Raw genomic sequence first — 56,066 nt, forward strand, 5'->3', positions numbered from 1 at the left:
GAGCACATTCGCCAAGACTTCCCGCCAAGCGCACCAAGCATTTTGCTCAGCACCGCTTCGTCTTGCGTCGCTGCATCCGCAGCAGAGAAACGAGATTATGAGGAATCTTTTTCTCGTTGTCAACAGCTTATTTCCGCTTTCGCATCAAAATCTGCCGACTTCGAGTCCGCCTGTTTCGCTGGCGGCTCCCGTCTTGCGACGAGGAGCGGAATATTAGGCGATGCGAACGCCGATGGCAAGACAGCGAGCCAACTTTTTTTGAAGCACCTCAATGCGCCGCTTTTGCCTGCCCAAACACCATGTCGAAGGGAACGGCTGCGGCCATCGCTGCGTAGCCGGCATCGCTTGGATGGATGTGGTCGCCGCTATCGAAACGCCGTTGCAGGACGTTCGGGCGCGCCGGATCGCGAAGCGCTTGATCGAAATCGATCACGCCATCGAACGCATGGCTCGAACGGATCGACGCGTTCACCGCCGTCCGGATGGCCTCGCGTTCCGGCGACAGCGCTGCGGGCGTGAGCGTCGCGCCGTAGATCTTGATGCCGCGCTGATGCGCCTGCGCAATCAGCCGCTGGTATCCGCGCACCAGCGCGTCGGCGTTGACTTCCGTGTGCGGCGCGTCGCAGTCGAGTCCGGCGTGCGCGGGCATCGCCGCAAAGTTGATGTCGTTGATGCCGATCAACACGATAATCGCCCGCACGCCCGGCTGACGCAGCGCGTCGCGCTCGAAACGGCTGACGAGCGCCTCTCCATAGCACGGCGAATTGCTGAGGAGCCGATTGCCGCTGATGCCCGCGTTCACTATCGCCGCCTGACCGCCACTTTTCTGCGCGACCTGTCTGGCGAGCACATCCGGCCAGCTTCGGTTGGCATTCAGCGTCGAGCGCATGCCGTCCGTGATTGAATCGCCGATTGCCACCACCGTCTGCGCGGACAGATGCTCGACCGACACATTCGTCAGCCACGCGTATTGGGTGAAGCGCGTGCGAAACGCATCGGCGGAAGCGTCGTTTGCGTGATTGCCGGGCGACGAAACGTAATTCACCTGACTCGAGACCCGATGCCACGCCACGAGTTTCTGATCCTTACCCATGAATGTGCTCACAGCGACTGGCTGGAACGCGGTGACATCGAACGCTATGGGATCGCTGGTCGCCTGGCCGCCTGGCGGAACGGTTACCGCGTTGTGTCCACCGAACGCCACTGGCTTTGCGCTACCCGCGCGGATGGCCGGACTGCTGCCGCTGACGGCATTCGAGACGCTCATCGATTCGATGACAAGCGGCTCCGTTCCATACAGATTGCTGACGCGCAGCCGAAGTCGTTTCCCGTCGAGTTGCGGATAGATCAACTGCCGAACCGTCCGCCCGCCCACTTCAGGTGCCCGGTACAGCGGCGGCAGATTGGCTAATTGGGGAATGGACTGCAAAACCGTGCCCCAGGCGCTGACCCAATGTTCATTGGCCGCGGCGTCGGCGGGTTCGGCGGCGAGCGTCTGCGGCGCGAAGGCGAATTGCGCGGCAAGCGCGGCCGCGCACAGCGAGGCAATGATTCTGAATTTCATTCGGCGATGGCGTTCCGACGAGCGCTCGATTGTGACAAAACGTGGATTGTGCCTGATCGACCGCGCCCGATTCGCCTTCAAAACTCGAAAGGTGCGACCGGCGCGAGTGAAATGGCATCAAAATGCTGCCAGTTCACTTTGCGGCCGGCAGCCGCTGGCCCGCACATCAAAAGACAACAATGCAATCTAAAAGCACGCCTCACGCCGACACTCCGCCAATCCTGCACTGGGAAGAGGACGGCGAAGAACGCTCCGCCCGCTGGCGTTCGGAAAGCAGCAACCCGGCGCCTAAGCGTATTGTCATTGGCGACGACCAGATGACGGCCGACAACGCGTATCGCCTTGCCTGCGAAGGAACCGGCATTCTTTGGCGCGGAGATTATCAAAACGCGCGGCAGTTGCTTCAGGCGATGGCGCGCCGTATCGACAACAAGCCGCGCAAGCCGAAAAAGGCGGCGGCGGAAAGGGAAAAAGCGGCGGCTGCTTCGCCGGTCGATACCTTCAATCTGCATCGTCTGGCGCAGTCGCAACGTGCGCGAACGCTGGCGATGCTGCTTCTGCCGCTAGACGAGCAGTATGCGATTCCGCTGCGCCGCGCGCCGAATGTACAGGAAGCGTGCGAAGAAGCGTACGGCGCGGCTCGTGACGCGTCGGTGGTTTCGTTGCGAGAAGTGCTCGGGCTAGTCGGCGCGCACGAGTGGCGCAAGAAAGGCGTGGATGTCGCGGCGGTGGGCGGGAAAATTCATCCCTATTACGGCGTTTTCTCGCCTGTGCGCGGCGAATACATCAACCTCGTTGCCAATCAGCCGCTTCCGTCGACTTCGCTGGCCTTCGATATCGGCACCGGTACGGGCGTTTTGGCGGCGGTGCTTGCACGGCGCGGCGTCGAACGAATCGTCGCGACGGACCTCGATCCGCGTGCGTTGGCTTGTGCACGCGAGAACATCGGGCAGCTCGGGCTGAATCGCCAAGTGAATGTGGTCGAAGCGAATCTCTTTCCTGAAGGACGCGCGCCGCTCGTCGTGTGCAATCCGCCGTGGCTGCCCGCGCGGCCGAGTTCGGCGATCGAGCACGCGATCTACGATCCCGAAAGCCGGATGCTGCGCGGCTTTCTCGATGGCCTCGCCGCGCATCTCACGCCCGGCGGCGAAGGCTGGCTGATTCTGTCCGATTTCGCCGAGCATCTCGGGCTGCGCACGCGCGCGCAGTTGCAGGAGTGGATCGACGCGGCAAAATTGAAAGTGGATGGCCGCATCGATATTCGGCCGCAGCATCCGCGTGCATTCGATAAAACCGATCCGCTGTATGCGGCGCGCTCGAAGGAAGTGACTTCGTTGTGGCGCTTGGTGGCGGCCTGAGCGCGCTTCAGCCGCGCGACGCCAGCCAAGCGAGCGCGCCTTCCCCAGCCACGAGCCCGCTCGCAAAACACGCCGTCAATAAATAACCGCCTGTCGGCGCTTCCCAGTCGAGCATTTCGCCCGCGCAGAAGACGCCGGGCAGCGCGGTAAGCATCGAGCGCTCGTCGAGCGCTTCGAACGCCACGCCGCCCGCGCTGCTGATCGCCTCGGCGATCGGACGCGGGCGTAAAACGCGCAACGGCAGCGCCTTGATGCGAGCGGCGAGCGTTTCGGGATCGCCGAAATCCGCCTTTGTCAGACATTCCCGCAGCAAGCCCGCTTTCACGCCGGTCAGATGAAGGCGGCTTTGCAAATGACTCGACAGCGAGCGCGCGCCACGAGGATGCAGCACCTCCGCACGCACCCGCTCGGCGGAAAGCTGCGGAACGAGATCGAGCAGAATGGTCGATGCTCCGCCGTCGTTTTCGGCGAGCCGATTGCGGATTGGCGCCGACAGCGCGTAAATCAGACTTCCTTCGATACCGTGGTCCGTAATCAGCGCTTCGCCGGTGCGCCAGTCGAGCCGGCCGTCCGCGCGCGCCACACCGATCGCCACCGCCTTGAGCGGTTCGCCCGCGAAGCGGCTTTGGAAATGCGGCGACCAGTCGGTATCGAAACCGCAATTGGACGGCACGAAAGGCCGCACCGGCACACCGCGCGCGGCGAGATGCGCGATTGCGCCGCCATCCGAGCCGAGTTGCGGCCAGCTCGCGCCTCCCGCTGCGAGAATCAGCGCGTCGTGACGAATGCACTTTTCCCCGTCGGGCGTCGCGAAGCGCGAGATCGAGGCGCCGTCGTCGGTGAAACCGAGCCATCGATGCCGCATGTGCAGCGTCACGCCGGACGCGCGCAGCCGATGCAGCCAGGCCCGCAGCATCGGCGCGGCCTTCATGTCGCGCGGAAAGACGCGGCCGGAACTGCCGACGAACGTTTCCACGCCAAGGCCGTGCACCCATTGGCGAAGCGCGTCGGCATCGAAGCGAGCAAGGAGTGGCGCGATTTCGGCGCTGCGCGCGCCGTAGCGGCCTAGAAACGCGTCGGCAGCTTCGGAGTGCGTCAGATTCATGCCGCCCTTGCCCGCCATCAGGAATTTGCGGCCGACCGATGGCATCGCGTCGAAGACATCCACGCGCGCGCCGCCCGCCGCGAGCGCCTCGGCGGCCATGAGCCCGGCCGGTCCGCCACCGACGACCGCGACGTTCACCGTTTCGATGTTTTCTGCAGGCGCCATGCTGAATGGAAAAAGAGAAAGAGCCGCGATTGTCGCATCCGCGCCGATGAAACTTGCAGCCTGAAAAGCCCGCCGGCGCGCGTAAGTCATTAAATAACAAAAAAGAATTTGGTCGCGGCAAGCCCTGCCAGTAGCATCGCGCGATTCGCTGCATCAACACTTTTTCACTTTCCGCCCGCTTATGTCCGTCTCACTCGCGTCCGAACGCGCTTCCGCTCCGGCCGCCGCCGATGCGCGCCCCGTCATCCGCAGCGCCGCCGATGTCTCCAGCCTCGTCAATCGTGGCGCCGCCATCGGCAGCGACGCGCGCGTGGTCGTCGCCATCGCGCTCGGCGGCATTTTCCTCGATGCCTACGATCTCGGCGCGCTCGCGTTCGGCATCAAGGACATCGCCCGTGAGTTCTCGCTGAGCCCGACGGGAACCGGTTTCGTCGCATCGGCGATCACGTTCGGCGCGATCATCGGCGCATTTCTCGGCGGCTATCTCACCGACAAGATCGGCCGATACCGCGTCTTCATGGCCGATATGTTCTTCTTTGTGATCGCGGCCATTGCTTGCGCGTTCGCGCCCAACGCGTGGGTGCTCGGCGGCGCGCGCTTCGTGATGGGGCTGGGCGTCGGCATCGATCTTCCGGTGGCAATGGCCTTTCTCGCCGAATTTTCGCGTCTGCAAGGCCGTGGCAACAAGGCCGCGCGCGTCGCCATGTGGTGTCCAACGTGGTACGCCGCGATCAGCGTGTCCTATCTGCTGGTGCTCGGTTTGTACGCGGTGCTGCCGGCGCATCACGCAGGCTTGCTGTGGCGGCTGATTCTCGGCTTCGGCGCTGTGCCGGCCATTCTCATCATCGCAATTCGCAGCCGTTACATGAGCGAGTCGCCCGTGTGGGCCGCGAATCAGGGCGATCTAAAGGGCGCCGCCGAGATTCTCAAACGTTCGTATGGCGTCGAGGTTCGCGTCGAAGCGGCTGCGTCGACCGTTCCGAAGGCGCGCAAGGCGACGTGGAGCAACTACGGCGCGCTTCTGCGCGGCGTGTATTTACGCAGAACCGTGCTCGCGACCGTCATTGCGATTGCATCGTCCTTCGCCTACAACGCGGTCGCGTTCGGCTTGCCGGTGATCATTTCGAGCTTCCTCGCGCAGTCGATGCTCACCACGATCCTCGCCTCGCTCGCGCTCAATCTGCTGTTCGCGTTCGCGGGCGGCCTGTTCTCCGTGCGCACCGTGCCGAAGTACGGCGCGTGGAATCTGACCGTGATCGGCTACGCGTTTCAGTTGGTGGCGCTCGTCGGGCTCGCTGTCGTCGGCAAACCGGCAACCGGTGCGCAGGTGGCGATCGCGATCGCGCTGCTCGCCGCGTTCCTGCTCGGCCAGGGCGTCGGACCAGGCTCGCACAGCATGACGTTTGCGTCGCTGAGTTATCCGACGTCATTGCGCGGCGTGGGCGTCGGCTTCAATCAGACGTTGATGCGCGCTAGTTCCACCGTGTCCCTGTTCCTGTTTCCGGTGCTGTCGGCGGCGCTGGGCACGAAGGTGTTCTGGATCATCGCGGTTGCGCCGCTTCTCGGCTTGATTGCGCTGTTCGCGGTGCACTGGGAACCGTCCGGCTACGACGTCGATGCCGAGGATTTCACCGCCAGCGGCACGCGGTAAGGCGTCTTTCGGCTAGAACGGCGTGGCCTCGCGGTCGCGCCGTTCGCGCTTCTGAAATGGTTTGCCGAAGCGCGCCAGCCCACAGCCGGTCGCAAATCGATTCGCGTAGACTGATTGCTGCTCGTCCGAGCGGCAAAACGCGAGTCCTTCTGGCAAATCCACAACAATGACCACGATCCACGTCACCAATGGCGACAGCGCGGCCCTGTCTCTCACCGAAGCGCTTCGACTAGCCGACCGTCCAGACCGTGTCATCCCTCTGCGCGACGATCTCGCGGTCGGCCCGCTCAGAGACGCCGACGACACTTCGCTCACGCGCGCAGCGTTTTGGCGTCAAGTGCTCACCAGCACGAATGAATTCGAGGACGAGCTCGAAGCGCAGCAGGCGCTCTTGACACGCCTCGTGCGCGGCGACGCGCAGATTGTCGTGTGGCACGGACAGAGTGCGGCCGACCAGCTCACCTTGCGGCGCGTCGCCTACCATCTGCGCAACGTGCCGCAACGTCTTAACGAGGCGAAGCTCAACTACGACGACCTGCCGATCGAAGCATCCGACGCGCATTCAGATCCGCTCCGGCGTGCCGATCGCGCGACCGCTGTCGGCATGTTTTCACCTGGACAGTTGCTAAAGAAGTTGCCGAGCGCCGCGCCGATTTCGGTGCTGCGCATTAGCCGGCTGGCGCTCGAATGGCAGGAGGCGAAGCATGCGAGCGCGGAGACACGTCGGCTGCGCGACAACATGCTGGTTTCGGGAAGCTGGTTCGACGTCGACGAAGCCCTGCTCGACCTAGCCAGCCCCGAATGGCAGCCCGCGCGGCGGATCGCCGGTGGCGCAATGGCGCGCCGCTTCGATTTCCTTCTCAGCGATTCGATCGCTTTCTGGCGATGCCGCGAACTCGTCACGGCGGGGCGGCTTAAAATACGCGGCACGCCGTCGGATATCGTGCAGGCCGAATTGCGGCGCTAAAACCGACAAGAACGCATCTTCCGACCCAATGGCCCGAACCAAAGCGCCCGATCACGAGACGCAACGCGAGCAGATTCTGGAGCTTGCCGCCGCGAAATTTGCGCAGACGAGTTACCCCAGCACGTCGATGGCCGACTTGGCAGCCGCGAGCGGCACGTCGAAAGCGCGCCTCTATCATTATTACGAGAGCAAGGAAGCGATTCTTTTCGATCTGCTCGACCGCTACACCAAGCGGCTGATGCTGATCATCGCGGAAGTGGAAGCCGCGAGCCAGCGACGCGGACTGGGCGAGCGCGAGGCTTTCGCTGAACTGGTGCGGGCGTTCCTTGCCGAATACGAGACCTCTCATAGCCGGCACGTCGCGCTATTGAACGACGTCAAATATCTGGAAGACGTGCAGCGCGAGATCGTGCTGGATCGCCAGCGGGATATCGTCGCTGCGTTCGCGCGGCAACTGGCGCGCGCGTACCCGAAGCGCGTGACGAGAGAAAACCAAACCGCGCTGACCATGATGGTTTTCGGCATGATCAACTGGACTTTCACGTGGCTCAAACCGGGCGGCAGGCTCGGATATCGTGAGTTCGGCGAGCAAGTCGTCGCGATGATCGAAAACGGCCTGAACACCGAAGCCTGAGCGATATTGCGTTGCAGCAATGAAGCTGTTGCACGCTGACACACTCTATAAGTCATTGATTTATATAGAATACAAACGTTTTCCGTAGCTATTTAGAACGTCTCCTCCAGCTTTGATTAAGGGTTTTCCCGTACCCGCTTTCCTCGATTGGGCTAAAATTGTTTTTGCTGTGCAACATGCCCGCATCACCGAGGAGAATCATCGTGGAATTGAACATCGACCGCACTGCCGCGCAGATAGTCGCTAGCGATCCGCTGCCTGCATCCGCGCGTCTGCCGGTTCTGGTCCGCGAGTTGTCGTCGGCTGATCGCGAACGGCTGCAGACACACTTCCTCGCGCTCGATGAAGACGACCGACTGCTGCGTTTCGGGCAGATCGTGCCGGATCACGTCATCGAAAATTACGTTCGCAACATCAACTTTGCTAACGACACCGTTTTTGGCGTGTTCGACAACGCGCTGCAGTTGATCGGCGTCGGCCATCTGGCCTATCTTCCAGTCGATGGCGAAAAGCGTACCGCCGAGTTCGGCGTCTCGGTTCTCGAAAGCGCGCGTGGCCGGGGCATCGGCACCAAAATGTTCGAGCGCGCCGCCATGCGCAGCCGCAATTCGAAAGTCTCGCAGCTCTACATGCATTGTTTGTCGCGCAACAAGACCATGATGCACATCGCCCGGAAATCGGGGATGAAGATCGAATACGCATATGGCGAAGCGGACGCGTATCTCTCGCTCGCGCCCGCCGATCAAGGCAGCATCATGGCCGAGATGCTTCAGGAACAGGCCGCCGTCTTCGATTACGCGATCAAACGGCAGGCCCATCGGGCGTCGAAGGTTTTTCAGGCGTTCATGCCTGCGGCAACCGTGGCCTGAATCGCAGTCCACGTATCTCACCAAAGAAAGGGCGGCTCTGACCGCCCTTTCTTCATTTCAACGCAACGGCAGCGCCGTCGTGTCCTTGATTCGTTCGAGCGAGAAACTCGAACGCACGTCGATCACCGAAGGATGGTGCAGCAGTCGTTCCTGCATGAAGCGCGAAAAGTGCTCCATGTCGCGTACCTGAACGCGCAGCAGAAAGTCCATTTCGCCAGTCATCGCGTCGCACGCGACGACTTCGTCCCACGCGCGCACCGCGTCGCGAAACAGATCGGCATGCGTTGGCGGATTCTGCGACCCGGCCGCGAGTGGAACGCCGCCGCGTTTTTCCAGTCGCACGTTGATGTAGGCGAGCAGCCCAAGCCCGAGCTTTTTCGCGTCGAGCAGCGCGACGTAGCCGCGAATCACGCCAAGTTCTTCCAGGCGCCGAATGCGCCGCAAGCACGGACTCGGTGACAAACTGACTCTATCCGCGATTTCCTGATTCGAAAGCCGGCCGTTTTCCTGAAGGATCGCGAGAATCTTCCTGTCGATGGTGTCGAGTTCTATTCCAGGCACGTTCTGGCTCGTTTGAGGCGCGATACGGCAGGTTGTTGCGCAATTCTAGAAACACGCGATTTGTTTCGCAAGCTTTTGCTGCTCCAGCTTGACTAGACTGTCTCGATATCGAAACGAACATCAGGAGACACGCGCATGACCGCATCGACTTGGGAAAATCCCGTTGGCACCGACGGCTTCGAATTCATCGAATACACCGCGCCCGATCCCGTCGCGCTCGGCAAACTGTTCGAGCAAATGGGTTTCACCGCCATTGCGCGGCACCGTCACAAGGACGTGACGCTTTACCGGCAAGGCGAAATCAATTTCATCGTCAATGCAGAGCCGGATTCGTTCGCGCAGCGCTTTGCGCGTCTGCACGGCCCGTCGATTTGCGCCATCGCATTCCGCGTCGCCGATGCCGCTCAAGCCTACAAACGCGCGCTGGACTTGGGCGCGTGGGGCTTCGACAACAAGAACGGCCCGATGGAATTGAACATTCCGGCGATCAAGGGAATCGGCGATTCGCTGATCTACTTCGTCGATCGCTGGCGCGGCAAAAACGGCGCGCAGCCGGGCAGCATCGGCGACATCAGCATTTACGACGTCGATTTCGAGCCAATTCCCGGCGCTTCGCCGAATCCGGTTGGCAACGGCCTCACGTATATCGATCACCTCACGCATAACGTGCATCGCGGCCGGATGGTCGAATGGGCCGAGTTTTACGAGCGGCTTTTCAATTTCCGCGAAGCGCGTTATTTCGACATCGAAGGGAAAGTGACGGCGGTCAAGTCCAAGGCGATGAGCTCGCCCTGCGGCAAGATCCGTATTCCGATCAACGAAGAAGGTTCGGAAAATGCCGGCCAGATTCAGGAATATCTGGACGCGTATCGCGGCGAAGGCATTCAGCACATCGCGCTCGGGACGGACGACATCTACAACACGGTCGACGGCCTTCGCGCGTCGAAAATCGCGCTTCTCGATACCATCGACACTTACTATGAACTCGTGGACCGGCGCGTGCCGGACCACGGCGAATCGGTCGCGGAACTAAAGAAGCGCAAGATTTTGATCGACGGTGTGCACGACGAAATCCTGCTGCAAATCTTCACCGAGAACCAGATCGGGCCGATTTTCTTCGAGATCATTCAGCGCAAGGGCAATCAGGGCTTCGGTGAAGGCAACTTCAAGGCGCTGTTCGAATCGATCGAACTGGATCAGATGCGCCGTGGCGTGCTCAAAGACACGACCGCCAACTAGTAACCAGCGTAAGCGCTAAAAGAAAAGGGACATGACCACTCAGGTTCATGTCCCTTCTTCTTTTCCGCGGTTCGTTCGACAACGCCGAGCCGCAAAGAATAGAGCGATTGGCTTTATGCGGCCGTGTCGTCGCTGCGTTCGGATTTACGGCGCATGCCGGCGCCGGTTTGTGCCGACGGCACGCGGACTTGCGAAATTCGCGGAACGGGCGATGCCGCATTTTGCGGCGCATTCGCACGCGCACCGCCAATCGGTGCGTTGATAGCGAAAAAGGCCGCCGAGACCATTAAAAAGCTCTGGATGTGACCTTGCTTCATTTTTTATTGACTCCTTCTGACTGCGATTTACGGCACTTGCAACGACCGCCGCATTCCTTCCGGAATGGCGCGCATTCCCCACAAGCGTTCATTTAGACATGCATCCGCGCATGGGTTCCGCGATTCGGTCGAACTTACACGCCGTAACAAAACTGTCCTGAATCGCCCACTTGCGGCAACGTTTTAATGCAAAGCGCGAGTAAGTGCGTATTTTTCAACGGGTTAGTACCACTGTCTGAAATCCGTGAGCATCGGCAAACTGGGAAGTCCCGGCCTGAGCGTTCACAAGACGCTGCGGCCCGGAACATGCTTTGGTGATCCCAAACTCGGGTGGAGGAGTACACAGAATGAACGCCCCGCTAGACGCAGAACAAAGAGCTTCGCTAGAAGCCGCACTCAAATCCGTCACGCTAGACGACAAATACACGCTGGAACGCGGCCGCGCCTATATGAGCGGCATCCAGGCGCTGGTGCGTCTGCCGATGCTGCAGCAAGAGCGCGACAAAGCCGCTGGCCTTAACACCGCTGGATTCATTTCCGGTTATCGCGGGTCGCCGCTCGGCGGACTCGACCAGTCGCTCTGGAAGGCGAAAAAGCATCTCGCCGGACATCAGGTCGTGTTTCAGCCCGGCGTCAACGAAGACCTCGCGGCCACCGCCGTCTGGGGCTCGCAACAGGTCAACCTGTACCCGAGCGCCAAATACGACGGCGTCTTCTCGATGTGGTATGGCAAGGGTCCGGGCGTCGACCGCACCGGCGATGTCTTCAAACACGGCAATTCGGCTGGTTCGGCGACGCACGGCGGCGTGCTCGTGCTCGCTGGTGACGACCACGCCGCGAAGTCATCGACGCTCGCGCATCAATCCGAACACATTTTCAAGGCGTGCGGCCTGCCGGTTCTGTTTCCGTCGAACGTGCAGGAATATCTCGACTTCGGCCTGCACGGCTGGGCGATGAGCCGCTACTCCGGCCTCTGGGTCGCGATGAAATGCGTGACCGACGTGGTGGAATCGTCGGCGTCGGTGGATATCGATCCGCATCGCACGAAGATCGTGATTCCGACCGATTTCGCCATGCCCGACGGCGGCCTGAACATTCGCTGGCCCGATCCGCCGCTCGTGCAGGAAGCGCGTCTGCTCGACTACAAGTGGTACGCCGCGCTCGCCTACGTGCGCGCGAACAAGCTGGACCGCGTGGAAATCGATTCGCCCAACGCACGCTTCGGCATCATGACGGCGGGCAAGGCGTACCTCGACGTGCGTCAGGCGTTGACCGATCTCGGTCTCGACGACGCCACCTGCGCGCAAATCGGCATTCGTCTCTATAAGGTCGGCTGCGTGTGGCCGCTCGAAGCGCAAGGCGCGCACGAATTCGCGCGCGGTCTCGACGAGATTCTGGTGGTCGAGGAAAAGCGCCAGATTCTCGAATACGCGATCAAGGAAGAGTTGTACAACTGGCCCGATGCGCAACGTCCGCGCGTCTTCGGCAAGTTCGACGAGAAAGACGGTGCAGGCGGCGAATGGTCCGTGCCGATGGGCAACTGGTTGCTGCCCGCGCACTACGAACTCTCGCCAGCGATCATCGCGAAGGCCATTGCGACGCGTCTCGAAAAGTTCGATCTGCCCGCCGATGTACGCGCGGGCATCGCGGCGCGCATTGCCGTGATCGAGGCGAAAGAGAAAGCGCTCGCGCGTCCGCGTGTGGAAGTGGAGCGCAAGCCGTGGTTCTGCTCGGGCTGTCCGCACAACACGTCGACGAACGTGCCTGAAGGCTCGCGCGCGATGGCGGGAATCGGCTGCCACTACATGACGGTGTGGATGGACCGCAGCACGAGCACGTTCAGTCAGATGGGCGGCGAAGGCGTCGCGTGGGTCGGCCAGGCGCCGTTCACGAACGACAAGCACGTCTTCGCCAATCTCGGCGACGGCACCTACTTCCACTCCGGCCTGCTCGCCATTCGCGCGGCGATCGCGGCGAAGGTGAACATCACCTACAAGATTCTTTATAACGACGCCGTCGCGATGACCGGCGGCCAACCCGTCGACGGCGTGCTGACCGTGCCGCAGATCACGCATCAGCTCGCGGCGGAAGGCGCGGCGCGCATCGTCATCGTCACGGATCAGCCCGAGAAGTACACGCCGAGCACGGGACTCGCGCCGGGCATCGACGTGCATCATCGCGATGAACTCGACGACATTCAGCGGCAACTACGCGAGATTCCCGGCACGTCCATCCTGATCTACGACCAAACCTGCGCGACCGAAAAGCGCCGCCGCAGAAAGCGCGGCGCGTTTCCCGATCCGGCGAAGCGCGTGGTGATCAACGAAGCGGTTTGCGAAGGTTGTGGCGACTGTTCGGTGAAGTCGAACTGCCTTTCGGTCGAACCGCTCGATACCGAGTACGGCACGAAGCGGCAGATCAATCAGTCGAGCTGCAACAAGGACTATTCGTGTCTGAACGGCTTTTGCCCGAGTTTCGTCACGGTCGAAGGCGGTCAGTTGAAGAAGCCCAAAGCGACGACTGTCGAAGCCGGCGGCATGCCGGCCCTGCCCGCGCCTGACCTACCGGATATCGGCCGGCCATATGGCGTGCTGGTGACGGGCGTCGGCGGCACGGGCGTCGTGACCATCGGCGCGCTGCTCGGCATGGCGGCGCATCTGGAGCAGAAAGGCGTGACCGTGCTCGACGTCACCGGCCTCGCGCAGAAAGGCGGCGCGGTGATGAGCCACGTGCAGATCGCCAACCGTCCGGGCGATATTCACGCAACGCGCATTGCCATGGGCGAGGCGGATCTCGTCATCGGTTGCGATGCGATCGTCACCGCCAGCGACGAATGCGGCTCGCGCATGCAGCCGGATCACACGCGCGTGGTCGTGAACAGCGCGCAGACGCCGACCGCTGCGTTCATCAAGGACCCGAACTGGCGCTTTCCCGGCGCGAGCGCTGAAGCCGACATCCGTGCGGCGGCGGGCGAACATGTCGCGCTCGTCGATGCCAACCGCTTCGCCGTCGCGCTAATGGGCGACGCCATCTACACGAATCCGTTCGTGCTCGGCTACGCATGGCAAAAAGGCTGGGTGCCGTTGCGGCATGAATCGCTCGTGCGCGCGATCGAGTTGAACGCCGTGCAAGTCGAAAAGAATCTGGCCGCGTTCGAATGGGGCCGTCGCGCCGCGCACGATCTCGACTCGCTACGCAAGCTGACCGAAGCGCAACGCGGCAGCGCGCCGGAAGGCGCGGGCAAGATCATCGCGCTGCACACGCCGAAGGCGCTCGACGCGCTCATCGACAAGCGCCTCGACTATCTTGCGAAGTATCAGAACACCGCGTATGCAACGCGTTATGGCCGACTCGTCGCAATGGTACGTGCCGCCGAGGCGGAACTCGGCGTCGGCGATGGCCAATATCAATTGACCGAAGCCGTCGCGAAGAATCTGCACAAGCTGATGGCGTACAAGGACGAGTACGAAGTCGCGCGTCTCTATGCGGACCCCGCTTTTCTCGACAAGGTGAAGAACAGTTTCGAAGGCGACTGGAAGATCAAGTTCCATCTCGCGCCGCCGAGCATGTCGAAGAAGGACCAGCACGGCCATCTGGTGAAAAAGCAATATGGCCCGTGGATGATGTCCGCCATGCGCGGGCTCGCGAAGCTCAAGTTTCTGCGCGGCACGGCGCTCGATCCGTTCGGCAGAACCGAGGAGCGGAAGATGGAGCGCGCGCTGATCGTGGAATACGAGGCGCTGGTGAAGGAGCTGATCGGTGGATTGACGCCGCAGAAGCTGGCGCTTGCCATCGAACTGGCGAATCTGCCGGATTCGATGCGCGGTTACGGCCACGTGAAGGACAACAACGTGAAGGCGGCGCGGATCAAGTGGAATGCGCTGCTGACGCGGTGGAGAAACAACGAGGGCGGTCAGGCGCGACAGGTAGCGTAAGGCCTGGGTTACGCGCTGTTTGAAACGAAAGGGCGATCCGCGAGGACCGCCCTTTTGTCTTTCGTGCGTCCAAAGAGAAGCGGCGACCTCTCCGAGAAGCCGCCGTTTTGCCCTTACTTGTTATTCGCCACCTTCGCGTTCGCCGAAGCCACCGCCGTCATATTGATGATCCGTCGCACGGTCGCGGCCGGCGTCAGGATGTGCACGGGCTTTGCCGCGCCCAGCAGGAACGGTCCGACCGTCACGCCCTCGCCGCTCACCATCTTGAGCAGGTTGTACGTGATGTTCGCGGCTTCCACGTTCGGCATGATGAGCAGGTTCGCTTCGCCGGTGAGCGTCGTGCCGGGGAACGAAGCCTTGCGCACCGCTTCGGACAACGCGGCGTCGCCGTGCATTTCGCCATCGACTTCGAGGTCCGGCGCGCGTTCTGCGATCAGCTTGCGTGCTTCGGCCATCCGCTTGCTCGACGCGCTTGGCACGCTGCCGAAGTTCGAGTTCGACACCAGCGCCACCTTCGGCGAAATGCCGAAGCGCTCGATCTCGCGCGCGGCGAGAATCGTCATGTCGGCAAGCTGCTCGGGCGTTGGCGTTTCGTTGACGTAGGTATCGCTGATGAAGAGATTGCGCCCTTGCAGCATCAGCAGATTCATCGCCGCGAAGTTGTTTGCGCCTTCGGACTTGCCCAACACCTGATCGATGAACTTGAGGTGATCCTGATATGTGTCGATGAGACCGCAGATCATGCCGTCGGCGTCGCCGGTATGAACCAGGATCGCGCCGATCAGCGTGTTGAACTTGCGCAGCGCGGCCTTCGCGCTTTCGGGCGTCACGCCTTCACGCGCGGCGATTTCGTGATACGCCTGCCAGCTCTTTTGATAACGCGGATCGTCTTCCGGATTCACGATCTCGAAATCGACGCCAGGCTTGAGCTTCGAGCCCATCTTCTGCAGACGCATTTCGACGACAGCCGGCCGGCCGATGATGATCGGCTTCGCGATCTTCTCCAGCAACACGAACTGCGCTGCGCGCAGCACGCGCTCGTCTTCACCTTCTGCAAACGCGATGCGCGCGGGCGCAGCCTTCGCCGCCACGAACACCGGCCGCATCACCATGCCGGTGCGATACACCGTCGCGCCGAGCGTCTCGCGATACGCGTCCATGTCCTGAATCGGACGCGTCGCCACGCCCGAATCCATCGCGGCCTGCGCCACGGCCGGCGCAATCTTGATGATGAGTCGCGGATCGAACGGCTTCGGGATCAGATATTCCGGACCGAATTCGAGCGAATGGCCTTCGTAGGCTTTCGCGACTTCATCGCCCTGGTCGGTTTCTTCCGCGAGTTCGGCGATCGCGCGCACGCACGCGAGCTTCATCTCTTCGGTAATGGTCGTGGCGCCCACGTCCAGCGCGCCACGGAAGATGAACGGGAAGCACAGCACGTTGTTGACCTGATTCGGATAGTCCGAACGGCCAGTCGCGATGATGCAGTCCGGCCGCACCTTCTTCGCTTCCTCCGGACGAATTTCCGGCTCGGGATTGGCAAGCGCGAGAATCAGCGGCTTGTCGGCCATCACCTTGACCATCTCGGGCTTGAGCACGCCCGCGCTCGAACAACCGAGGAAAACGTCGGCCTGATCGATGGCATCGGCGAGCGTACGCGCGTCGGTGGTCGCCTGATAGCGCTCCTTCGACACATCGAGGTTGCCGCGTCCTTCGTAGATCACGCCCTTCGAATCGACGACGAGCGTGTTCGACTTCTTCAAGCCCAGATCGACGAGCAAGTCCAGACACGCGATAGCGGCTGCGCCCGCGCCCGAACAAACCAGCTTGATTTCGTCGAGCTTCTTGCCGACCACTTTCAGGCCGTTGAGAATTGCCGCCGATGCGATGATCGCCGTGCCGTGCTGATCGTCATGGAAAACGGGAATCTTCATGCGCTCGCGCAGCTTCTTCTCGATATAGAAGCATTCCGGCGCCTTGATGTCTTCGAGGTTGATGCCACCGAGCGTCGGTTCGAGCATGGCGATTGCATCGACGAGCTTGTCGGGATCGGTCTCGTCGAGCTCGATGTCGAACACGTCGATGCCCGCGAACTTCTTGAACAGACACCCTTTTCCTTCCATCACCGGCTTGGCCGCGAGCGGACCGATGTTGCCGAGGCCGAGCACCGCCGTACCGTTCGTCACCACGCCGACGAGATTCGCGCGCGAGGTGTATTTCTGCGCGTCGAGCGGTTCGTCGAAGATCGCCATGCATGCGGCGGCTACACCCGGCGAATACGCAAGCGATAAATCCAGCTGATTGGAAAGCGGTTTGGTCGGCGTGACGGAGATCTTGCCCGGACGCGGATATTGGTGATATGCGAGAGCGCTTTGCTTCAGTTGTTCGTCCATGATTAGCCTGAGACGTTAGAAATATTTTGAACAGGGTTCACACCGCCGACGACCGCTCAACATTGAGTGTGGAGTGTGATTCGATGGACCAATGTCTTCAGTCGCCCGGCGCATCGGATAGACGCGGCGTGCCGCCCGTAAGGATCAAACGGGACGGCCGGAGCTTTAATTTTTGGGACGACCAGTGTACACCTCGCCTTCCAGATGGCGCGCAGCAGCATTTTCCCTAGGCCGAACGGTCAATCAGTCGAGTTCGGCGCCGCGTTTTTCGGGAATGAGAAAGAGCGTGGCAAATATATCGAGTAAATAGATCGATGCCAGCAATGCGAGCGCAGTCGCGAACGAATACTTCGCGGCAAGCGCGCCAACCACGACCGGACCCAGTCCGCCGACCGCGCGGCCGATATTGAACAGCACGTTTTGCGCGGTGGCGCGCGCCTCGGTCGGATAGATTTCGGAGATGAGCGCGCCGTAACCGCCGATCATTCCGTTGACGAACACGCCCATGACCGCGCCGCCTACCAGCAACGCGCCGGGGCTCGTCAAGTTCGAATAGACGAAGACCATTGCCACCGCGCCGATCTGATAGAAGAGAAACGCGGGCTTGCGGCCGAAGCGGTCGGCCGCGACGCCGAAGAGCCAGATGCCGAGCGCCATGCCGAGCACGGTGACGGCGGTCCAGAGACCCGACTTCGTGAGCGAATAGCCGAAGGTCTTGGATAGATAACTGGGCAGCCAGATCATCAGCCCGTAATAGCCGAAATTCTGCACCGAGCACAGCACGATCACGCCGAGGCTCGCACGCGTCGTGCGCGCGGTGTCGAAGAGACGTCCGAGCGGCAGCTTGCGCGGCGCGTGCTTCGCGCGACGTTCCGTGAAGAGCACGGGTTCGGCGACCTTGCGCCGCACGAAGAACGACGCGACCGCCGGCAACAAGCCGACGGCGAACATGCCGCGCCAGCCGATCATCGGCAGCAAAAGCGGCGTGAGAAGCGCGGCGGCAAGCACGCCGAGTTGCCAGCCAAGCCCGACATACGAGGACACGCGCGCCCGCAGCCGAGCCGGCCATGCCTCGGCGACGAGCGCCATGCCAATGCCGAACTCCCCGCCCAACCCAATGCCCGCGATGGTGCGATAGACCAGCAAGTCGCCGTATCCTCTTGCAAGCGCGCACAGGCCGGTGAAGACGGCGAACAGGAGAATGGTCCAGGTCAGCATGCGCACACGGCCGAAGTAATCGGAGAGCATGCCGAACACCACGCCGCCCGCGACCGCGCCGGCCAGCGTCCACGTGACGAGCGAACCTGCCTGCGCGGGCGTGAGGTGCAGATCCACGGCGATCGCGGGCAGCATGAAGCCGAGGATCAGGAGATCGAAGCCATCCATCGCATAGCCGAGAATGGAAGCGATGAGCGCGTGCAGCGCGTGGCGGTGATTCGGGGTATCGACGGAAGGGGAAGCGGGAGTCATGTGGGAGCACGGCGGGCGAAGTTGCGCGAGTTTAAGTGCGACGACCACGCGGCTACAAGACGCTCAAAAAATAGGCGCTGTCCCGAGCGCCGCTCGCCCGAACGTCTCACCTCGGGTAAAATTTCGGCCTACGCGCGCAGGAACCGCACGAACGCCGTCCAAAAGCGGCTCGTTCTGCCTGTTAATGCGCCAGGGCCCCACGCGGCCGCCTCCCGCTTCGACCAAGCGCCACCATCCAAGTCCAAGGATTCGCCCATGACAGGCTTCGATCGCCAGACGATCTCCGACACCACCGCCAAGATTTTGCTGGAAGTACAGGCGGTGCACTTCAACGCGGAAAAACCGTATATCTTCACGTCCGGCTGGGCGAGCCCAGTGTATATCGACTGCCGCAAGCTGATTTCCTATCCGCGCGTGCGTCGCGGTCTGATGGAAATGGCCGAGGCGACCATTCTGCGCGACGTCGGCTACGAACAAATCGACGCGGTTGCAGGCGGCGAGACGGCGGGTATTCCTTTCGCGGCGTGGCTGGCGGATCGCCTGATGGTGCCGATGCAATACGTTCGCAAGAAGCCCAAGGGTTTTGGTCGCAACGCGCAGATTGAAGGTCTTCTGACCGAAGGCCAGCGCGTGCTGCTGGTGGAAGACCTGACCACCGACAGCCGCAGCAAGATCAACTTCATTAATGCGCTGCGCACGGCCGGCGCAACGGTGAACGACTGCTTCGTGCTCTTTCACTACAACATTTTTAAAGAGAGCGTGTCGGTGCTGAAGGATATCGACGTGAATCTGCACGCGCTCGCGACGTGGTGGGACGTGCTGCGCGTCGCCAAGGAACAAGGCTATTTCGAATCGAAGACGCTGGATGAGGTCGAGAAGTTCCTGCACGCGCCTGCCGAATGGTCGGCGGCACACGGCGGAGCGACGGCTGCGCCGCAATAAGTCTTTAAAGCAATCGCTGGTTGAGAATGAAAACGAAAAAGCCGCTGACATGACATCAGCGGCTTTTTTCAATTCGTCCAGCGGTTAAATGGTGCGAACCTAATTTGAATCTGGAATGGGCACGTCTTCCACGGAACCGTCGCCCGAATATGCCGAGAGATTCATCAAGCCATTACTTTGTGCATACTGAAACAATTCGGAATCTCGCTCGATACCCAGTTTGCGCATAGCGGTGTTCTTTTGCGTGCTGATGGTTTTAATACTGCGCCGCAATTGCCCCGCTATTTCAGTGATCGTCATGCCCGAGACGAAGAGCCGCACCACTTCGAGTTCACGCTTGGAAAGAATCACGCTGCGTTGCTGACCGCTTCCGCTCATTCCCATGCTGTCGAGCGCCGCCTTGACCGATGGCCCGAGATACTCCTGACCGCGCATGACGTGCTGAATTGCCCAGCCGATATGGTTCATGTCGTCGGCTTTGTTGATGATCGACATGACACCGACTTCGCGCAGACGTTTGAGCAAGGCCGGGTTTTCCAGCATGGTCAGGACAACGAGTTTTACCCGGGGAAATTGCCTGCCGATATAGCCGAGCAGCGGCATGCCATCGCCATAAGAGCCGCCCGGCATTGCAAGATCGGTTACGAGAACGTCGCAATGCGATTTTTGCAGCAATTGAATAAGCTCGGTGGATTGCTTGGCCTGACCAATGACGTCGACCTCCGGAAACTTGTTGAGCGCCTGAGTGGCGCCGAACAAGATGACCGGATGATCGTCTGCAATGATGACTTTTATTCGCTGGCTCATTTACTGCCCCAGAATATTGGTTCGTCTGATGCCGCGCGAATCACTGTCGGGATATTCATTTTCTCTTTGATAGCTGCCGAAGTCGCCGCCGTCAAGGCGTCATCTCGTTTTTAATTTCAGACACATTTGAACTGCGCCATAGGTTTAGTCTCAAGGTGCAAGCTTTTAATGCTTTGTTGCAATGTTAAACTGCAACTTGGCATGAAGCGCATCACTGAGACAAAAAACATCGTTGCAGCCATCGAAACGCTGATATAAGGCGCAACGGCACTGACAGGAGTCAGCTACATGCGCCTCGCATGTCGAACCGAGAGTCCGGCCGGTCTTACGTTATTCGCACTCTCGACGTGGATATTGGCGGTGATTTTCATGCCACAAGACGCCGTGGCTGAACCGGCATTCACCGTTTCAAGCGTCGATCTAGTTCCGGGAAAGCCGGTTTCGCGCGATCTTCTTTTCAATGAATCCGACTGCAAGGGCGGCAATCGCTCACCGCAGCTTTCATGGCGCGGCGCGCCCACCGATACGCGCAGTTTTGCGATCACCGTATTCGATCCCGACGCCCCCGGCCGCGGCTGGTGGCATTGGGCCGTCGCCGGCATTCCGGCGGGTGTGACGCATATACCGGCCAATGCGAGCGCCGCCGGCGCGCTGCGCAAAATGAGCGCGGTGGAAGCCCGCAACGACTGGGACACCGACGGTTACGGCGGTCCGTGCCCTCCGCCTGGCAAGGCGCACCGCTATATCGTGACGGTGTATGCGCTGCGCAGCGACGACCTGCGACTGCGGCAAGGTACGCCCGCGCTGATGTTCGAACACGAAATCCGCACGGTAAGCATCGCTTCGGCGCAGTTGACCTTCACTTACGGCCGGTAATGAACGGGCCGGCAAGCGTAACGCTGCCGCATCCGTGTCCGCAGAACGAAATTTGTCTTTGCTAGACTGGTTCCGCTCGCCCGCCGCCTTCGTCGAGTGGTGGCTTTCATGCCGTCGCCACGAAGAGCAAACCCACACGCGTGCAGTCGAGACGCACCGCGAATTCATCGCGGCTAAAGGAAACCATGTCGAACATCATCATCGTTTATCACAGCGGCTACGGCCACACGAAGAAAGCCGCCGAAGCCGTGCTGGCCGGCGCCACGGACGCAGGCGCCAACGCCAAACTGATCGCAGTCGGCGATCTCGACGACGCCGCCTGGGCCGAACTGGATGCCGCCGACGCCATCGTTTTCGGCTCGCCGACGTACATGGGCGGCCCGTCCGCCGACTTCAAGAAATTCGCCGACGCCAGTTCCAAACCCTGGTTCGCGCAAAAATGGAAAGACAAGATCGCGGCTGGCTTCACCAATTCCGCGACCATGAACGGCGACAAGTTCCTGACGATTTCCTACTTCGTCACGCTCGCCATGCAACACGGCATGATCTGGGCGGGCACCGGCATGATGCCGTCGAACACGAAGGCCGCCACCCGCAACGACCTGAACTTCGTCGGCGGCTCGACCGGGTTGCTGACGCAATCGCCCGCGGATGCATCGCCGGACGAAGCGCCGCCGCCCGGCGATCTCGAAAGCGCCCGCGTGTTTGGCGCGCGAATCGCTGCCGTGACTGCTCGCTGGACCGGCAAGTAAGGCACGCGCGCCGCTTGGGCGGCGCGTTTGACAGCCTGCACGCGCTCGTTGCGGACAACGGACATCAACGCGTCTCGGAAACGCCTTAAAATGTCCGTTTTTGCGGCGAGCGCGTAGGCGTTGCAACCATTTGCGTCGTCGCGCCGAACCAGTGAGATCGAGATGACCACGAAAGTATTTGTCGACGGACAGGAAGGCACCACCGGCCTTAAGATTTTCGAATATCTGTCGGGACGCCGTGACATCGAAGTGCTGCGTATCGACGACACGAAGCGCAAGGACGTCGAGGAACGCCGCCGCCTCATCAACGCATCCGACGTGACCTTTCTGTGCCTGCCGGATGTCGCCTCGCGCGAATCGGTTTCGCTCGTCGACAAGGACAACGCTCGCACCGTCATGATCGACGCCAGCACCGCGTTTCGCACGCAGGACGACTGGGCGTACGGTCTGCCCGAACTGTCGCGCGCGCAGCGGGAACGTCTGCGTACTGCGAAGCGCATCGCCGTACCGGGCTGCCATGCATCGGCGTTCGTACTGTCGGTACAACCGCTCGTCGCGGGCGGTCTCGTATCCGCCGATTTCGACGCGCACGCCTATTCGATCACCGGCTACAGCGGTGGCGGCAAGAAGATGATCGCCGAATACGAAGCCGGCGGCGACGCGCGTCTGGCGAGTCCGCGTCCGTACGCGCTCGGCCTCACGCACAAGCATCTGCCGGAAATGTCGGTGCGCACGGGTTTGAAGCGCGCGCCGATTTTTACGCCAATAGTCGGCCCGTTCCTGAAGGGTCTGGCGGTGACGACATATTTCTCCCCCGACCAGCTCGCGCGCAAGGCGAAACCGCAGGACGTGCGCGATATGCTCGCCGAGTACTACAACAACGAGCCGTTCGTGCGCGTGCTTCCGTTCGATGCCGAAAGCAATCTCGACAACGGTTTCTTCGACGTGCAAGCGTGCAACGACACGAACCGTGTCGAGATTTTCGTGTTCGGCAACGAAGAGCGTTTCGTGACCGTGGCGCGGCTCGACAATCTTGGCAAGGGCGCATCCGGCGCGGCGATTCAATGCATGAATCTGGCCATCGGTGCCGACGAGGAAGCCGGGCTCACGCGCTGATCGTTATCCCTCGGAAAGCAGAAAAGCCGGTTCGCTTCGTCAGCGGATCGGCTTTTTATTGGCTGCATGGTTTGCTGCGGACGAAAAAAAGCCCGCCTAGTTTGGCGGGCTGAATCCATATCAGTGGAGACATGGAGGAGACAGGAGTAACTATATCGTTAAATTTGATGCGATGCAACATCTCCGTTGCATGCGATCAACACGGAATATTTCACGGCTGCGTCATCGAGAGAATGAACTGCAGTTGATCCGATGAAATTGGCTTCACTAGATGTACGTCGAAGCCCGCATCCATCGTTAGTTCGCGGTGTTGCGGCTGACCCCAACCCGTGAGCGCAACGAGCATCATCGCGTGACCTGTGGGCGTGCGGCGCAAATCACGCGCGGCGGCGAGCCCATCCAACAGCGGCGCGCCGATATCCAGAATCACGACATCCGGCGAAAACTGCGCGGCCACGTGCACGGCTTGCGCGCCATTGGCGGCGAGCGCCACTTCGTGCCCCATTCCATTCAGGAGATTGGCGAGACCGCTCAGGGCGTCGTCGTCGGCGTCGGCTATGAGGATGCGCTTCGTCACGATAGCCTCACCGGTTGCCGTAGATTTCGAGCTTCAGCTTGTTCTCGCTCGCCTGCGATGCCGCGATCTCCGTGCGCGCGCCGCGTGCGCCAAGATAAAAGTGCTGGCGCGCGGGTGAATTCTGATCGTGGGTGGCGTCCGGCAGACAGGAAGCGATGTCCGCCGCGACGCTTTGCAGCGCATCGGCGCTTGCTCCGCCGTGCGGCGTCCAGGTGCATCGATAGTTGCTTTGCGACGCCGCGCAGCTCGCGCCGTCGCCGTATGCCAACGCGACGGGCCGTCCATCGATTGCGGAGAGTGACGAGAAATTCGGCGCCGCCGCCACGATGCGCTTCAGCGCATCGCACGGGCTCGGGGTGTCGTCGGCGTGAGCGGGCGCGCTCGACAAGGCGCCCCAGCAAAGCGCGGCGAAGGCGATGCGGTTCGATGGCATGACGTCTCCCAGCTATTTTTAATTACGTTCGATGCATAGCCATCCCAGCAAATCACGAACCCGTTAGAACAGACGTTTCTTTTCAACGATCATCGTCCCGCGCGGCGCGCCGCCACTTGCCCGAGCACCGCGAAGTCCTTTTCGCCGTCGCCGTGGGCAAGCGCGTCGACGAGGTTGTCGCGCACCACGCTCGCGACCGGCAGCGACACGTTGACCGCGTCGCCCGCGGCTATCGCGAGGCGCACGTCCTTCAGACCGAGCCGCGCCTTGAAGAGCGCGGGCTCGTAACGACGCTCCGCGATCATCTTGCCGTAGCCCTGATAAACCGGCCCCGGAAACAGCGAATTCGTGATGACGTCGAGCAACGTCTGCGCCTCGATGCCGTGTCCGCTCACGAGCGCGGCCGCTTCGCCGAAACTTTCTATCGCCGACGCCAGCATGAAATTCGCCGCCAGCTTGAGCACGTTGGCGTGCTGCGGTTCGTGGCCCACGCGCCAGGTTTTTTGACCGAGCGCGTCGAAGACGGGTTGCACGCGCGCGATGTCGGCATCGGCGCCGGCCGCGAGAATGTTGAGCTTGCCCGCCGCCGCGACATCCGGCCGGCCAAGCACGGGCGCGGCCACGTAAGCGACGCCATGCTGCGCGTGCAATTGCGCGAGTTCGACGGCGAGCGCCGCCGAAATGGTTGCCATGTTCACGTGCACGAGGCCTTTCGGCGCGTGCTTGAGCAAGCCGCCATCGATCAGCACGGAGCGCAGCGCTTGATCGTCCGCGAGCATCGAAAAGGCGGCATCGCCGGCAAATGCCTGCTCGGGGGTATCGACCACGGATGCGCCCTGGTCCGCGAGCGAACGCGTCTTGTCGCGCGAGCGGTTCCAGACGCGCACCGCGTGGCCCGCTTTCAGCGCGTTGACGGCCATGGCCGCGCCCATTTCACCCAGACCGATGAATCCGATATCCATGCTTACGCTCCATTCGTTGATTGCCGACCGAGCGCCAGTAGAGCACATCGACCGGCAGCACGCCGAATCCGCCGATGCGATACTGACTGCATGGTCACGGCGCGCTTTCACTTCCATCGCGAACTGAACGACTTTCTGGCGCGGCCCCAACGCGGGCAGGCATTCGCTTGCGCCTGTCCGCTGTCTTCGTCGGCCAAGCACATGATCGAAGCGCTGGGCGTGCCGCACACGGAAGTGGCGCTGATCGTGCGCAACGGGAATCCGGCCGGCTTCGACGCGCCAATCGAAGAAAACGATGTCATCGAGATCTATCCCGCGCGGCGCGTGCCGCCCGGTATGGCCGACGGCGCACGGCTTTTGCGGCCGGCGCTCGTCGCGGAAAATCTGCGCTTTATCGCCGATGCGCATCTCGGCGGCCTCGCGCAACTGTTGCGGCTCGCGGGTTTCGACACGCGTTACGACAACAACTTCGCCGACGATGAAATCGAGCGCCTTGCGCACGATGAAGCACGCATCGTCCTTACGCGCGACCGCGAATTGCTCAAGCGAAAAAATGTGCTGCACGGCTGCTACGTGCGCGCACTGCATGCCGACGAGCAATGGCGTGAAGTGGCGGAACGTCTCGATCTCGCGCCGCATGTGCGCGCGTTTCGCCTCTGCCTCATGTGCAACGCGCCGCTGCGTCGCGCGGCAGCGCGCGAGATCGACGACCGCGTGCCCGAAGGCGTGCGCGAACGGCACACGCGTTTCGTGACTTGCGATGTCTGCCGCCGCGTCTTCTGGGAAGGCTCGCACTGGAAGCGCATGCGCGAGCGCATCGACGGTCTCGCGGATGCAAGCCGCGTGTGAACCTCCACGTACAATACGGCCCCTGCCTATCAAAACGCCGCAACGGAGCATCGCGTGAACAAATTTCAACTGGAACAAACCAAGGCGTTCAAGCTCGCCAACGACCTGAAGCAAGGCGGCAAGCCGCGCGTGGGCGCAGCGGAAGCGCCGAAACTGGATCGCCGCGAGCAGCGCAAGCTGGATCAGGCCAAGGGTCTCGTGCCGTTTGCCTGCAAGCTGGACGAGAAGCTCGTGACGCAATTGAAGGAACGCGCCGCGAACCACGAAGGCGGTCTCTCTGAAGTCCTGGCGGAATTGCTCGTCGCAGCGGGTCTGGAGCGTTGAAGCGTCGCGCAGGCGCTCGACCGCCTAGCGGATGCCGTCACGCGCCTCGTCGACATCGACGTGACGCGTCGCCGGAATGCAGGCCACGGCGATAATCGAAAGCACGAGTCCCGCCATCACGTAGAAGGTCGGCGCGAGTTGCGAGCCCGTCGTCTTGATGAGCCACGTCACGATGAACTGCCCGAAGCCGCCGAACAGCATCACCGCGATGTTGTACGCGAGCGCAAGCCCGGTCGAGCGGATATGCGCGGGAAACAGTTCCGCGATCAGCGCGCCGAACGGCCCGTAGTAACCGGACAGCGTGATCGACAAGAGCGCCTGCACGACCACGAGCCGCGCCACGCTCGGTTCGGCGGCGAGCCATGCGAAGAGCGGATAGATGATCACGAGCGTGATGAGAAGCGACCACAAGGTCAGGCCCTTGCGTCCGATACGATCCGACCACGCGCCCGCCACCGGCGAAAGCACGGTCAAGATGAGATTGCCGACGATCAGCGCCGTGAACGACTGCCCGAGCGGCAGCTTGAGTTGCTTGACCGCGAAGGTCGGCAGATAGGCGATCAGCACATAGACCGTCACCGTCAGCGCGATCACCGAACCGAGCCCGCACAGCACTTCGCGGCTGTGATTGCGGAAGACTTCACCAAGCGTCGCGCGGCGCGCGGTCTTCTTCGCGTGCAGGAACGCTTCGGTATCGGCCATGTTGCGCCGAATGTACAGGCCGATTGGCCCGATGATCAAACCGAGAACGAACGGCACGCGCCAGCCCCATGAATCGAGCGCTTCGGGCGACAGTCCGCGCGTGATCGCCGCGCCGACGAGCGCGCCGAGCAAGAGCGCCGCCGCCTGACTCGCCATCTGGAAACTGCCGTAGAAACCGCGTCGGGAAAACGGCGCTGCTTCGATCAAGAGCGCGGTCGCCGTTCCGAACTCGCCGCCGGCGGAGAAGCCCTGCAACAGCCGCGCGAACACGATCACGAGCGGCGCGCCGATCCCGATTGCCGAGTATGGCGGCGCTATCGCGAGCAGCAGAATGCCGATGGTCATCATCGCGATGACCAACGTGAGCGCCGCCTTGCGCCCCGCGCGATCCGCATAAAGACCCAGCACGATGCCGCCGACCGGCCGCATCACGAACGCGACGCCGAAGGTCGCGGTGGTCAGCAAAATGGATGAGTAGTCGCTATAGCTCGGAAAGAACAAGCGGGCGATGACGACAGTCATGAAGCCGAACACGGTGAAGTCGTACCACTCCAGCGCATTGCCGATGACCGCGGCCGCGACGGCGCGCGCATTCAATGGTCTGCCTGCCATGCGAATCCCTTTGGTTTGTCGATCATTGGGTTTCGTGCCATCGGACGGACCCCCGTTGGCCGCGTCGTGCGCGTATCGCCCGGCGCATCGAATGCATTTGCTCAGGCGAGGCGTAAGGCTGAATTTGCCTTGGCGAGTGTAAAGACCATGCGTTTGCTTATCAAGCGGCTACAACGCAAAACGCGCCGGGCAATGCCGCCAGGCGCGTTCGTCGTCCAACGAGGGAAGCTCAGGCCTTCTTTACATACGCGCCGCACCAGCCCTTCGAGGCGACCTGCTTGTTCGCGAACATCGGACACGGGGCGTAGGCATCGGCGGCCTTGCCTTGATAGAACTGGCAGTTGCCGCAGTCTTCGCCGGCGGCGTACTTGGCGAACTTGGCCTTATCGACCTTGGTCGCGTCTTCCTTGTAGCCGAGCGCCTTGGCGGTGGGATCGTTTTCGTCGACCTTCGGTGCGTCGGCGAAAGCGGCTTTCGAGCCGAGCGCGAACGTCGATGCAACGCCCACGCTGGTGATGAGAAACGTACGACGAGATGCCTTCATGGTGACTCGCTCCATGTTGTATTGGGGGAAAACGCCGTTCTGACGACGGCGATGCCCGAGCATAACAATCCGGAAGCGAATCGATGAAGCCAAATGTTATAGATAAGAACCCGGGGAATAGCGGCTAACGCATCATGTCCGCCACGCGCTCGGCGATGGCGAGTGAAGCCGTCAGTCCGGGCGATTCGATACCGAACAGATTCACGAGCCCCGGCACGCCATGCGCGGACTTGCCTTGAATCATGAAGTCGGCGGCAGCCTGCCCCGGACCCGAGAGCTTCGGCCTGATGCCCGCGTAGGCCGGCTGCAGCGCGTCGTCAGGCAGACCCGGCCAATACGCACGAATCGCGGCGTAGAAGGAATCGGCGCGGCGCGGATCGACATCGTAATTGAGCGACTGCACCCATTCGACATCAGGACCGAACTTGGCTTGGCCGCCCATGTCGACGGTCAGATGCACGCCGAGTCCCGCTTCATTGGGCATCGGATAGATGAGCCGTTCGAACGGCGCGCGCCCGCTCACGCTGAAGTAGTTGCCCTTCGCGAAGTAGAGCGGCGGCACGTGACGATCGTCGAGACCGCGAATCTTGCTGGCGATCCGGTTCGCGTGAAGCCCCGCGCTGTTGATCAGAAACGACGCCCGGAAGCGCGCCGGGGCATCGCCGCCGGTCTCGACGATAAAGCAGCCCTCGCGCGCGTCGATGGCGGCCACCGGCGTATGAAACACGATGTTCGCGCCGTGATTCTCGGCATCGCCTTGTAGCGCCAGCATGTACTGGTGACTGTCGACGATTCCCGTGCTCGGCGACCACACCGCCTCGACGCACGTCAGTTGCGGCTCCATCTCCGCCGCCTGTGCGCCGCTGATCCGCACGAGACCTTCCACGCGATTTTCCAGGCCCTTCTGTTCGATGCCCGCAAGCTGCGGAATCTGATTGCGCGCCGTGGCAACGAGCAGCTTGCCGCATTGCCGATGCGGCACGCCATGCTCGCGGCAATATTCGTACAGCATTTCGCGCCCACGCACGCACAGCTCGGCTTTCTGCGATCCGCGCGGATAGTAGATGCCCGCGTGAATCACTTCGCTGTTGCGCGAACTGGTGCCAATGCCGATCGCCTCGCCCGCTTCCAGCACGATCACTTCGCGCCCGCGCATTGCCAGTTGCCGCGCAATCGCAAGTCCAACCACGCCCGCGCCGATTACCACGCACTCGATCCGATCCATGTCCGTTCCGTCGCAAGATAGCTCGCAACCATTCTACGTTCTTGACTATTGCGAGTTGCACAACAAACGCATGGCAATTGCACCGAATTACGGAGCAATGCAGAAAAAGGCATGAAACTGGCCGTCCGATGACAAAAAAGCCATGTTTCCATGGCTTTTTTGGCAATTCCAAAAATTCGTGCGCTTTAAAAACCGATCGCTTTCCTGCGCGAATTACGGTCGAGCTGGATATCGCGCGCCTCGACGTGATGCCGTCCGTCGATACGCGCGTTGCCAAACGCGTTGAGCATCGCGCGCCGCATGCCGCGTGGCGAGGCTTGCGTGAGCGCATCGAGCGGGGCATCGCCGAGCGTTTCGGGAAAGCGCCGGCCCCACGCGTGCGTCGTGCGGATGTCGTCGTAAATCGCCTGCGCGATACGACGCGCGCCGTCGCGATCCGGCGCGGGAATCTCGTAGACGTTCATGCGGTTCATGATCGGCTCGGGAATGGCGCGCGCGTCGTTGGCCGTTGCAATCCACACGACGTTGCCCGCGTTGATCGGCACTTCCGCGAATTCGTCGATGAAAGTCTGCGCCGTGTCGTGTTCGAGCAACGCGTAAAGCGCGCCGAGCGGATCGTATTGCGCGTCGCCGGTGGCCTTGTCGATTTCATCGACGGTAATGACGGGGTTCGCGTAGCTGCCGTTCACGAGGGCGTCGAACACCTTGCCTGGCTTGGCGTTGCGCCATTGCGACGACGCGCCCGAGAGAATCCATCCGGCGGTGAGCGAGCTCATCGCCACGTAATGCGACGTGGTCCCGAGCATTCGCGCAAGCTGCTTCGCAAAATGCGTCTTGCCGATGCCGGGTTCGCCAAGCAACAGTATTGGCATGAGTTCGAGGCGGTCCTCGGTTTCGAGGCACAGCGCGATCTGCTTGCGAATGTCGTCGAGCGGCTCCGCGAAGTTCGGCAGGGAAGCCGCAAGGTCGTCGATGCACGGCATGCGATTCGGCTTCACGCAGAAGCGCAGATTGCCGACCTTGAGCATCTTCTCGTAAGTGGCGCGCAGGGCGTCGCTTGCGCCTTCGGACAAATCGTTGAGCGCGGTTTCCACGTCGTCGAGACTGTAGACCTTGCTGAACGATGCCACCGCCAGTTCCTGTTTCACCACGGCTGTCGTCATGTCACACCCCGTCATTGTTTTGGTCGACAAAGCCAGTGTAGCGACGACAAAACACCACGCAAGCGAGCAGTCTCGCGGGTCTGCTGCCAATTCCGCCGCGTAGCGCAGGCGCGAGTATCATCGTTCGTCCCACGTGTGAGCGTGCCGCGAGCGGGTTCGAAACGTGCTGTTTTTCTGCGGCGTTTTTCCAACCTGGCTGCGAAGTGTTTTGCGCGGCCCCATATGTCGGGTTTTGGTAAGGATTCTGGCTGAACCGTAGCCGTGCAGCCCGGTCAGAATCAAGTCGCCGAGGAAACGCCGATCCAGCGGCTTTTCGCCCAAGCAGATCACGCGCAAAAGCGAAACGCCGCCATCCGAACCGCCCGTGCGCCGGAGAAGCCTTCAATGCAAAGAACAACACGAACCGTCTTGCCGTTCCCCTTTCGATTTGCGCTTGCTGCAAGCGCGTGCCTCGTGGTGGTATCGGCGGGACCTGCCTGGGCGCAGTCAAGCACGCCGCAGCCCGTCGACTGGGAGTTGCAGGTCGTGCGCGACGGTCAACAAATCGATTCGTTTTCCGCCACGACGAATGTCGGCCAGGCGCGCACCGATACGCATCACAACATCACGCAGAATCAGGTCGGCTGTGCGAATCAGCCAGCGGGCGACATCGATCTCACGCGCACCATCACCGTTTCGCCGACGCACGCGAGCGCCGACGACATCACGCTCGCCATCGACGCTCAGGAAACGCTTCAGGATGATTCCTCGCGGACCACGGCGGCCGGCTGCAAGTTGCCGCCGGTGCCGCGTCAGGTGAGCGGATCGCATCCGGGCCTCGTGTTGAAGCCCGGGGAATGGGGCGAATGGAAGATCGTCGACAGCAATCCGACGCTGCTGTATCGAGTGCGCGCGAGCATGGCTTCGGCACCAGCAACGCAATGACGGCCTTCGTGACATAAAGTAGAGAGGCCGCGCCACCACACAACGAACGCATGCGAAACCCAGAACATCTTCCGCCAGGTCCATCCACGCACAACGGCACGCCGGATTTCACCGCCGTAAGCTGGAACCTCCACAAGGGCCGCTCACCGCTCGGACTGCGCGCCTGGAACGCCATGCAGCGGTGGGTTCAGACCACCAACGCCGACGTCTATTTTCTCCAGGAAGCGATGGCGCGGCGCATGCCGCAGCCCGTGCTCGCAAGCGGTTTCGGCAACCCGCTTGCAGCGCCGCTCGACGATGTCTGGCATTGCCAGGCCACCGAAATCGCTACCGCGCTCGAATTGCAGATCGCCCTCGGGCCGAACGTGTTCAAGCCGTCGTGGCGGCACGGCAACGCCATCTTGTCGCCGCATCCGCTGGATCTGTCCGGGCGCTGGGACATCTCGGCGCATCGCTTCGAAAAGCGTGGCTTGCTGGTCGCGCGCGCCACTTTCGCCGGCAAGGCCATCACGCTCTTGTGCGCGCATCTGGCGCTCACGCGTTCCGCGCGTCTGCGTCAGATGAACTGGATCGCGCACTGGATTGCGAAGGAAGCGCCGGAAGGCCCGCTCGTGCTGGCAGGCGATTTCAACGACTGGCGCAACGATTCCGTGCCGCTCTTTCGCGAACTCGGCATGAGCGAGGTCGCGACGATGCTCGGCGAATCCGGCCGCACCTTTCCGGCGTTCTCGCCCGCGCTCGCGCTCGACAAGATGTTCGTGCGCGGTCTTAAGCCTGTCGAATGGCTCGTGCCGACGCAGGACACCGCATGGCTGTCCGATCACTTGCCGTATATGGCGAGACTGCGCGTCGAGGAATGAGGCGGCGTTAGCCGAGCAGCGCTTCCAGAGCGTCGATGGAAACCGGCTTGGTGAGGTGATGATCGAAGCCGGCATCGATCGAATTCTGGCGATCCGCGTCGCTGCCGTAACCCGTCAGCGCGAGCAGCAAGGCGTCGCGCGTGACGGGGCGCTTGCGCATCTCGCGCGCCACGTCGAAGCCGTTCATGCCAGGCAGACCGATATCGAGCAGCACCACGTCGGGTTTGAAATCGTCGATGGACTGCAACGCGCGCGGACCGTCGTGCTCCGTGCGCACTTCGTGGCCCAATGCTTCGAGCAGCATCGACATGGCAAGCGCGGCGTCCTCGCTGTCGTCGACAATCAGAATGCGCCGGCTCGACGCCGCGCCGCCGGTCGCTTCGGCGGTGGTGTTCATGCGTGTCCTCGTACATTTTCAAGATGGCGAGGCGACTGTAGCACAACGCCCGAGCCTGATGAAATGAGGGCGCAAGGCAGCATGCGACAGCTCTGCTATCGTGGACTTTTTCCGCGCACGCCGGCGTTCCCATGTTCGATCTCTTCGACGACATTCCCAAACCCGATATCGTGTGGCACCCGGACTGGATCGACTCCGACGCCGGTTCCGATCTCATGGGCGAGCTGATCGCGGAAGTAAGCTGGCAGCAGGACACGATGAACACGCCCCGCGGCCGTTTGCCGCTGCCGCGCCTGACCGCGTGGCAAGGCGAGCCGGATGCCGTCTATGTCTACTCGGGCATCCGCAACGTGCCGCAGCCGTGGACGCCCGCCGTCGCCCGGTTGCGCGATGCCGCTCAGGACGTGTGCGCCGCGCGTTTCAACAGCGTGCTCCTCAACCGTTATCGCACGGGGCTCGACAGCATGGGCTGGCACGCCGACAAGGAACGCGAGCTCGGGCCCGAGCCGGTGATCGCGTCGGTGAGTCTTGGCGCCACGCGTGCATTCGAATTCCGCCACGCGCGCACGCATGCCACGCACGCGCTCGCGCTGACGCACGGCAGCCTGCTCGTGATGCGCGGACGCACGCAGCTCGAATGGGTGCATCGCGTGCCGAAGGAGCCGGGCGCGCGCGGCGAACGCATCAACTTGACGTTTCGCTGGGTCGACGCATCGAAGCGGCGTTGAACTTCAGGGCCGCCGCGCGACGAAATCGATCTCGACGAGCGCATCGCGCGCAAGGCCCGTCACGCCGATGCACGTGCGCGCCGGCAGCGGCTTCGGCAGAAAGTAGGAGCGGTACACGGCGTTCATCGCGTCGTAGTCGCGCTTGAACTCGGTGAGGAAAATGCGCGCGCTCACCACGCTGTCGAGCGTGAGTCCCAGTCCTGTCAGCACGAGGATCAGGTTATCCATCACGCGGCGCGTCTGCGCGGCGACGCCCTCGGGCAGCGGGGCGTTGTCGTCGTTGGGGTCGGTCGGCATCTGGCCGGTGAGGAAAACCCAGCCGTCGGCTTCTGCCGCGTGGGAGAACGGGCCGACAGGCGTCGGCGCGGCATCGATCATCGAGAATTTGGGACGGTGGTTCACGTTGTCTCCTTGCAAGGAACCGGCACGTTAGCCCGCCAAAATATCCCGCGCGCGTCCGGACCTTTGATGCGAAGATGCAGCGTCCCTTCCAGTCCTGTTTCTTCGCGATGCTTCCTCAACCCATTCTCATCGATGCCGTCGTCCGCATGCTCGTCGCGGTGGCGATCGGCTGCATCATCGGCGTCGATCGCGATCTGCACGGCAAACCGACCGGCATGAAGACGCTCGGGCTCGTGTCGCTAGGTGCATGCATCGCGACCATGTGTGCGCTCGGATTTGCCACCGAGCCGCTCGCGCACAACACCGAAGTCTCGCGGGTGGTGCAAGGCATCGTGACGGGCATCGGCTTTCTGGGCGCGGGCGTGATCATTCAGAATCCGCGCGAGAACCGCATTCGCGGGCTGACCACGGCGGCTTCCATCTGGGTGACGGCGGCCGTGGGCATTCTGTGTGGGCTCGGCGTATGGAGTCTCGCGCTGATCGCCACGGTGATTCTCATCGTGCTGCTGACGGTTGGGCGGATCATCGAGAAAGGCTTGCTGAAGCGCTGGATGCGCAAGCCGCCGAGTCAACGTCCGGCGGGTATTGGCGAGGAAGAGTGACTGGCGGAGTTGCCTGTGCGCGTCGGCGCACTCTCGCATCATTGAAAAAGCAACGCGGCGCAACCTTGCGGCCCGCCGCGTTTCCAGGCGCAGAAAGTCGATGCGCTTACCAGCCGTGATGTTCGCGCCAGCGTTGTTCGCGATGCATCTCATGCCGCCAATGACGCTCGCGCTCGTGGCGTCGCCATTCGTGTTCGCGCCAGCGTTCATCGCCGTAGCCGTATCCGTATGCGGGCTGCACGTAGACCGGCTGGGCCTGCGCATAAACCGGCACGCCGACGCCTACCGCGACATCGACATGCGCCGATGCTGCCGTCGATACCGCCAATCCCCCGAGTCCTGCCAACGCGATTGCCACAGTTGCAAGCTGCTTCTTCATGTCGCCTTCTCCTTGCCCCGATTGCGTGATGTCAAGTGCAGTCTAGAAGGCGATTCCTGACACAGGTGCAACAGACCCGCGAGAAAGGTAACGTCAGGTAACGGTCAAGTCAGAGCAAGCGTTTGCCTGCTTCGTCGATAACCACTTCGCCGTCTTCCTTTGCAAAAGGTCCTTTTTGCGGCTCCGGCAAAAGATCGATCACGAGTTCGGATGGACGGCACAGTCGCGCGCCTTTCGGGGTATCGACGAAGGGACGATTGATGAGGATTGGATGCGCGAGCATGGCGTCGATGAGTTGCTCGTCGGTGAGACTCGTGTCGCCCAAGCCGAGCTCGGCGTAGGGCGTGCCCTTTTCGCGCAGCGCTTCGCGCACGGAAAGCCCGGCGCGCGCGATGAGCGAAGTGAGCGTCGCGCGATCCGGCGGCGCGGTCAGATACTCGACGACTTTCGGCTCGATGCCCGCATTGCGGATCAGCGCGAGTGTGTTGCGCGAGGTGCCGCACTTCGGGTTGTGATAGATGATGACAGTCATGTCGGCGATGTCCTTGATGATCACATTCGGCATTCTAGGCCGACCTCACGATGACGCGCACGCCCGGCTTGCGGCAGGCCACCGACCGAATTGCCAGCGATGCAGCAAATACCCTGTTCAATCGCGGCTGCGCGGCCTATAACGAAGTGTGCAATGCGGCATGTCCTGGGTGGATCATCCGCCAGCGGTCTTACTGGCGTTCGTCCCTGTCTGCTTCGCAGTCGCCTTCGAATTGCATATCTACAAGTCCGGCAAGTGGTCGCATGGCAGAAGCCGACCGGAACCGGCCCTGACGCCTCTTCGCGCACTGCCATCGAGTAGAACGCACCGTGGCACGTCGTGTGCGAACGACGGTTCGCTACAACGAATAGCGCGACCCGGCCATTGTCGGTTCGTGCATCTCATTCAAGGAGTCGATATGAAAACACGTCTCGTCGCGACGGCGCTTGCCGCCTCGCTACTGGTGGCTGCTGGCAGCGCCTCGGCGCAGGAAACGTATTACCGCACGGCGCAGGTGCCGGGACAAACCACGGCGGATACCTCGTCGCAACCGGCGATGCAAGGCAGCACGCAAGGCCAAACGGGCGATATGTCGTATGGCGGCGCGCCCGCCTCTCGTGGCGCCACTGGCGCAATCGGCACGACCGGAACCAACGCGGGCATCTCCAAGCCGTGCGTGCGCGGCCCGCCCTGCGACATATTCTTCGGCAACTGAAGCAGCAAGCGCGGCCTGAAAGTTGCGTTAGCATCCGGTGCATGATCCCGTGCGCTCGCATTCTCGTATGCGGGCGCGCTTTCCTTTTCACCTTGGAACGATCGCCATGCACCGAGACGAATTCCTCGCCCTTCTTCCCGAGGAGGGCTTTCAAGAAGTCGTGACCGTCACGCGCGAGCCGAACGGCGCAATGGAAATTCACGCGCATCCCTTCGAAGCCAAGGCGCTAATTGTCGAAGGCGAGATCACCATCCGCGTTGGCGATGACGAGCGGCTGTATCGCGTCGGCGAGATCTTCCAGCTGTCCGCGAATCTCGAGCATGAAGAACGCTACGGACCGCAAGGCGTGACCTATCTGGTTGGGCGCAAGTAAGCCGCATCGGCGAACACACGACATCGAGGACGACATATGGCCACGCGAAAGACGGCGCGGATTCGCGTCGGTATCGGCGGATGGACGTTCGAGCCCTGGCGCGGCACGTTCTATCCGAAGGGACTCGCGCAGAAGCAGGAGCTCGAATACGCGAGCCGCGCGCTCACGACCATCGAGGTGAACGGCACGTTCTATGGCTCACAAAAGCCCGAGACCTTCGCTAAATGGCGCGATGAAGCCCCGGATGACTTCGTGTTCTCGCTGAAGGCGCCGCGTTACGCGACCAATCGCCGGGTACTCGCCGATGCGGGCGAAACCATCGAGCGTTTCTTCAAGAGCGGCGTGCTGGAACTACAGAACAAGCTCGGCCCGATCAACTGGCAATTCGCAGCGACCAAGAAGTTCGATGCCGATGACTTCGGCGCTTTCCTCAAGCTGCTGCCCGCGAAAGTGGAAGGCCGCGCAATTCGTCATGCCGTCGAAGTGAGACACGAGAGTTTCAGCGATCCGGCATTCGTGGCGCTGGCGCGAAAGCATCGCGTGGCGATTGTCGTCGCGGGAGACTCGAAGTATCCGCAAATCGCGGATACGACCGCACCATTCGTCTATGCACGCATCATGGGAACGACAGAGAAGCAGAAGCAAGGTTACTCGAAGGCGGCGCTCGATGGCTGGGCGAGCCGCGCGAAAGAATGGGCGGCGGGTGGCGTGCCTGAGGATATGGCGAGGGCATCGACAAGCGCGGGTGCGAAGGTCGGTTCACGGGATGTGTTTCTTTACGTCATCAGTGGATATAAGGAGCGCAATCCCGCTGCGGCAATTGCACTGACCGAACGAATCAATGGGACGACGTAATTCGACTGAGGCGAACGTTCCGCGGGTAGCGACCGGTGACGGTGTCTTTGCCGCTTCGTAGGTAAAGAGCCGTCACCGGATTTATGTCAGTTCACTTTCACAGGCGGTAGCAGGGTGTTGTAACCAAATGCCGTTCGGCCGATAAGGATCAATGCAAGTCCCAATGTCGCAGCGACGGCGAAGATTACGCCGAAGATTCCAGACGGCGAGAAATGTGCCGAAAGCACGGTAACTAGCGCTGCACTAAGCGGGATGGAGCACATGTTCATCAAGCCAATGACACCCGTGGTTTTTCCAAGGTGTTCTTTTGGAATGATCTGACTACGCACCGTGCGGATATAGACGCTGAAAGCGCCATCGCAAGCCATTAGCGCACTGTATCCCACCAAATAGACTGCATATTGGTTGGATAGCGCGAGTACCAGACCAGCCAGAATCATCGCGCAGAATGAACTGATGCCGAGCGCAGGCAATCCGAGTTTTCGCGCGATGCGCGGTACAAGCGTGCATGCCCCAATCGACGCAATGGCTGCCACGGTCTGAAGCAGGCCGAAGCGGCTTTCCGGCAATCCAAAGACTTTTACGACGACGGCCGCACTGACTACCAGCGCCGCGCCGTATACGAGGTTGACGACCCAAGTCAATGCCGAAAGATGGAACAACACCTTGTTCTGCATTAATACCTTCAGCGCTTGCTGATTAGACTGGCGTAATGCTCGCAGAGAAAAAGATTGATCGGCCGGCATGGGCTGCGTCTTGAAACCAAAAAGGATCACCGACGCTGTACCGAACATCGCAGCGCCAAGCATGAGAAGTGGATTCAAGCCATCCCACACCGAAATGAGTGCCGCAAGCGCGGGCCCTGCCACTTGCGTAATCTGCTCGACTGCCTGCAGCATGGAATGCGCCTTCGGTAGTTCTGAAGCCGCCAGATTGCGCGGAAGCATGGCCTCGGAGCCGACGAATGAAAGAATATAGGCGATTGAGAGAAAGGCCATCATCACGGACAGAACGCCGAACGTACTTACACCACATGCGATGAGTGCAAGCGCAATAATCAGCACTAAAGCTCTTCCAAATTCGATTCCGGAAAACAAATGTCCTGGCTTGAGCCGATCTGCGACAAACCCGGCCAAAGGAAAAAACACGATTCTCGGAATCCACTCGATGACAAACGCGAGTCCGGAATATTTGAGCTCACCGGTGCTTTTAAAGATGGTCAACGGGACGGCGAACAAGAGAAATTGATCGGCAAGGGCGCTGAGGAAGCGCGCAGCGACGAATCGCTTTAGGCGGAGAGTGGCGTGCTGCATGGCATCGATGATTGTCCGTTGAAGTGGCCGGGCGATTGCCCGAAAGCAAGAAAATTGTTCAGGTCTTGGCTCGGGGACAAGCAAGACCCGACTTCACCCTTTTCAATGTTCGGAACGCTTGATGGAGAACATGTCGCGAGAAAGTTGCCGAGCAATTTGCAAATGCTCGTCAAAATCGTGTTCAGGCTTTCTGGCATTCCAGAAGAATTCAACAGACCCCTCGCGGGCGCGCCACGACAATGGCTTCTCCGACATGTCGAGAGGCTTTGCGGTGACCTGCATATTGACGACTGCATCCGGCAGTTCTTTGAGAATACGCACTCGTTCGATCATTCCCTGCGGCGCTTTCAAGAAGGCAATCGCAGAGAGGCCACGTGAGCGGGGGCTGTCTGACAGCGTAACGGGCATTCCCAAATAAGATGCGACGTGCAATTGATAAGGGTTGACGCCATAGCATCGTTCAACGAGATCCATAATCGCATCGCCGCCCGTACGTGCGCCGACTTCAATGATTCGGACATCGCCGTTTTCAGTGATCCGCGCTTCGAAGTGTGCTATGCCATATTGAATGCCAAGTGCCTTGCAAGCGCGTTCAGCTACATCACGCAAATTCTTGTTGCCGCTTTGCACAGATGGGACCGAGTGTCCAGTTTCGACGAAATAGGGTTCCGGTCCGAGGTACTTGTCGGTCACTGCAATAACTCGATGTATATCACCCTGGTTGAATACCTCGACGCTGACCTCATTGTCAGACTGGATGTATTCCTCCACGACAAATACGTCTTCCGGCGTCATATAGGCGCCGTTCAAGGCCTTGATATCTGCCACACATTGGCTGAATGCCGATTCAATGGCGTCGTAACTTGTTACCTTGATGACGCCTACACTCCCGGCAAGTTCGCGCGGTTTGATTACAACGGGCAGACCAATATCCCTGGTCAATTGCTTCAGTTCGTCGAGAGTGGCGAACGCGCCGAAACGCGGCACAGGCAAGCCCGCCTCGGCCAGCACCTGTTTCATCAGGTATTTGTCCCGACACTTGTTCACCGTGTCAGCGGAATTATGGTTTAGTTGGTAGTGACGCGAAACCTCCAGCGCACTTCGTACCGTGAAATCATTCATGGGAATCACCGCGGCCGGACGCGCGCCAAACTCCCGTTCATGGTGGAGCACGGCCGCGAGGACGCCTTCGGGATCGGACACATCGGCGGAGATAAATCCGTCGAAGAATTTGATTGTGTTAGACGTACGCGTCTTGGCCAACGTCAACACTCGCATGCCGTTGGATGCGCGTAGTGCGCCTGCCAGGACTCGCTCCCGGAGCGGAAATTCGCCGCCGAGAATCAGGATATAAGGTTCGTTCTGTTCAATCATCAATATGCTCCTTGTGTATCATTTAGCTGTGGCCGAGTCGGGACGATTCGTTTCATCGCCGAAGGATCATGCGAAGACCAGGCACTCACGAGTGGCGCGATCGCGAATGCCCCATAGGTTGTTACGTATGTTTGCGCGTAAAAGCCATCGGTCCAGACCGTCGTAAGAGGCCTCGAATTCGGTACGCGCATGCACTCCCTTCCGATTATTGATAAGCAATGCCTGGCCCGGGCGCAGACCTACTCCGTTGTTTTCGCCTACTTGTTGACATGCATCGAGCAGTGTCCGCAATGCATGCTCAGATTCCATATCAATGGCCCGCACTCCATTAGCCGCGACAAAAATCTCTGGAAAGTTCTCTGGGCCCGAAAGAATAGGAACCGGTGCCGACCAAACCTTTTCCCCGTTTGTCGCACCGTGAATCAACAGCGTGTAGTTGCTTGGAGCCGCCATTAGAAAGCGCGCCTGACGAAGGATCACAAGCGTATTTGCGTCCAAGCGGGATGCCACGTCGCGCGCATCGGCGTAGAGTGTTCGCGCAGTGCCGGCCTTATCCGCACGCAAGCAAAGCAGGAGAAGAAAGTCCGGATTGTGCGAATTGAATATCAACGACTCGTCATACATTGAATCGTTGTGAAAGTTCAGGAAGATCTTCGAGCTGCGATTCGATTGCGTGTATTCACCGCCTCGCATTGGAACGACGTGATGGACGACTTGGCCATCTTTCTCGGATAAATAGCCGACCGGTATTCCGATCAACTGAGCCAAACCAAGCAGCGACTTCTCCGACTTATCGGCAAGCGTCACGCCGACTTGCCCTTGAACTGGTGTTGCTGGCAACGGGTCGTCTATTGGAAGTCCGTCAATGAGCATGACACCGGCACTCGACGGATCACGTCCAAACTGAAAAATCTCGAACAAGAGTCCGTCGGGTAACGTTGCAAACACGCGATAAAGACTCGCCAAAGCCTTCGAATAGTTCCCGTGCGGCGGTTCGATATGTATATAAGCATCACTAAGCGCTGCTCGTTCTGTTTCTGTCAAAGAATAGGTTTTCAACGCAATGCTCCCAACTCGATAAAGAATAAGTGCGATCAGGCGACGCCGTCCGTTCCTTCCACCGCGAGTGCTTCCTGATTTTTATGACGACAGAACCACATAATGTCGGCCTCAAGTCTGTAGAAGATGTCCTCTTCGAGAACATGGCCGAGGGCTTTGAGGTGACGTCGTTTCAAATGCGAAGGAATCGGCAAGTTTCCGAAATCGAACATGCGTATTGCGCCGTCTGGAGCCCGCATCGGCACCACCTGCGAAAGCGCGTATCGACTTGCGCTAAAGGGCACGTCAAGCTGACCGGTGGAGAATGCGCGACATATCGATTCGATGAGATTGTCTGCGTCGAGAACTGGCGAGAGCAGCGCCGAGACTTCCGCGAGTATCCAGGCCAACTCATCTTCTACGCTGTCTTTTTGCGCATTGACCAGATCGAGAATCCAGCTGTTCGCGGCTTTACTTAAGAGCACTCCACTGACGTTGGCCTCCAAAGAAGGCACACCAGCCGACTCTTGGTAAGTCTTGTTGATCGTTTTTACTGCGCCGCCTGCTTTGGCCACCATCGCACCACGCAAGATCAGCGCGTCACAATCTTGCCGTTCGCGAGGGAATGCACCCATGAATTGATGAAAAACAGGGAAAACGTCGTCGACGCAGTCCGGCAATAAAAGCTCGGCCAAACGAGGTATGGCCCGCAACATTGCGATGTCTTGCACGGTGTTCCCCGTCTGGCACACAGCGATTGAAAGACAACGTACTCCGGCTGTGTGCGCCAAAATCGCCTCGAGAAAAGCGATTGCCAACTGAATGGATGGTGGCATTAACACGGCGGTTAAAGTACCGAAAAACTCTCGGTCCACGATCACGCCTCGGCGCGCGAGTTCGCCGCACTTTAAATCGACTTCGCTCCACAAATTCAGTGAGTCGCGCAGCGGCACGTCCTTGCAATACGGAATGTTGTAACCGATCCCACCGCCCTCGAACGCGCTGAATCCCGAAGCGAGCGAGACCTCGTATAACAGCCGGGGATCGGGCGAGCCATGACGGATCTGCACGGGCGCGATTACCGTTTCGTTCAGTTCTCTGCCAAGCCGCCATCCATGCGCGACCAGAGGGTAGCCATTTAGTTCGTTTGGCCGCTCTCTTGCAAGCTGGGTGGCAACATCGAACCGTTTTAGACGGGTATGGGCATCGATCGTGATCGTGGCGATATCGGGAGCAGCGTATTCTTCCAGTCCTGCGATCAGACCGCGCATGTTATCGTGACCACCCACACCGCAGCGTGGTTGAACCAGCATTCGACCGCTGCGCCGTGCTTCGAGCAACCGGTCATACACGGTCTCTTTCGGCAGCCTCTGCAAATAGTCGATCACTTCAGCCGTTTCCGGTGCCTCATGTCCAAACTGTCTGGCGTGCTGAATATATTCATCAAACATGGGGCACTCCTTCCGTACGGTCCCACACCGCAAGCATTCGACTAAACGGCGATCTCTCAATGGAAGCGGCTACGTCACCTGAGTTGGGCTTCGCGCAGTATCGTGCGTGCTGTTCCAGACTACGCTCGGCTAGCTGTGTAGGCGGTACGAGCTCGTACAGGACCTTCCCTTCGGCGAGACAAACGGTCAGAAGTCGGCCTTCGATTGGCTGCAGGTCGAGGCCGTGGTCATCGATCAGAAAGCGCGACGAGTCAAAAAACCCGCACGTCACAACAAGTTTTTCGCTGCCGTCTTTGTCCTCGACCATGAGGTTCGGTACGCCCGCCTGATTGAGGACTGCGGCGCCCTTGTTTCGCATGTTCGTTGTTCCTGCGAAACAGCGCGAGCGCGTGTCTGGAATTACCGCCGGTACAAAGGGCGAATCCGAATCGATAACAGTACCGGCAGAAAATTCATCGTGATTTGCTCGGCAAACGATGCGTACACGACGCTGCGCGGCGTGCTCCACACCGCGGTGATGAAGCACTTTTGCACCGCAACGCGACATCGTCATTGCTTGCGTGTACGAAAGTGCCGGCAGCAGATGGGCATCCGTGACCGTGCTCGGGTCGCAACTATAGACACCCGGAACGTCGGAGAATATTTCTACCTCCTCACAGCCGAAAGCGGCAGCGAGAGCAATGGCCGATAAGTCGGAACTGTTTTTCTCCATCCATGTTGTTTCGCCGGTCTCCTCAGCGGACGCCTGACCGCCCGGAATCACAATGACGTCATGATGGTCGAGGGAGCGCGCTACGGGTTGGATATCGACCGACGTCAGGCGCGCACGTGAATAATTCAGGTCGGTCCGTATTCCAATTTGACTTCCAAGCGAGACCGTTGCATTCACACCGGCTGCCTGCAAAGCGCTGGCAACCATGACGGCGCCAATACTGTCCGCAAGCGGAAGTCCGGCATCGATCAAACGGTCCGACGGATTGTCATTCAGCCCAAGCAAAGTGCTTCGATACTGTTCCGTCAGTCCAGTGGGTGCGCTCACCACGAATATCACGCGATGCGCGGGGCTTCGATGTTGCAATTCCTGCCGGAGCCACTGACAGACGAAGTGCATGCGCGCCTGGTCTGAGAATGAAGAGCCGCCGAACTTCATCACACTGAGAGGATAATTTCTATTCATGCCGATCTCGTCTTTCGTGTGCCTCACGCGTTGGCAAATCCGCGCGAATTGCGGAGGTCAAAGCGCTGCTGGGCAATCAGCGTCTCCGCGATTTGAACTGCATTGAGCGCAGCACCGATCCGAATGTTGTCGGACACCACCCAGAACCAGAATGCGTCAGCGTTCTCAGGATCTCGACGGATTCGACCAACGTGCACGAAATCGGATGAACCGACCATTCGAGGCGTCGGTACATCGGTCGCGTTCGCACCGTCATATACCCGAATCTCGGGCGCGGCACGCCAGAGCATTTTCAATTGCTCTGTATCTACCGCATGGCTACATTCGACATAGATCGCAGCACTGTGACAGTTCCGCACCGGAACGCGCACACAAGTCGCGCTGACATGAATCTGCGGCGCCTCCAGAATCTTGCGGGTTTCCTGCACCATCTTCCGCTCCTCCAAGGTAAATCCATCCCCCTCCAGCACATCGATGGAAGGAACCACGTTGAAGCCAAGCGGAACGACGAATCGGCTGTGTACTGGCTCCTCTGTATCTCCGTCGAGGATTTCCCTGACGGAATCGTTGAGCTCATCAAGCCCTGTAAGTCCGGCGCCGGAGGCAGCCTGATAAGTGGCCGCGATTACTTTTCGCACCGGATTGATCCGGTGTACGGGATCAAGCAAACGAACGACAGGAATCGTGGAGCAGTTTGGATTGGCGATAATATTTGACTGTGGCCGGGTCGCCAATACGTGCGCATTCACTTGTGGGACGAGAAGCGGCGTGTCGCCATCCATGCGAAACGCATTCGTGTTGTCGATCACGAGCGCGCCCTGAGCAGCGGCGCGACGAGCGTGATGTCGGCTGACGGTCGAGCCGGCCGAGAAGAAGGCAATATCGACTTCACTAAAATCGAAATGCTCGAGATCAACCACGCGCCGGGCCTCGCCACGAAAGCAAATCTCCTTTCCGGATGACCGACTCGAAGCGGCAACGCCGACTAACTCGGCGTCGATATTTCGTTCCTCCATGAGGCGCAACAATTCCTGACCCACGGCACCTGTGGCGCCTGCGATAGCGACTTTGACAATGGATTTGCGCATGATTCGGTTTCCTCTTTTTATTCGAATTAACCTACGAACTCGGGTGTCTCGACCTGAAACGGCAAAACTGCTGGCGCCATATTCGAAAGCACATGCATGACTTCTCTTGGATGCCTCAACACCATGTCGACGCCTAATGCATGAAGGTCCTGAACGACCTGGTCGCTCTTGACTGCTCCAACGGACAAATTTCCGCCAACGATGATGGGAGCGGTGACGTCGTAGCGAGCACGCAACTCGGGCAGATCGGCCAGATCGGCTCTCGCGTGACCGTTCAAGCTACCGATCAGAATTGCGACTAAATCGTCTGCTTGGCTCGCCGCCTGCATGAATTCCTCGCTGGAAGTGCAGGCGCCAAGATTTATTACCTTGAAGTTTTGGCGGCGTAGGTACATTGCGATCAAATGATTCGCGACCACGTGCGGATCGCTGACGGCAACGCCAAGCACGATGGTTCCTCGATTCTTCGCAAAAGGCGAATTACCGGAATACGTTGTGTCTGTTTTTTGAAGGGACGGCACGTTGAGCTCCTTTTCTTTTTATCAGCCAAAAGCAACGTATGGGCAGCGCTCTCCCGCGTTGCGAATGGCAGCCTCAAAAATCTTTCAAGTCAGTGAAATTCCGGGGAGATTAGAAGACCCCCTCGCGACCACAGATCGTTTTTCAGCCGGGGCAGCTTTAGGGGAGATGCATGTCCAAGATGCGCAGCGAAGATATCCGCGTAGTTTCCAACCTGCTGAACGATACGTAGCGCAAACCTTGGCTGGAGCCCGAGTGTCTTTGATTTGTCCTCGGAAGCATTCAAGAACTCACGAACATGAGCCGGTCCCTTTTTAGCGAGGTCGTCGCAATTCCCTGCGTTAATTCCGAGCTCCTCGGCTTCGATGAGAACGCGCATGATCCACGCAATCGCCCGTTGCCACGCAGGGTCTCCATAACGAATTACGGGGCCCATTGCTTCCTTGGATATATGATCGTCCAGAATGACATGAGCGTCCGGGTCCGGCAGTCGGAGACGTTCGCCAGTCAGGGGAATACGGTCGAGAGCGTACAACGTGCATTCGCCTTCGGCGTACGCTTGTAAAGCTTCGGCTGGCGTTGCGTAGGAACGCTGCACATACGCGAGTTCGCGCGCGCCGAAATAGCGTTCGAGGTTGACCTGCGTGGTTGCACCGCGCTGGACGGCAACGATGCGATTCGCCAGCACACGGACACCCTGCCTGGCGTCCAACCCAACCATGTCCACCGCTTTCACCATTAGCGCTTCCCCGTCGTATAACATTGCCTTCGGGAAGATCACGCCGTGCTCCAGTTCACGACCCAACGTGGCACTTGCGTTGAACGTTCCGACGTCAACTTGTCCGGATGCCACCGCAACGCAACGCTGATCCGGCGCTATTGGAAAAAACTCGATTGCCGAGGCGTCTCCAAGCACGGCAACCGCAATAGCGCGAGCGAGTTCAACATCGAATCCTTGCCAATGTCCGGTTTGCGGATCGCGAGAGGAAAGACCGATGATTCCCTTGCTCACGCCTGCCAACAAGTGACCGCGCCTACGAATTTCTCGAAGCACGGATGCTGTTTCGACAAGTGGTTGGTCCTTCATGCCCGCCTCGATTTCCGTTTAGACCAGAACGATTATCGATGCGGCAATGAGCCCATGAAACTTAGTTTTTCTTTGGGATGCTTAGAATTACTGTCTATCTCTATTTTAAGCCAGCTGATCAAGTCGCTGCTGAGTCTGAACCGTTTGAAGCATGACCCAATCTCGAAGTGTACGAGCGATGGACGTTAAACCAACGAACGATGGATAAACCAAAAAATAGCCGAGTTCGGTTTCAAAACTCGGCTCATCCAGTGCGACCAAAAGCCCTTGATCCAGCAGGCCACCAATCAACACATGGCGTCCGAGCAAAAGTCCGCAGCCACTGACCGCAGCTTCAATCGAGGTGTTCGCGTCGGTACAAATCATTTTTCGCTCCGGCGGTCTTGGCGCAATACTTCGCTTTGCGAACCAGTCATTCCACGTCACTTGCTCCCCTGACCGCATACCGACATCGAGAATAAAGCAGACTTCATCGAAGCTGCCCTCCGCAATTTTTGTTTCTATTTCGTCTTTGAGCGAAGGGGCGCAGACGGCCTGAAAACGTTCTTTGAAAAGAAGGTCGGCGCTTAGTGGCTCGTAACGTCCAGAGCCAAATCGAAAGGCCATGTCGAATGATTCATTCGAGAAATCGACGAGCCGTGGGGAACCGTCGACGTATAGCTCGATTTCTGAATTTTCCTTGAAGAAAGCAGGCAACCTGGGATTGAGCCATCGGCTGGCAAACGCAGGGAGCGCGCTGATCGCTATGCGCGAAGACTGCTGTTCCGTTGGCCGAAACGCACGCGAGATGAGGTCAAGCGCATTGGAAATGTCGGCAATGGCACTTTTACTAATGTCGGTTGGAATAAGCTGATGCTTGCGCTGAAGAAATAGCCTACGGCCGATATAGTCTTCCAATGTTCTTATTTGTTGACTTATTGCCGATGGCGTAACGTTGAGTTCGTGAGCGGCCTGCGTTAATGAACCCAAGCGAGCAACAGATTCAAATACTTTTACCGCATTTAGCGGCGGCAACCGTCGGCGGATCTTCCGCAATTCGCCGTGCGCCTGTGGTTCGAACGCTTCTACATTGAGTGGCGCGTCTGCGCTTTTTGTCGCCAAGATAATGCCTCAAGCGTGGAAGGTTCAGTACGCCGGGGTCAGAGTCTCCGTTCATTAAGGAACGGCGCAAAAAGGCTGCCATCCAACAAAATTTTTTATTTGACCCCCTAGTCAAACGACTTTAACCACGCCTTAGGTGTTCTGACACTAGAAATTTCCTAATTCAAATAAATGTGCGCCAACAAATGCTTGGTTTTTCAAAGCGGGTTGCGCCACTAGTGCCAGACAGTCATCGACGCAAGGTTCTACTACTGATTGCTTCTTCCCTCGCGACAAAAATGCCCCGCCCCCAAACGAAGCATTTTCGCCGCAGTCCCTTAGATCACTGCCCGCTCATCGCACCATGCAAGGCCTCTTGTTATCGAACTTCCAGTTCGGAATCAGATACTGCATGGCGACGCCATCATCGCGCGCGCCGAGTCCGTGTTGCAGATACAGCGCGTGCGCCTTCTCCACTTCATCCATATCGAGTTCGACGCCTAGACCCGGCTGCTCCGGCACCTTCACCTTGCCGCCCACGATTTGCAGCGGATCTCGCGTCAGACGCTGGCCATCCTGCCAGATCCAGTGCGTATCGATTGCGGTGATCTTGCCCGGCGCGGCGGCGGCCACATGCGTGAACATCGCGAGCGATACATCGAAGTGGTTGTTCGAATGCGATCCCCACGTAAGACCCCAGTCGTTGCACATCTGCGCGACGCGCACCGAGCCTTGCATGGTCCAGAAGTGCGGATCGGCAAGCGGAATATCGACGGATTGCAACTGGATTGCGTGACCCATCTGCCGCCAGTCGGTCGCGATCATGTTGGTGGCCGTCGGCAGGCCAGTCGCGCGGCGGAATTCGGCCATCACTTCGCGGCCCGAGTAACCGTTTTCCGCGCCGCACGGATCTTCGGCGTAGGCCAGAACGTCGTGCTTGTCGCGACACAGGCGGATGGCTTCGGCAAGCGACCACGCGCCGTTCGGATCGAGCGTCACGCGCGCTTCCGGGAAGCGTTCCGCGAGCGCGGTCGTCGCCTGCATCTCTTCGTCGCCGGATAGCACGCCGCCCTTCAACTTGAAATCGTTGAAGCCGTAACGCGCCTTCGCGGCCTCGGCCAGACGGACGACCGCTTCCGGTGTCATCGCTTCTTCGGTGCGCAGGCGTTCCCAGTCGTCGCGGCCATCCGCGCCGCTCGCGTACGGCAGGTCCGTCTTGTTGCGATCGCCGACATAGAACAGATAGCCGAGCATCTCCACTTCGTCGCGCTGCTGCCCTTCGCCGAGCAACGCCGCGACCGGCACGCCCAGATGCTGACCGAGCAAATCGAGCAGCGCCGCTTCGAGCGCGGTGACGGCGTGGATGGTCGTGCGCAAGTCGAACGTCTGCAGGCCGCGGCCGCCCGCGTCGCGATCCGCGAATTGCGTGCGCACGCGGTTCAGCACCGCCTGCATGTTGCCGATGGATTGCCCGACGACGAGCGCGCGCGCATCGTCGATCGTCTTGCGGATGCTCTCGCCGCCCGGGACTTCGCCGACGCCCTGATTGCCCGCGCTATCGGTGAGGATCACGATGTTGCGCGTGAAGAACGGCCCGTGCGCGCCACTCAGGTTCATGAGCATGCTGTCACGGCCCGCGACCGGTACGACGCGCAGGTCGGTGACTTTGGGTGTGGCGTTCGCTTGAGGTGCTTGAGTGGACATGGTCGGAGCTTCGTTGGGTTGGTTTGCGCTGCGCTTATTTTCGCGCGAGAGCGCATAGAGTCGCGGCACCGATGGCACGCGGAGAACCAAGACGATGTCTCGCGCGTCGCGACGCCGGTATCCATGAAAGTGATGTAGCGCGTCTTCGCCGTCTTTCCGCGCAATATACGATCAGCGGTTCGCGCGCGTTATGTGACATGCAGAAGCACGCCGATACCGTTATATGTTGTCAGATGACATGGTATCGCGAGTCGTCATGAACACCAATTCGGCGTTTACCCTGTCGCGCTTAAGTCCTTTCGTACAAGCCCTCTACAGCGCTCGATCCTTCTAGCAGTTCGAATGGGCAAAGGCCAATTGAGACGTCCGACAACTCATAGCGAGTGCGCCCGCGTCGAGCCTCACGGCAAGGGCCAAGCTCCAACGAGCCAGCCAAAAACAAAAGCCGGCGAACGCCGGCTTGTCGACGACAGTTGAACCAGCGTCTTACTTCTTTTCCTGCCCAATCTCATGATTCGCCATGATCTCCAGCGCGCGAACCATTCCTGAGTGATCCCACGCCTTGCCGCCATGCGCGCTGCACGAGTTGAACAACTGCTGACACGTCGCCGTGTTCGGCAGCGACACGCCAAGCGACTGCGCGGTCGCCAGTGCCAGATTCAAGTCCTTCTGATGCAATTCGATCCGGAAGCCCGGATTGAACGTGCGCTTGGTCATGCGCTCGCCGTGCACTTCCAGAATGCGTGACGACGCGAAGCCGCCCATCAGCGCGGTGCGAACCTTCTCGGCATCGACGCCGGCCTTCGACGCCAGCAGCAGCGCTTCGCCGACTGCTTCGATGGTTGCCGCGACGATCACCTGATTCGCCACCTTGCAGACCTGCCCGGCGCCCACTTCGCCGATCAGCGAGATGTTCTTGCCCATCATGTCGAAGTACGGCTTGACCTTGTCGAAGGTCGCCTGCGCGCCGCCGACCATGATGGTGAGCGATGCCGCCTTCGCGCCGACTTCACCGCCGGAAACGGGCGCATCGAGGTAATCCGCGCCGCGCTCGCGCACCTTCGCCGCGAACTCGCGCGTGGCGATGGGTGAGATCGAGCTCATATCGACGACGATCTGACCCGCGCGCAAGTTCTGCGCGACGCCGTTCTCGCCGAACAGCACGCGCTCTACGTCGGGCGTGTCCGGCACCATCAGGAAAATGATGTCGGCCTGGGCGGCGACATCCGCCGGGCTATCGCACGCCTTGGCGCCCGCGCCGGTCAGATCGGCGGGCACGCCGCTGCGCGTGAATGCCGCAAGTTCGACGCCGTTCTTGAGGAGATTGGCGGCCATGGGATTGCCCATGATGCCCAGTCCGATAAAGCCTGCCTTTTGCATTGTGTCGCTCCTTGGTCGGTTTTCAGATTCGATTCTCGAAGTCAGCCGCGGGTCTTGCCACCCGCGCAGCTTACTCCTGGATGAAGTGCTTCTTCACGCCCTGCGCGGCGTTCCGGAGCAGCCCCAGGTCGGCGCAGACCGCGACCATCGTGCAGTCCAGCGCGAGATAGCGCTCGGCTTCCTGCTGCACTGGCGCGAGAATGCCGCTCGACTTGCCAGCCGCGTGCACGCGTTCGAAGACATGTTTGATGGCGGCTTGCACGTCCGGATGATTCGCATTGCCGAGATGTCCGTACGATGCCGCGAGATCCGAAGGCCCGACGAAGAGCGCATCGACGCCGTCGACGGCCGCGATTTCGTCGATGGCTTCGACGGCCGCGCGGCTTTCGATCTGCACCGCGACGGCGATGTTGTCGTTGGCCAGGTCGAAGTAATTGGGCACCGTGCCATACCGGTTTCCCCGATGCCCGACCGACACGCCGCGAATGCCCTGCGGCGGATAGCGCGTGGATGCCACGGCGCGGCGAGCGTCGTCGGCGCTATCGACGAACGGAACGAGAAAGTTGACGAAGCCCGCGTCGAGCAAGCGCTTGATGGCGACGGCGTCGTTGGCCGGTGGCCGCACCACGGGCGCACTGACGCTGTCTTTCAGCGCCATATGCTGCGGAATCAGCGTGATGGAATCGTTGGGCGCGTGCTCGGCGTCGAGCAGAATCCAGTCGAAGCCGACAACGCCGAGCAATTCCGCGACGATAGGACTGGCAAGCGACGTCCAGCATCCAATCACTTTCTTGCGTGCGAGAAGCGCCGCCCGGAAGGTATTGGGCAAAGCTTGATAAGGTGCCGTTGATGACATGGTGTCTCCTTGAGCGACTGTCTTTCGATGAGAAGCCGGTGTCTGAGATTGCAAATGTCATCAGACGTCTTAACACAGGGTACTGTGTTTTCATTCACATTAGACAGCGGAGTTAACCCTTAATCCTTTTTGCGGCGACGTTAAAAGGGGTATCGTTAAGCGCGGATAGTTATATGACATCCTATTTGTTAAGCGCTGCGAGCGCTGGAATCGCCGAATTGACGAACGAACGGCGTGACGACATGATGCGTTGTCTGACATCCAAGTTACAGGCGCTGCCCACGGCGCGGACAAGATGTCCGACCACACCATTCTTCCCAACATCAAGAGAACATGGCGAGTCTGACCGATAAAGTTGTCACCACGTTGTTCGAGGAAATCGAGCGTGGCGTTCTGCGACCTGGCGACCGAATTCCGACCGAAGCCGCGTTGATGAAGCAACTGTCGGTGAGCCGGTCGGTGGTGCGCGAAGCGGTGTCGCGGTTGCAGGCGGCGAATGTCGTCGAGACGCGGCATGGCGTTGGCACTTTCATTCTGGCGCCGTCCGGGCGCGAGACCGTTCGCTTACCGGGCGTCGAGTTGTCGAACCTGCTGGACATCATGGCGATCATCGAGTTTCGCATCGACCTGGAAGGCGCGGCTGCCGCGCTCGCCGCGGGACGCCGTACGGAGCAGCATCTGAAGCAGATTGCCGCGACGCTCAAAAACTTCGAGGATCAACTGACGAGCGGCAGCACCGATGTTCTCGAACACGACGTCGAGTTTCATCTGCAAATTGCTCGGGCAAGCGGTAACCGATATTTCTACGACGTCCTGAGTCAGATGGGCCGAGGCGTGAGTCCTCGCACGCGGCTTGGCCGGGCGGAGTTGGCGGAGCTGGATCAGATCGAACGCCTGCGCAATGTTCTGAGTGAACACAAGGCGATTTATCGGGCGATCGCGCGTCAGGACAGCGACGACGCACGCGCAGCAATGCGCCTGCATCTGAGCAACAGCCGTGAGCGGTTGAAAGACGTGCATGCGTCGGCTGCGGTCTGAAACATCGCACGGGTTTTGAGCAGCGTGCCTCGTCTGTCTAAGTTAACAAAAGGATTCGTATGTATACGTAGTAATAGTTAACAAGCACGAGGCGTTTCAGTGGATAAGTACCGTCGTGCTTTTCCGATCAACGAGTTGGCGATTTAACAAGTCCGGTATGGCGAGCGCGTTTGCGGACGGAAGCTGGGACAACTTTCAATGTTTGCGGGTTAACGCGAAGTTATCCAGAAACCGCCAACAGACGAACAGTCGAACTGTTGACAGGGTTGTCCACAGGCGTCAGGCCACGCGCACCTGGTTGGTCGAGATCGTCTTGGTCATGGCGTCGAGGGTTTCGACGGTTATCGGCAGGTGGTCGGCGTAGCGTTTGAAGTCCGATGCGATGGTCGCGATTCGATCGATGGAGCGCGCAGCGACACGTGGCGCGATGCTAGTCTTGCTGGCGAGCTTCATGAGATGCTCGCGCGTCACGGCCCTTGCCTCTCCGCAGACATCCATTTGATGCTCGCCGCCCGGACCTGAATTAAACGTGAGGTCGTACGCGGGTGGAAACTGCCAGCGGCCGTCCGCGTCCAGTGATCGTCGCGATTGTCGAAGACGACGTCGAACACGCATCGCTCGAAGGCCTGAAATACTTCGCGTGCATCGCGCGTCATGAACTGCGTGAGTCGCAAAAGCGTGACGTAGTCCCCCTGAGGGACGCGAAAGTCGGCGTGCGCCACGCCGGCTGCCGTATGCATGGGGACGCGTATGCCGCTCGCGCGATCGAATCGTTCGATACCAAAGGCGGCCATGGAATCGCCGAGATCGAAATAAGCCGTGACGGGCATTCGTAGCTCGCACGCAGTTGCAATGGCGCCGTACATGGCCTCGACCGCGCAGACTTCCTTGTGATCGGAGCGCGGCTTGAGTTCGAAAGGGAGATCCAGATTGTCGGCAAGGCCCAACATGCCATTGCGACGCGGATAAAAGAATCGAGCGACCCTTGTCCGCCGCGTTCGACATCGCGCAGCGCGCGCGTCGTTATGCCGGCGCGGCTTGCCACGTCTTTCCTGTTGGAGATTTTGCGCAAGGCGGTGAGCGCGCAGGCGCTGGCCTGATTCCTCCGAAATCTCAGCTGAGCTTGCTAAGTTGAAGCGCATTTTTTTGCCGGTTAAATGCAAAAATTGACGCTTACCGGCGTTGTTTTACCGCTTAAAAAAGGGTGCCACTTGTTTCAGGATATGCCCATCCAACAAAAACGCCCCCGAAGGGGCGCTTTACAAAACTCGCGACGGCACCAACCCAACTTCACTCCACCGTCACCGACTTCGCCAAGTTCCGCGGCTTATCCACATCCGTCCCACGCGCACAAGCGGTGTGATACGACAGCAATTGCAGCGGCACCACATGCAAAATCGGCGAGAGCGCGCCGTAATGCTCGGGCATGCGGATGACATGAATGCCCGCCTCACTGACGATGCGCGTATCCGCATCCGCGAACACGTAAAGCTCACCGCCGCGCGCCCGCACTTCCTGCATGTTCGACTTGAGCTTTTCAAGCAGCGTATCGTTCGGCGCGACGGTCACGACCGGCATCGCCTCGGTCACCAGCGCGAGCGGCCCGTGCTTCAGTTCGCCCGCCGGATAAGCCTCCGCGTGGATATACGAAATCTCCTTGAGCTTCAACGCGCCTTCCAGCGCGATCGGATAATGCAGCCCGCGCCCGAGGAAAAGCGCATTCTCCTTGCGCGCGAATTCCTCCGACCACGCGATGATCTGCGGCTCCAGCGCCAGCACGCTATTCAACGCCGCCGGCAAGTGACGCAACTGACCGAGATAAGCCGCCTCCTGCTTTGCATCGACGAAACCGCGCAGCTTACCGAGCGTCACCGCCAGCACGAACAAGCCGACGAGCTGCGTCGTGAACGCCTTCGTCGACGCCACGCCAATCTCCGTGCCCGCATGCGTCAGGAACGCGAACTCGGTCTGTCGCACCATCGCGCTCGTCGCAACGTTGCAGACCGCGAGCGTGTGCTTGTGGCCGAGCGATTGCGCATGCTTGAGCGCGGCGAGCGTGTCGGCGGTTTCGCCCGATTGGGATACCACCACGACCAGCGCCTTCGGATTCGGCACCGACTCCCGATACCGATACTCGCTCGCAATCTCGACCTGCGTCGGAATCTTCGCGATCGATTCGAGCCAGTACTTCGCCGTCAAACCCGCGTACGAACTCGTGCCGCACGCCAGAATGAGCACGCTGTCGATTTCCGCGAACACCTCGCCGGCCGTCGCGCCGAATAGCTCCGGGTCGAAGTGATCGGCTTGCGGAATCGTGTCGGTGATAGCGCGCGGCTGCTCGAAGATTTCCTTTTGCATGAAATGGCGATACGGCCCAAGCTCCACGGCGCCGCCGTACGCCGTCACCACGCGCACTTCGCGCTTCGCGGGCAGACCCGCCCGATCGAAAATCTTCACGCCATCGAGCGAAAGTTCGACGACATCGCCTTCTTCGAGGAACGAGAAACGGTCCGTGCTGCCCGCAATGGCGAGCGCATCGGACGCGAGGAAGTTCTCGCCATCGCCCAGACCGACGACGAGCGGCGAACCCTGCCGCGCGCCCACCACCGTATGCGGCTGATCCTTATGAATGACCGCGATGGCATACGCGCCATGCAATTGCGCGACGGCTTCGCGCACGGTCTGGAACAGATCACCGCGATACATGCTGTGAATCAGATGCGCGATGACTTCGGTATCCGTCTGCGATACGAACTCGTAGCCCTTGCCGCGCAGCATCTCGCGCAACGCCTCGTAGTTCTCGATGATGCCGTTATGCACGAGCGCCACGGTATCGCGCGAAAAGATGGGGTGTGCGTTGTCGGTGACGGGCGCGCCATGCGTGGCCCAGCGCGTGTGCGCAATGGCCGTCATGCCGGCGAGTCCCGATTGCTTCACCTGTTCGTCGAGATCGGCCACGCGGGCGACGCTGCGCGCGCGGCGCGGCTCGCCGTTGCTCAATACGGCGACGCCGCACGAGTCGTAGCCGCGATATTCGAGGCGTCGCAGGCCTTCGACGAGCACCGGGACGATATTACGTTGCGCAACCGCGCCGACAATTCCACACATGGCGTTGATCCTTTCAGACTTAGTTTCGTGCGCGCGCCGCAATGCAGTCCGCGCGCGTTGTTCAGACCTTCTTCGCCTTGACCGGGCGAACGTAGCCCGGCTTGCTGACCTGCACTTTCTCGTTCAGCACGAGTTCGCCTTCGCCGACATCCTTCCACACGGTCGTGCCCGCCGCGATGGTCACGCCACGACCGACGCGCACGGGCGCGACGAGCTGCGTATCCGAGCCGACGAACACGTCGTCTTCGATGATCGTGCGATGCTTGTTCGCGCCGTCGTAGTTACAGGTGATGGTTCCGGCGCCGACATTTACCCGCGCGCCGATGTCCGCGTCGCCGATATAGGTCAGGTGGTTCGCCTTGGAACCGTGGCCTAGCACCGCGTTCTTCACTTCGACGAAGTTGCCGACGTGCGCTTCGTCGCCAAGCACCGCGCCCGGACGCAGCCGCGCATACGGCCCGAGCACGACATTCGCGCCGGTCTTGCCGCCTTCGATATGCGTGTACGCGTCCACGCGCGCGCCTGTGCCGATGGTGGCATTGCGGAGCACGCAGTTCGGACCGATGGTCACGTTATCCGCCAGCGTCACGCGGCCTTCGAAGACGCAATTCACGTCGATGAAAACGTCCGCGCCGCATTCGAGCGTGCCGCGTACGTCGATGCGGGCTGGGTCCGCGAGCGTCACGCCCGCTTCGAGCAGCGCGTAAGCCACGTTGCGCTGATGCACGCGCTCCAGTTCCGCCAGCTGAATCTTGCTGTTCACGCCGAGCGTTTCCCATTCGGCATCGGGCTGCGCCGTCACCACTTTGACGCCCGCTTCGATGGCGCGCTCGACTACATCGGTGAGATAAAACTCGCCCTGCGCGTTGTTGTTCTTAAGCGACGCGAGCCACGCTTCGAGCGTGCGCGTGGGCGAAACGACAATGCCCGTGTTGATCTCCGCAATCCGCCGCTCTTCCTCGCTCGCATCTTTT

General features: G+C 60.4%; 55 protein-coding genes (1 of these 55 running past the window's edge). 21 read left to right on the top strand and 34 right to left on the bottom strand.

What is annotated here, in order from left to right; translation table 11 throughout:
- Window positions 1-268: 268 nt before the first annotated feature.
- Window positions 269-1,564, bottom strand: coding sequence for an SGNH/GDSL hydrolase family protein (locus tag NCT04_RS13515; RefSeq protein WP_250465888.1), 1,296 nt, complete (start codon window positions 1,562-1,564; stop codon window positions 269-271).
- Between the two features lie 179 nt (window positions 1,565-1,743).
- Here NCT04_RS13515 and NCT04_RS13520 point away from each other — a divergent pair, with 179 nt between their 5' ends.
- Entirely contained in the window at window positions 1,744-2,922 is a 1,179-nt protein-coding gene (locus tag NCT04_RS13520) for a 50S ribosomal protein L11 methyltransferase (RefSeq protein ID WP_250465890.1), read from the top strand.
- 7 nt (window positions 2,923-2,929) lie between these two features.
- Here NCT04_RS13520 and NCT04_RS13525 read toward each other — a convergent pair whose 3' ends face one another.
- Entirely contained in the window at window positions 2,930-4,192 is a 1,263-nt protein-coding gene (locus NCT04_RS13525) for a TIGR03862 family flavoprotein (RefSeq protein WP_250465892.1), read from the bottom strand.
- Window positions 4,193-4,373: 181 nt separating this feature from the next.
- Between NCT04_RS13525 and NCT04_RS13530 the strand changes: the two genes are divergently transcribed.
- The 4 genes from NCT04_RS13530 (at window position 4,374) to NCT04_RS13545 (ending at window position 8,313) form a co-directional block, all read left to right on the top strand.
- Window positions 4,374-5,843, top strand: coding sequence for an MFS transporter (locus tag NCT04_RS13530; protein WP_250465894.1), 1,470 nt, complete (start codon window positions 4,374-4,376; stop codon window positions 5,841-5,843).
- A 166-nt stretch (window positions 5,844-6,009) separates the two neighbouring features.
- Window positions 6,010-6,810: a DUF1835 domain-containing protein gene (locus NCT04_RS13535; RefSeq protein WP_250465895.1), complete on the top strand. Its 801-nt coding sequence runs from the start codon at window positions 6,010-6,012 to the stop codon at window positions 6,808-6,810.
- 28 nt (window positions 6,811-6,838) lie between these two features.
- Entirely contained in the window at window positions 6,839-7,444 is a 606-nt protein-coding gene (locus NCT04_RS13540; RefSeq protein WP_250465897.1) for a TetR/AcrR family transcriptional regulator, read from the top strand.
- A gap of 176 nt (window positions 7,445-7,620) precedes the next feature.
- Window positions 7,621-8,313 carry a GNAT family N-acetyltransferase gene (locus NCT04_RS13545; RefSeq protein ID WP_284503222.1) on the top strand — a complete coding sequence of 231 codons (693 nt, stop codon included), beginning with the start codon at window positions 7,621-7,623 and terminating at the stop codon, window positions 8,311-8,313.
- A 57-nt stretch (window positions 8,314-8,370) separates the two neighbouring features.
- Here the strand turns inward: NCT04_RS13545 and NCT04_RS13550 are convergent, their stop codons facing one another.
- On the bottom strand, window positions 8,371-8,874 hold the full coding sequence (locus tag NCT04_RS13550) for an Lrp/AsnC family transcriptional regulator (protein ID WP_250465903.1): 504 nt from the start codon (window positions 8,872-8,874) through the stop codon (window positions 8,371-8,373).
- A 135-nt stretch (window positions 8,875-9,009) separates the two neighbouring features.
- Between NCT04_RS13550 and hppD the strand changes: the two genes are divergently transcribed.
- Window positions 9,010-10,113: a 4-hydroxyphenylpyruvate dioxygenase gene (hppD, locus tag NCT04_RS13555; RefSeq protein WP_244826454.1), complete on the top strand. Its 1,104-nt coding sequence runs from the start codon at window positions 9,010-9,012 to the stop codon at window positions 10,111-10,113.
- Window positions 10,114-10,226: 113 nt separating this feature from the next.
- On the opposite strand, the gene NCT04_RS13560 is transcribed toward hppD, so the two are convergent.
- Window positions 10,227-10,430, bottom strand: coding sequence for a hypothetical protein (locus NCT04_RS13560; RefSeq protein ID WP_250465904.1), 204 nt, complete (start codon window positions 10,428-10,430; stop codon window positions 10,227-10,229).
- Between the two features lie 347 nt (window positions 10,431-10,777).
- Here NCT04_RS13560 and NCT04_RS13565 point away from each other — a divergent pair, with 347 nt between their 5' ends.
- Complete coding sequence (locus NCT04_RS13565) at window positions 10,778-14,365, top strand: indolepyruvate ferredoxin oxidoreductase family protein (RefSeq protein ID WP_250465907.1); 3,588 nt, start codon at window positions 10,778-10,780, stop codon at window positions 14,363-14,365.
- Window positions 14,366-14,478: 113 nt separating this feature from the next.
- Here NCT04_RS13565 and NCT04_RS13570 read toward each other — a convergent pair whose 3' ends face one another.
- Window positions 14,479-16,758 (bottom strand): NADP-dependent malic enzyme, encoded by a 2,280-nt coding sequence (locus tag NCT04_RS13570; protein WP_244826457.1) that lies wholly within the window; start codon window positions 16,756-16,758, stop codon window positions 14,479-14,481.
- 243 nt (window positions 16,759-17,001) lie between these two features.
- Window positions 17,002-18,228 (bottom strand): MFS transporter, encoded by a 1,227-nt coding sequence (locus NCT04_RS13575; RefSeq protein WP_250465909.1) that lies wholly within the window; start codon window positions 18,226-18,228, stop codon window positions 17,002-17,004.
- Window positions 18,229-18,483: 255 nt separating this feature from the next.
- Here NCT04_RS13575 and NCT04_RS13580 point away from each other — a divergent pair, with 255 nt between their 5' ends.
- A complete protein-coding gene (locus NCT04_RS13580; RefSeq protein ID WP_244826459.1) occupies window positions 18,484-19,170 on the top strand; it encodes an orotate phosphoribosyltransferase in 687 nt (228 codons plus the stop codon).
- A gap of 99 nt (window positions 19,171-19,269) precedes the next feature.
- Here the strand turns inward: NCT04_RS13580 and NCT04_RS13585 are convergent, their stop codons facing one another.
- Window positions 19,270-19,977, bottom strand: a complete 708-nt coding sequence (locus tag NCT04_RS13585) for a response regulator (RefSeq protein WP_244826460.1) — start codon at window positions 19,975-19,977, stop codon at window positions 19,270-19,272.
- Window positions 19,978-20,346: 369 nt separating this feature from the next.
- On the opposite strand from NCT04_RS13585, the gene NCT04_RS13590 reads away from it, so the two are divergent.
- The 3 genes from NCT04_RS13590 to argC all read left to right on the top strand — a co-directional run bounded on the left by NCT04_RS13590 (window position 20,347) and on the right by argC (window position 22,721).
- Entirely contained in the window at window positions 20,347-20,853 is a 507-nt protein-coding gene (locus tag NCT04_RS13590; RefSeq protein WP_250465911.1) for a YbhB/YbcL family Raf kinase inhibitor-like protein, read from the top strand.
- 185 nt (window positions 20,854-21,038) lie between these two features.
- A complete protein-coding gene (locus NCT04_RS13595; RefSeq protein ID WP_250465914.1) occupies window positions 21,039-21,605 on the top strand; it encodes a flavodoxin family protein in 567 nt (188 codons plus the stop codon).
- Window positions 21,606-21,767: 162 nt separating this feature from the next.
- A complete protein-coding gene (gene argC / locus NCT04_RS13600; protein WP_244826463.1) occupies window positions 21,768-22,721 on the top strand; it encodes an N-acetyl-gamma-glutamyl-phosphate reductase in 954 nt (317 codons plus the stop codon).
- A 211-nt stretch (window positions 22,722-22,932) separates the two neighbouring features.
- On the opposite strand, the gene NCT04_RS13605 is transcribed toward argC, so the two are convergent.
- From NCT04_RS13605 to NCT04_RS13615, 3 genes are all read right to left on the bottom strand, one after another.
- Window positions 22,933-23,298, bottom strand: a complete 366-nt coding sequence (locus tag NCT04_RS13605) for a response regulator (protein ID WP_244826464.1) — start codon at window positions 23,296-23,298, stop codon at window positions 22,933-22,935.
- A 7-nt stretch (window positions 23,299-23,305) separates the two neighbouring features.
- Window positions 23,306-23,731: a hypothetical protein gene (locus NCT04_RS13610; RefSeq protein WP_250465916.1), complete on the bottom strand. Its 426-nt coding sequence runs from the start codon at window positions 23,729-23,731 to the stop codon at window positions 23,306-23,308.
- An 89-nt stretch (window positions 23,732-23,820) separates the two neighbouring features.
- Window positions 23,821-24,693 (bottom strand): NAD(P)-dependent oxidoreductase, encoded by an 873-nt coding sequence (locus NCT04_RS13615; RefSeq protein ID WP_250465919.1) that lies wholly within the window; start codon window positions 24,691-24,693, stop codon window positions 23,821-23,823.
- Window positions 24,694-24,783: 90 nt separating this feature from the next.
- On the opposite strand from NCT04_RS13615, the gene NCT04_RS13620 reads away from it, so the two are divergent.
- Both NCT04_RS13620 and NCT04_RS13625 read left to right on the top strand, forming a co-directional pair.
- Window positions 24,784-25,542: a Mut7-C RNAse domain-containing protein gene (locus tag NCT04_RS13620; protein WP_250465920.1), complete on the top strand. Its 759-nt coding sequence runs from the start codon at window positions 24,784-24,786 to the stop codon at window positions 25,540-25,542.
- 54 nt (window positions 25,543-25,596) lie between these two features.
- The gene (locus NCT04_RS13625) at window positions 25,597-25,866 is read left to right on the top strand and encodes a hypothetical protein (protein WP_244826468.1); all 270 of its coding nucleotides are present in this window, start codon (window positions 25,597-25,599) and stop codon (window positions 25,864-25,866) included.
- 24 nt (window positions 25,867-25,890) lie between these two features.
- Here the strand turns inward: NCT04_RS13625 and NCT04_RS13630 are convergent, their stop codons facing one another.
- From NCT04_RS13630 to NCT04_RS13645, 4 genes are all read right to left on the bottom strand, one after another.
- Window positions 25,891-27,180: an MFS transporter gene (locus NCT04_RS13630; RefSeq protein ID WP_244826469.1), complete on the bottom strand. Its 1,290-nt coding sequence runs from the start codon at window positions 27,178-27,180 to the stop codon at window positions 25,891-25,893.
- A gap of 229 nt (window positions 27,181-27,409) precedes the next feature.
- On the bottom strand, window positions 27,410-27,724 hold the full coding sequence (locus tag NCT04_RS13635; RefSeq protein ID WP_244826470.1) for a high-potential iron-sulfur protein: 315 nt from the start codon (window positions 27,722-27,724) through the stop codon (window positions 27,410-27,412).
- Window positions 27,725-27,848: 124 nt separating this feature from the next.
- A complete protein-coding gene (locus NCT04_RS13640) occupies window positions 27,849-28,949 on the bottom strand; it encodes an NAD(P)/FAD-dependent oxidoreductase (protein WP_250465923.1) in 1,101 nt (366 codons plus the stop codon).
- Between the two features lie 185 nt (window positions 28,950-29,134).
- Window positions 29,135-30,112 carry an AAA family ATPase gene (locus tag NCT04_RS13645; RefSeq protein ID WP_250465924.1) on the bottom strand — a complete coding sequence of 326 codons (978 nt, stop codon included), beginning with the start codon at window positions 30,110-30,112 and terminating at the stop codon, window positions 29,135-29,137.
- 384 nt (window positions 30,113-30,496) lie between these two features.
- On the opposite strand from NCT04_RS13645, the gene NCT04_RS13650 reads away from it, so the two are divergent.
- A complete protein-coding gene (locus NCT04_RS13650) occupies window positions 30,497-31,036 on the top strand; it encodes a hypothetical protein (protein ID WP_250465927.1) in 540 nt (179 codons plus the stop codon).
- Window positions 31,037-31,086: 50 nt separating this feature from the next.
- Entirely contained in the window at window positions 31,087-31,896 is an 810-nt protein-coding gene (locus tag NCT04_RS13655; RefSeq protein ID WP_250465929.1) for an endonuclease/exonuclease/phosphatase family protein, read from the top strand.
- 7 nt (window positions 31,897-31,903) lie between these two features.
- Here the strand turns inward: NCT04_RS13655 and NCT04_RS13660 are convergent, their stop codons facing one another.
- A complete protein-coding gene (locus NCT04_RS13660) occupies window positions 31,904-32,293 on the bottom strand; it encodes a response regulator (RefSeq protein ID WP_244826475.1) in 390 nt (129 codons plus the stop codon).
- Between the two features lie 131 nt (window positions 32,294-32,424).
- On the opposite strand from NCT04_RS13660, the gene NCT04_RS13665 reads away from it, so the two are divergent.
- On the top strand, window positions 32,425-33,021 hold the full coding sequence (locus NCT04_RS13665; RefSeq protein ID WP_244826476.1) for an alpha-ketoglutarate-dependent dioxygenase AlkB family protein: 597 nt from the start codon (window positions 32,425-32,427) through the stop codon (window positions 33,019-33,021).
- Window positions 33,022-33,024: 3 nt separating this feature from the next.
- On the opposite strand, the gene NCT04_RS13670 is transcribed toward NCT04_RS13665, so the two are convergent.
- Entirely contained in the window at window positions 33,025-33,399 is a 375-nt protein-coding gene (locus tag NCT04_RS13670) for a RidA family protein (protein ID WP_284503230.1), read from the bottom strand.
- A 131-nt stretch (window positions 33,400-33,530) separates the two neighbouring features.
- On the opposite strand from NCT04_RS13670, the gene NCT04_RS13675 reads away from it, so the two are divergent.
- Complete coding sequence (locus NCT04_RS13675) at window positions 33,531-34,025, top strand: MgtC/SapB family protein (protein WP_250466292.1); 495 nt, start codon at window positions 33,531-33,533, stop codon at window positions 34,023-34,025.
- Window positions 34,026-34,131: 106 nt separating this feature from the next.
- On the opposite strand, the gene NCT04_RS13680 is transcribed toward NCT04_RS13675, so the two are convergent.
- Together NCT04_RS13680 and arsC are read right to left on the bottom strand one after the other, a co-directional pair.
- Entirely contained in the window at window positions 34,132-34,404 is a 273-nt protein-coding gene (locus NCT04_RS13680; protein ID WP_250465932.1) for a hypothetical protein, read from the bottom strand.
- Window positions 34,405-34,513: 109 nt separating this feature from the next.
- Window positions 34,514-34,936 carry an arsenate reductase (glutaredoxin) gene (gene arsC, locus NCT04_RS13685; protein ID WP_244828133.1) on the bottom strand — a complete coding sequence of 141 codons (423 nt, stop codon included), beginning with the start codon at window positions 34,934-34,936 and terminating at the stop codon, window positions 34,514-34,516.
- Between the two features lie 418 nt (window positions 34,937-35,354).
- Between arsC and NCT04_RS13690 the strand changes: the two genes are divergently transcribed.
- From NCT04_RS13690 to NCT04_RS13700, 3 genes are all read left to right on the top strand, one after another.
- A complete protein-coding gene (locus tag NCT04_RS13690) occupies window positions 35,355-35,651 on the top strand; it encodes a hypothetical protein (protein WP_250465934.1) in 297 nt (98 codons plus the stop codon).
- Between the two features lie 106 nt (window positions 35,652-35,757).
- Window positions 35,758-36,024, top strand: a complete 267-nt coding sequence (locus tag NCT04_RS13695) for a cupin domain-containing protein (RefSeq protein WP_250465936.1) — start codon at window positions 35,758-35,760, stop codon at window positions 36,022-36,024.
- A 36-nt stretch (window positions 36,025-36,060) separates the two neighbouring features.
- On the top strand, window positions 36,061-36,879 hold the full coding sequence (locus tag NCT04_RS13700) for a DUF72 domain-containing protein (protein ID WP_244826482.1): 819 nt from the start codon (window positions 36,061-36,063) through the stop codon (window positions 36,877-36,879).
- Window positions 36,880-36,965: 86 nt separating this feature from the next.
- Here the strand turns inward: NCT04_RS13700 and NCT04_RS13705 are convergent, their stop codons facing one another.
- The 12 genes from NCT04_RS13705 to garL all read right to left on the bottom strand — a co-directional run bounded on the left by NCT04_RS13705 (window position 36,966) and on the right by garL (window position 50,946).
- Window positions 36,966-38,192, bottom strand: a complete 1,227-nt coding sequence (locus NCT04_RS13705) for an MFS transporter (RefSeq protein WP_250465938.1) — start codon at window positions 38,190-38,192, stop codon at window positions 36,966-36,968.
- Window positions 38,193-38,294: 102 nt separating this feature from the next.
- Window positions 38,295-39,566, bottom strand: coding sequence for an ATP-grasp domain-containing protein (locus NCT04_RS13710; protein WP_250465941.1), 1,272 nt, complete (start codon window positions 39,564-39,566; stop codon window positions 38,295-38,297).
- 66 nt (window positions 39,567-39,632) lie between these two features.
- Window positions 39,633-40,625, bottom strand: a complete 993-nt coding sequence (locus NCT04_RS13715; RefSeq protein ID WP_244826485.1) for a TauD/TfdA family dioxygenase — start codon at window positions 40,623-40,625, stop codon at window positions 39,633-39,635.
- Window positions 40,626-40,660: 35 nt separating this feature from the next.
- Window positions 40,661-42,055 (bottom strand): hypothetical protein, encoded by a 1,395-nt coding sequence (locus NCT04_RS13720; RefSeq protein WP_250465944.1) that lies wholly within the window; start codon window positions 42,053-42,055, stop codon window positions 40,661-40,663.
- Entirely contained in the window at window positions 42,048-43,232 is a 1,185-nt protein-coding gene (locus tag NCT04_RS13725; RefSeq protein WP_250465948.1) for an amino acid kinase family protein, read from the bottom strand. The genes NCT04_RS13720 and NCT04_RS13725 overlap by 8 nt, the downstream gene beginning before the upstream one ends.
- 23 nt (window positions 43,233-43,255) lie before the next feature.
- Window positions 43,256-44,320: an aspartate-semialdehyde dehydrogenase gene (locus NCT04_RS13730; RefSeq protein ID WP_250465951.1), complete on the bottom strand. Its 1,065-nt coding sequence runs from the start codon at window positions 44,318-44,320 to the stop codon at window positions 43,256-43,258.
- Window positions 44,321-44,346: 26 nt separating this feature from the next.
- Entirely contained in the window at window positions 44,347-44,841 is a 495-nt protein-coding gene (locus NCT04_RS13735) for a cobalamin-dependent protein (RefSeq protein ID WP_250465954.1), read from the bottom strand.
- Window positions 44,842-44,930: 89 nt separating this feature from the next.
- Window positions 44,931-45,926: a transporter substrate-binding domain-containing protein gene (locus tag NCT04_RS13740; RefSeq protein ID WP_250465956.1), complete on the bottom strand. Its 996-nt coding sequence runs from the start codon at window positions 45,924-45,926 to the stop codon at window positions 44,931-44,933.
- 105 nt (window positions 45,927-46,031) lie between these two features.
- Window positions 46,032-47,027: a LysR substrate-binding domain-containing protein gene (locus NCT04_RS13745; protein WP_244826491.1), complete on the bottom strand. Its 996-nt coding sequence runs from the start codon at window positions 47,025-47,027 to the stop codon at window positions 46,032-46,034.
- Between the two features lie 333 nt (window positions 47,028-47,360).
- Entirely contained in the window at window positions 47,361-48,710 is a 1,350-nt protein-coding gene (gene gudD, locus NCT04_RS13750) for a glucarate dehydratase (RefSeq protein ID WP_250465959.1), read from the bottom strand.
- A gap of 486 nt (window positions 48,711-49,196) precedes the next feature.
- On the bottom strand, window positions 49,197-50,090 hold the full coding sequence (locus NCT04_RS13755; protein ID WP_250465961.1) for a 2-hydroxy-3-oxopropionate reductase: 894 nt from the start codon (window positions 50,088-50,090) through the stop codon (window positions 49,197-49,199).
- A 70-nt stretch (window positions 50,091-50,160) separates the two neighbouring features.
- Window positions 50,161-50,946, bottom strand: coding sequence for a 2-dehydro-3-deoxyglucarate aldolase (garL, locus tag NCT04_RS13760; RefSeq protein ID WP_244826494.1), 786 nt, complete (start codon window positions 50,944-50,946; stop codon window positions 50,161-50,163).
- 333 nt (window positions 50,947-51,279) lie between these two features.
- On the opposite strand from garL, the gene NCT04_RS13765 reads away from it, so the two are divergent.
- Entirely contained in the window at window positions 51,280-51,984 is a 705-nt protein-coding gene (locus NCT04_RS13765; RefSeq protein WP_250465963.1) for a FadR/GntR family transcriptional regulator, read from the top strand.
- Between the two features lie 279 nt (window positions 51,985-52,263).
- Here NCT04_RS13765 and NCT04_RS13770 read toward each other — a convergent pair whose 3' ends face one another.
- The 4 genes from NCT04_RS13770 to glmU form a co-directional block, all read right to left on the bottom strand.
- The gene (locus tag NCT04_RS13770; RefSeq protein ID WP_250465965.1) at window positions 52,264-52,437 is read right to left on the bottom strand and encodes a hypothetical protein; all 174 of its coding nucleotides are present in this window, start codon (window positions 52,435-52,437) and stop codon (window positions 52,264-52,266) included.
- Window positions 52,438-52,451: 14 nt separating this feature from the next.
- On the bottom strand, window positions 52,452-53,147 hold the full coding sequence (locus NCT04_RS13775) for a HipA domain-containing protein (RefSeq protein WP_250465969.1): 696 nt from the start codon (window positions 53,145-53,147) through the stop codon (window positions 52,452-52,454).
- A 127-nt stretch (window positions 53,148-53,274) separates the two neighbouring features.
- Window positions 53,275-55,092, bottom strand: a complete 1,818-nt coding sequence (glmS, locus tag NCT04_RS13780) for a glutamine--fructose-6-phosphate transaminase (isomerizing) (RefSeq protein ID WP_244826497.1) — start codon at window positions 55,090-55,092, stop codon at window positions 53,275-53,277.
- Between the two features lie 61 nt (window positions 55,093-55,153).
- Window positions 55,154-56,066, bottom strand: partial view of a bifunctional UDP-N-acetylglucosamine diphosphorylase/glucosamine-1-phosphate N-acetyltransferase GlmU gene (gene glmU / locus NCT04_RS13785; RefSeq protein WP_250465972.1) — the 3' portion only. The gene runs 452 nt beyond the window's last position; the window shows 913 of its 1,365 coding nt (coding positions 453-1,365); the start codon falls outside the window, past its right edge; the stop codon is at window positions 55,154-55,156.

The sequence above is a fragment of the Caballeronia sp. GAFFF2 genome (assembly GCF_023631485.1).
Lineage (GTDB): Bacteria > Pseudomonadota > Gammaproteobacteria > Burkholderiales > Burkholderiaceae > Caballeronia.

Bases quoted from the DNA above. Each gene is read 5' to 3' on its own strand.
- NCT04_RS13515 (WP_250465888.1), bottom strand. From the start codon at position 1,564: ATGAAATTCAGAATCATTGCCTCGCTGTGCGCGGCCGCGCTTGCCGCG.
- NCT04_RS13520 (WP_250465890.1), top strand. From the start codon at position 1,744: ATGCAATCTAAAAGCACGCCTCACGCCGACACTCCGCCAATCCTGCAC.
- NCT04_RS13525 (WP_250465892.1), bottom strand. From the start codon at position 4,192: ATGGCGCCTGCAGAAAACATCGAAACGGTGAACGTCGCGGTCGTCGGT.
- NCT04_RS13530 (WP_250465894.1), top strand. From the start codon at position 4,374: ATGTCCGTCTCACTCGCGTCCGAACGCGCTTCCGCTCCGGCCGCCGCC.
- NCT04_RS13535 (WP_250465895.1), top strand. From the start codon at position 6,010: ATGACCACGATCCACGTCACCAATGGCGACAGCGCGGCCCTGTCTCTC.
- NCT04_RS13540 (WP_250465897.1), top strand. From the start codon at position 6,839: ATGGCCCGAACCAAAGCGCCCGATCACGAGACGCAACGCGAGCAGATT.
- NCT04_RS13545 (WP_284503222.1), top strand. From the start codon at position 7,621: ATGCCCGCATCACCGAGGAGAATCATCGTGGAATTGAACATCGACCGC.
- hppD (WP_244826454.1), top strand. From the start codon at position 9,010: ATGACCGCATCGACTTGGGAAAATCCCGTTGGCACCGACGGCTTCGAA.
- NCT04_RS13560 (WP_250465904.1), bottom strand. From the start codon at position 10,430: ATGAAGCAAGGTCACATCCAGAGCTTTTTAATGGTCTCGGCGGCCTTT.
- NCT04_RS13565 (WP_250465907.1), top strand. From the start codon at position 10,778: ATGAACGCCCCGCTAGACGCAGAACAAAGAGCTTCGCTAGAAGCCGCA.
- NCT04_RS13570 (WP_244826457.1), bottom strand. From the start codon at position 16,758: ATGGACGAACAACTGAAGCAAAGCGCTCTCGCATATCACCAATATCCG.
- NCT04_RS13575 (WP_250465909.1), bottom strand. From the start codon at position 18,228: ATGACTCCCGCTTCCCCTTCCGTCGATACCCCGAATCACCGCCACGCG.
- NCT04_RS13580 (WP_244826459.1), top strand. From the start codon at position 18,484: ATGACAGGCTTCGATCGCCAGACGATCTCCGACACCACCGCCAAGATT.
- NCT04_RS13585 (WP_244826460.1), bottom strand. From the start codon at position 19,977: ATGAGCCAGCGAATAAAAGTCATCATTGCAGACGATCATCCGGTCATC.
- NCT04_RS13590 (WP_250465911.1), top strand. From the start codon at position 20,347: ATGCCACAAGACGCCGTGGCTGAACCGGCATTCACCGTTTCAAGCGTC.
- NCT04_RS13595 (WP_250465914.1), top strand. From the start codon at position 21,039: ATGTCGAACATCATCATCGTTTATCACAGCGGCTACGGCCACACGAAG.
- argC (WP_244826463.1), top strand. From the start codon at position 21,768: ATGACCACGAAAGTATTTGTCGACGGACAGGAAGGCACCACCGGCCTT.
- NCT04_RS13610 (WP_250465916.1), bottom strand. From the start codon at position 23,731: ATGCCATCGAACCGCATCGCCTTCGCCGCGCTTTGCTGGGGCGCCTTG.
- NCT04_RS13615 (WP_250465919.1), bottom strand. From the start codon at position 24,693: ATGGATATCGGATTCATCGGTCTGGGTGAAATGGGCGCGGCCATGGCC.
- NCT04_RS13620 (WP_250465920.1), top strand. From the start codon at position 24,784: ATGGTCACGGCGCGCTTTCACTTCCATCGCGAACTGAACGACTTTCTG.
- NCT04_RS13630 (WP_244826469.1), bottom strand. From the start codon at position 27,180: ATGGCAGGCAGACCATTGAATGCGCGCGCCGTCGCGGCCGCGGTCATC.
- NCT04_RS13635 (WP_244826470.1), bottom strand. From the start codon at position 27,724: ATGAAGGCATCTCGTCGTACGTTTCTCATCACCAGCGTGGGCGTTGCA.
- NCT04_RS13640 (WP_250465923.1), bottom strand. From the start codon at position 28,949: ATGGATCGGATCGAGTGCGTGGTAATCGGCGCGGGCGTGGTTGGACTT.
- NCT04_RS13645 (WP_250465924.1), bottom strand. From the start codon at position 30,112: ATGACGACAGCCGTGGTGAAACAGGAACTGGCGGTGGCATCGTTCAGC.
- NCT04_RS13650 (WP_250465927.1), top strand. From the start codon at position 30,497: ATGCAAAGAACAACACGAACCGTCTTGCCGTTCCCCTTTCGATTTGCG.
- NCT04_RS13655 (WP_250465929.1), top strand. From the start codon at position 31,087: ATGCGAAACCCAGAACATCTTCCGCCAGGTCCATCCACGCACAACGGC.
- NCT04_RS13660 (WP_244826475.1), bottom strand. From the start codon at position 32,293: ATGAACACCACCGCCGAAGCGACCGGCGGCGCGGCGTCGAGCCGGCGC.
- NCT04_RS13665 (WP_244826476.1), top strand. From the start codon at position 32,425: ATGTTCGATCTCTTCGACGACATTCCCAAACCCGATATCGTGTGGCAC.
- NCT04_RS13670 (WP_284503230.1), bottom strand. From the start codon at position 33,399: ATGATCGATGCCGCGCCGACGCCTGTCGGCCCGTTCTCCCACGCGGCA.
- NCT04_RS13675 (WP_250466292.1), top strand. From the start codon at position 33,531: ATGCTTCCTCAACCCATTCTCATCGATGCCGTCGTCCGCATGCTCGTC.
- NCT04_RS13680 (WP_250465932.1), bottom strand. From the start codon at position 34,404: ATGAAGAAGCAGCTTGCAACTGTGGCAATCGCGTTGGCAGGACTCGGG.
- arsC (WP_244828133.1), bottom strand. From the start codon at position 34,936: ATGACTGTCATCATCTATCACAACCCGAAGTGCGGCACCTCGCGCAAC.
- NCT04_RS13690 (WP_250465934.1), top strand. From the start codon at position 35,355: ATGAAAACACGTCTCGTCGCGACGGCGCTTGCCGCCTCGCTACTGGTG.
- NCT04_RS13695 (WP_250465936.1), top strand. From the start codon at position 35,758: ATGCACCGAGACGAATTCCTCGCCCTTCTTCCCGAGGAGGGCTTTCAA.
- NCT04_RS13700 (WP_244826482.1), top strand. From the start codon at position 36,061: ATGGCCACGCGAAAGACGGCGCGGATTCGCGTCGGTATCGGCGGATGG.
- NCT04_RS13705 (WP_250465938.1), bottom strand. From the start codon at position 38,192: ATGCAGCACGCCACTCTCCGCCTAAAGCGATTCGTCGCTGCGCGCTTC.
- NCT04_RS13710 (WP_250465941.1), bottom strand. From the start codon at position 39,566: ATGATTGAACAGAACGAACCTTATATCCTGATTCTCGGCGGCGAATTT.
- NCT04_RS13720 (WP_250465944.1), bottom strand. From the start codon at position 42,055: ATGTTTGATGAATATATTCAGCACGCCAGACAGTTTGGACATGAGGCA.
- NCT04_RS13725 (WP_250465948.1), bottom strand. From the start codon at position 43,232: ATGAATAGAAATTATCCTCTCAGTGTGATGAAGTTCGGCGGCTCTTCA.
- NCT04_RS13730 (WP_250465951.1), bottom strand. From the start codon at position 44,320: ATGCGCAAATCCATTGTCAAAGTCGCTATCGCAGGCGCCACAGGTGCC.
- NCT04_RS13740 (WP_250465956.1), bottom strand. From the start codon at position 45,926: ATGAAGGACCAACCACTTGTCGAAACAGCATCCGTGCTTCGAGAAATT.
- gudD (WP_250465959.1), bottom strand. From the start codon at position 48,710: ATGTCCACTCAAGCACCTCAAGCGAACGCCACACCCAAAGTCACCGAC.
- NCT04_RS13755 (WP_250465961.1), bottom strand. From the start codon at position 50,090: ATGCAAAAGGCAGGCTTTATCGGACTGGGCATCATGGGCAATCCCATG.
- garL (WP_244826494.1), bottom strand. From the start codon at position 50,946: ATGTCATCAACGGCACCTTATCAAGCTTTGCCCAATACCTTCCGGGCG.
- NCT04_RS13765 (WP_250465963.1), top strand. From the start codon at position 51,280: ATGGCGAGTCTGACCGATAAAGTTGTCACCACGTTGTTCGAGGAAATC.
- NCT04_RS13770 (WP_250465965.1), bottom strand. From the start codon at position 52,437: ATGAAGCTCGCCAGCAAGACTAGCATCGCGCCACGTGTCGCTGCGCGC.
- glmS (WP_244826497.1), bottom strand. From the start codon at position 55,092: ATGTGTGGAATTGTCGGCGCGGTTGCGCAACGTAATATCGTCCCGGTG.